Raw genomic sequence first — 56,540 nt, 5'->3', positions numbered from 1 at the left:
CGTCCCTCGCTGACCGAAGAGGTCGTCGACGAATTCCGCTCGCGGTTCGTGATCGAGCCGCTGGAGCCGGGCTTCGGCTACACCCTCGGCAACTCGCTCCGCCGCACGCTCCTCTCCTCGATCCCCGGCGCTGCTGTCACCAGCATCCGGATCGACGGTGTCCTGCACGAGTTCACCACCGTGCCGGGTGTCAAGGAGGACGTCACCGACCTCATCCTCAACATCAAGCAGCTGGTCGTCTCCTCGGAGCACGACGAGCCGGTCGTGATGTACCTGCGCAAGCAGGGCCCCGGTGTGGTCACCGCCGCCGACATCGCGCCCCCGGCCGGTGTCGAGGTGCACAACCCCGAGCTGGTCCTCGCCACCCTGAACGGCAAGGGCAAGCTGGAGATGGAGCTGACCGTCGAGCGCGGTCGCGGCTACGTCTCCGCCGTGCAGAACAAGGCTTCCGGCCAGGAGATCGGCCGTATCCCGGTCGACTCGATCTACAGCCCCGTGCTGAAGGTCACCTACAAGGTCGAGGCCACCCGTGTCGAGCAGCGGACCGACTTCGACAAGCTGATCGTCGACGTCGAGACCAAGCCCGCCATGCGCCCGCGTGACGCCATGGCCTCGGCCGGCAAGACCCTGGTGGAGCTGTTCGGTCTCGCCCGCGAGCTGAACATCGACGCCGAGGGCATCGACATGGGCCCGTCCCCGACGGACGCCGCCCTGGCCGCCGACCTGGCGCTGCCGATCGAGGAGCTGGAGCTCACCGTTCGGTCGTACAACTGCCTCAAGCGCGAGGGCATCCACACCGTGGGTGAGCTCGTCGCCCGCTCCGAGGCCGACCTGCTCGACATCCGCAACTTCGGTGCGAAGTCGATCGACGAGGTCAAGGCGAAGCTGGCCGGCATGGGCCTGGCCCTCAAGGACAGCCCGCCCGGGTTCGACCCGACCGCTGCCGCCGACGCCTTCGGCGCCGACGACCTGGACGACCAGGGCTACGCGGAGACCGAGCAGTACTAAGAGTTTGAGTCGGGGGCGACTCGTCACGGGTCGCCCCCGATCCATGCAAGTCGTACGGGCACAGTGCCCGTACGCCCGCTGCGGTACCTGATACGGCCGCCGTCGGAGATCCAAGGAGAAATCCCATGCCGCGTCCCACCAAGGGTGCCCGCCTCGGCGGCGGCCCGCACCACGAGCCGCTGCTGCTCGCCGGTCTGTGCCGGGAGCTGTTCCAGTACGGCCGCATCACCACGACCGAGGCCAAGGCCCGTCGGATGCGCCCGCTGGCGGAGAAGCTGATCACCAAGGCGAAGAAGGGCGACATCCACAACCGTCGCCTGGTTCGCAAGACCATCACCGACGTCTCGGTGCTGCACACCCTCTTCACCGAGATCGCGCCGCGCTACGAGAACCGTCCCGGTGGTTACACCCGTATCACCAAGATCGGTCCCCGTCGTGGCGACAACGCCCCGATGGCCGTGATCGAGCTGGTCGAGGCGCTGACCGTCGCGCAGACCGCCGTCGGCGAGGCCGAGGGCGCCACCAAGCGCGCCGTCAAGGAGGCCGACGAGGCTGCGGCCCAGGCCACCGAGACCGCCGAGGTCGAGAACGCCTGACACCTTTAGGTGTGTGACGGGCCCGCTCTCCCAGCGATGGGGGAGCGGGCCCGTTCCTTTCTATCTGGAGTGAGCAGCAGTGCTGAAGGATTGCGAGCAGACGCCGCCGCGGCAGGACGGCCCCGCCGAGGGGTACGTCCGGGTCCGGCTCGATCTGGCCTACCAGGGTGCCGAGTTCTCCGGCTGGGCGCGGCAGCGCGGCCGCCGCACCGTGCAGGAGGAGATCGAGAGCGCGCTGCAGATCGTCACCCGGAGCCCGGAGCCGTACCCGCTGACGGTGGCCGGGCGGACCGACGCCGGGGTGCATGCGCGCGGCCAGGTCGCGCACGTCGACCTGCCGGCCGAGCTGTGGGCCGAGCACGGCGAGAAGCTGCTCCGCAGGCTGGCCGGCCGGCTGCCCGGCGACATCCGGATCTACCGGGTGGGTGAGGCCCCGCACGGCTTCGACGCCCGGTTCGCCGCGATCTGGCGCCGGTACGCCTACCGGGTCGCCGACCATCCGGGCGGGGTCGACCCGCTGCTGCGTGGGCACGTGCTCTGGCACGACCGGCCGCTCGACGTGGAGAAGATGAACGAGGCGGCCCGGCTGCTGCTCGGCGAGCACGACTTCGCCGCGTACTGCAAGAAGCGCGAGGGCGCGACCACCATCCGCACGCTGCTGGAACTGCACTGGGACCGGGTGCCGGTGGACAGCTACGCGAGCCAGGAGGGGACGCTGGCGGTGGCCACGGTCCGGGCGGACGCCTTCTGCCACAACATGGTGCGCTCGCTGGTCGGTGCGATGCTGCTGGTCGGCGACGGGCACCGGTCGGTGGAGTTCCCCGGTGAGGTGCTGGCGGGCCGGGTGCGCAACAGCGCCGTCAACGTGGTCCGGCCGTACGGGCTCACGCTGGAGGAGGTCGGGTACCCGGCCGACGACCAGCTCGCCGAACGCAACCGGGCCTCCCGCCGGATGCGCACCCTGCCGGGGCAGTGACCGCCCGGTGCCGCACGGTGGTCGAAGCGCCCGGGGTGCGGTCGCGGACTTGCCGTCCGGCCGCCGGGGCACTCCGGGTGCGCGGTTCCCGGCGCACCCGGAGTGCTTCGGTCAGTTGCTGGGGGAGGCGGACGGGGAGGCCGGGGGCGGGGAGCCCGCGGGGGTGACGCCGGCGGCGTCCATGGCGGCCTTGCCCCGGGCGGCCAGGATGGTGTTCGCATAGCGGACCAGGTCGCGGGCGGCCACCGGGACGGCCTTGTCCGCCGCGGTCGCGGACTTGCCGTCCGCCCGGCCGGCCAGCGAGCTCATGTAGTAGCGGCCGTAGGAGTCGCGGCTGCTGCGGCAGGCGGCGTCGCCCTGGCAGAACTTCGGGGCGCTCCCGCCCTCGACCAGCGCCTTGACCGTCATCGAGGCGGCGGCCTTGGCCGCCTTCGCGGCGCTCGTGCTGCTCGGGAAGTCCGCGATGGCCAGCGTCACGGCGGTCGCGCCGTTGACGTACGTGGCGCGGAACACGTGCAGGCAGCCGGTGCTCTTCGCGACCTTGGCCAGGTCGGGGTCGACCGCCGCGGAGCAATCCTTGGTCGTGGTGACGTCGGTCGAGGCCAGGGCGTACTGGTGGCCGTTGACCGTGATCTTGTCGTCGGCGAACAGGCTCTTGGGCGTCAGCGGAGCGGTGTCGGTGTTCACCCGGCTCAGGAAGCCCTCGGCCGAGGTCGGCGCGGGAGCCGGCGTGCCGTCGTCGCCGCCGTCGTCGGTGGCGGACGGGCTCGCGCTGGAGGTCGGGGCGGCCACGGGGCCGTCCTTCTTGCCGGAGAGCACCAGGGTGGTGGCGACGATCCCGACCACCGCGGCGACCGCCAGCGCACCGCCGCTGATCATCAGCAGCCGCTTGCGGCGGCGGTTGGCCGCCTCGTTCTGCTCGGCCAGCTCCATCCAGTCCGGCTCGCCCGGGCCGGCGAGCGGCGGGTAGCCGTACCCGCTCTGCGGCGGGTAGCCGTAGCCGCCGCCCTGGGGCGGGTAGCCGTAGGTGGGCTGGGCCGGGGGGTAGCCGTAGCCGGGGACCTGTGACACGGCCTGCGGCGGGAAGCCGCCGGGCTGCTGCGGAGCCTGCTGCTGCGGCTGGGCGTGGGCGGGGAACGGCGATGCCGGAGGTGTCGCCTGCTCAGGCACCGCAGAAGGGTTCTGCGGGTGCTGCTCGCCCGTCTGCTCGCCCGGTCCTGGTGTGCTTGCCGCCCCATCGCTCATAAGCGCGAATTTTAGGGCATGGCACCACCCCGGCCCGGTCCGCATACCGAATCGGTACCGAAATCCGTTTGGGCCGGGGAGGTGCGACGTAGCAAAATCCGACCTATGGGACACGTCGAGATTTCGCACCTTGAGTACTACCTGCCGGACGGACGGGTGCTGTTCGACGACGCGTCCTTCCGGGTGGGCGAGGGCGCCAACGTCGCCCTGGTCGGCGCCAACGGCGCCGGCAAGACCACCCTGCTGCGCATGATCGCCGGGGACGTGCAGCCGCACGGCGGCTCGGTCACGGTCAGCGGCGGTCTCGGGGTGATGCGCCAGTTCGTGGGCACCACCGGCCGCGAGGACCAGCGGGAGACTCCCGGTGCGCTCGCCCCGGACGCCTCCGTGCGCGACCTGCTGGTCTCCGTCGCCCCGCCGAGGATCGCCACCGCCGCCCGTGCGGTGGACGCCGCCGAGCTGGCGATGATGGCGCAGGACGACGAGAAGACGCAGATGGCGTACGCCCAGGCGCTCTCCGACTGGGCCGACGCCGGCGGCTACGACTACGAGACCGACTGGGACGTCTGCACCATGGCGGCCCTCGGCATGCCCTTCGACAAGGCGCAGTGGCGCGGGCTGAACACCCTCTCCGGCGGTGAGCAGAAGCGGCTCGTCCTGGAGGCGCTGCTGCGCGGCCCCGAGGAGGTGCTGCTGCTGGACGAGCCGGACAACTACCTGGACGTCCCGGGCAAGCGCTGGCTGGAGGAGGCGCTCAAGGCCACCCCCAAGACCGTCCTGTTCATCTCGCACGACCGTGAACTGCTCTCGCGCAGCGCCGACAAGATCGTCAGCGTCGAGACGGGTGCGGCGGGCAGCAGCGTCTGGGTGCACGGTTCCGGCTTCGAGTCCTTCCACGAGGCCCGCAAGGAGCGCTTCGAGCGGATCGAGGAGCTCGGCCGCCGCTGGGACGAGGAGCACGCCAAGCTGAAGAAGCTGGTGGTCACCCTGCGCCAGGCGGCCTCGATCAGCCACGACATGGCCTCCCGGTACGCCGCCGCGCAGACCAGGCTCAAGAAGTTCGAGGAGGCGGGCCGCCCCGAGGCGCCGCCGCGCGAGCAGAAGATCAGCATGCGGCTCAAGGGCGGCCGGACGGGCGTGCGCGCCGTCACCCTGGAGAAGCTGGAACTCAGCGGCCTGATGCAGCCCTTCGACCTGGAGGTCTACTACGGCGAGCGGGTGGCCGTGCTGGGTTCCAACGGCTCCGGCAAGTCGCACTTCCTGCGCCTGCTGGCGGGGGACGAGTCGGTGCGGCACTCCGGCCAGTGGAAGCTCGGCGCCCGCGTGGTCGCCGGGCACTTCCGGCAGACCCACGCCCATCCGGAGCTGTTCGGCCGGACGGTCCGCTCGATCATCGAGGAGGAGCACGCGCTCGACCGCAAGGCGGCGATGAGCGCGCTGCGCCGCTACGAGCTGGACCGCCAGGAGGAGCAGCGGTTCGAGTCGCTCTCCGGCGGTCAGCAGGCCAGGCTGATGATCCTCAAGCTGGAGCTGTCCGGGGTGACGGCGCTGCTGCTGGACGAGCCCACCGACAACCTCGACCTGGAGAGCGCCGAGGCCCTCCAGGAGGGCCTGGAGGCGTTCGACGGCACGGTGCTCTGCGTCACCCACGACCGCTGGTTCGCCAGGACCTTCGACCGCTTCCTGGTCTTCGGCTCGGACGGCCGGGTGTACGAGGCGCCCGAGCCGGTCTGGGACGAGACCCGGGTCGTGCGGGACCGATAGCAGGCGCCGTACGGGGCGCGCCTTCGAAAGGACGGCGGCAGTCGACGGGCGGGCCGTTTTTGACCCGTACGGGCCCGGCCGGTAGGCTGGGTGCTTGTTGTGCGTATTGGCTCGCTCCATCTCACGTGAGAGGTCGGTACGCCGGAGATACCAGGCCGACGACCAGCGGCTCCCCTTGAATTGCGTCCAAGCGGGACCAGGCTGATCTCCTCGTCCAGGTGCTCCTGTCAGGACTCACTCACTGAAAAGCGAAGGCTACGACCGTGCGTACGTACAGCCCCAAGCCCGGCGACGTCCAGCGTCAGTGGCACGTCATCGACGCGACCGACGTCGTGCTCGGCCGCCTGGCTTCCCAGGCCGCCAACCTCCTCCGGGGCAAGCACAAGGCGATCTACGCGCCGCACGTTGACACTGGTGACTTCGTCATCATCATCAACGCGGACAAGGTGCACCTGTCGGGTAACAAGAAGACCCAGAAGCTGGCCTACCGCCACAGCGGTTTCCCGGGCGGTCTCCGCTCGGTCCGCTACGACGACCTCCTGGACAAGAACCCGGAGAAGGCCGTCGAGAAGGCCATCAAGGGCATGATCCCCAAGAACAGCCTGGGCCGCCAGATGCTCTCGAAGCTCAAGGTCTACTCGGGCGACCAGCACCCGCACGCTGCCCAGCAGCCGGTGCCGTTCGAGATCACCCAGGTCGCGCAGTAATTCCGGCCACCCCACCCCATCACTGATTTTTAGCAGGAGCTGAGGAACACCGTGGCCGAGACTGCCATCGAGAACACCCTCGAGGTCGAGTTCGACGACACCGTCGTCGAGGACTACACCTCCGAGACCGAGTACACCTCCGAGTCGCTGGCCGGCCGCTTCGGCGAGGCCGTCCCCGGCGCCGGCCTCGGCCGCCGCAAGGAGGCGATCGCCCGCGTGCGCATCGTCCCGGGCACCGGCCAGTGGAAGATCAACGGTCGCACCCTGGAGAACTACTTCCCCAACAAGGTGCACCAGCAGACCGTCAACGAGCCCTTCAAGCTGCTCGAGCTGGACGGCCGTTACGACGTTGTCGCCCGCATCTCGGGTGGCGGCGTCTCCGGTCAGGCCTACGCGCTGCGCCTCGGTGTCGCCCGTGCCCTGAACGAGGCCGACGTGGACAACAACCGCGGCGCCCTCAAGAAGGCCGGCTTCCTGACCCGTGACGCCCGCGCCGTCGAGCGCAAGAAGGCCGGTCTCAAGAAGGCCCGTAAGGCCCCGCAGTACAGCAAGCGCTAAGCACCTCCGCCGGGGGGCGTACCATCTGCGATGGTTCGCACCCTTGGGTGCAGTCGTACGCCCCGGAGCACCCCGTGTGCTCCGGGGCGTCGTGCTTTTCTCCCCTTCACGCCTGTGCGGAGGCCGGGGAGCCGCGAGAAATTGGCCAGTAACTTTGGCGACGGAGGACCAGGAACGTGGGACGACTCTTCGGTACGGATGGTGTGCGCGGTGTGGCCAATGAGGGCCTGACCGCCGAACTGGCGCTCGGCCTGTCGGTGGCGGCCGCGCACGTACTCGGCGATGCGGGGGCTTTCGAGGGGCACCGCCCGGTCGCGGTGGTGGGCCGCGATCCGCGTGCGTCCGGTGAGTTCCTGGAGGCCGCGGTGATCGCCGGCCTGGCGAGCGCGGGCGTGGACGTGCTGCGGGTCGGCGTGCTGCCGACGCCCGCCGTGGCGTACCTGACCGGCGCGCTCGGCGCCGACTTCGGCGTGATGCTCTCGGCCAGCCACAACGCGATGCCGGACAACGGCATCAAGTTCCTCGCCCGCGGCGGCCACAAGCTGGACGACGCCATCGAGGACGCCATCGAGGCGCACTACGCCCGCTACGGCGTCGGTGACGAGAACTGGAGCCGCCCGACCGGCGAGGCCGTCGGCCGGGTCCGCCAGTACACCGAGGGCTTCGACCGGTACGTCGCCCACCTGATCGGCGTACTGCCGAACCGCCTGGACGGCATCAAGGTCGTCATCGACGGCGCCCACGGCGCGGCCGCCCGGGTCGCCCCCGAGGCCTTCGCCCGCGCGGGCGCCGAGGTCGTGCACACCCTGGGCACCGAGCCGACCGGCCTCAACATCAACGACGGCGTCGGCTCGACCCACCTGGACAAGCTGCGCGCCGCGATGCAGGAGCACCGGGCCGACCTCGGCATCGCCCTGGACGGCGACGCCGACCGCTGCCTGGCGGCCGACGCGGACGGCAACGAGGTGGACGGCGACCAGATCATCGCCATCCTCGCGGTCGCCATGAAGGAGGCCGGCACGCTGCGCCGCAACACCGCCGTCGCCACCGTGATGTCCAACCTGGGCTTCAAGCAGGCGATGCAGCGCGAGGGCATCGACCTGGTCGAGACCGCGGTCGGCGACCGGTACGTGCTGGAGGCGATGAAGGCGGAGGGCTACGCGCTGGGCGGCGAGCAGTCCGGGCACGTCATCCTGCTGGACCACGCCACCACCGGCGACGGCACGCTGACCGGTCTGATGCTCGGCGCCCGCCTGGCGGCCACCAAGCAGCCGCTGGCCGACCTGGCCGCGGTGATGACCCGGCTGCCGCAGGTCCTGATCAACGTCAAGGGCGTGGACCGGACCCGGGTGACCACCTCGGTGGAGCTCTCGCAGGCGGTCAAGGAGGCCGAGACCGAGCTGGGTGACACCGGCCGGGTGCTGCTGCGCCCCTCGGGCACCGAGCCGCTGGTCCGGGTGATGGTCGAGGCGGCCGACGCGGTGCAGGCCAAGGCGGTTGCCGAGGAGCTCGCCGAAGCCGTCCGCACCCACCTCGGCTGAGCGGGCGTCAACCCGGGCTGAATGCCGGTCAGCAGCCCCCCGTCCACCGGGCGGGGGGCTGCTGAGCGTTCGTCAGAGCTTGCGCAGCAGTGCCCGGCGGACCTTGTGGTCCGGGCCCTTCTGCAGGACCAGGGTGGCCCGGCCGCGGGTGGGCAGGACGTTCTCCACCAGGTTCGGCTTGTTGATGGTGCGCCAGACCTGGCGGCCGTACTCCATCGCCTCCTCCTCGGGCACTTCGGTGAAGCGCCGGAAGTAGGAGTTGGGGTCCTGGAAGGCGGTGTCGCGCAGCTTCCTGAACCGGTCCAGGTACCAGGTCTCGATGTCGTCGGTACGGGCGTCCACGTAGATCGAGAAGTCGAAGTAGTCGGCCACCGCGAGCCGGGTGCGGCCGTCGGTGCCCGGCAGGGCGGGCTGGAGCACGTTCAGGCCCTCGACGATCAGGATGTCCGGGCGCTCCACGGTGAGCCGCATCTCCGGCACGATGTCGTAGACCAGGTGCGAGTACACCGGCGCGGAGACCCGCTCCTTGCCGGCCTTCACGTCCGCCACGAAGCGCATCAGCGCCCGGCGGTCGTACGACTCCGGGAAGCCCTTGCGGGCCATCAGGCCGCGGCGGCGCAGCTCGGCGTTGGGGAGCAGGAAGCCGTCGGTGGTGACCAGCTCGACCCGGGGGTGCTCCGGCCAGCGGGCGAGCAGTGCCTGCAGCAGCCGGGCGGTGGTGGACTTGCCGACCGCGACCGAGCCCGCCACCCCGATCACGAACGGGGTGCGGATGCGCTCGGTGTCCGAGGTGTCCAGGAACGTGCCCAGCGCGCCGCGCAGTTCGTGCGTGGCGTGGATGTAGAGGTTGAGCAGCCGGGAGAGCGGCAGGTAGACGTCCCTGACCTCGTCCAGGTCGAGTGCCGTGCCCAGGCCGCGGAGTCGCTCGACCTCCGCGGCGGTCAGCGGCAGCGGCGTGCGCTCGCGCAGGGCGCTCCACTCGGCCCGGTCCAGATCCACGTACGGGGAAGGGGTCGGCGTGGGGGCGCCCCGCGTACAGAGTTCGGTCAGCACATGCTCCATTGTGAGCGGTCGTGGACCACCTGGGTGGTGTGGTGTCGGTCACGGGTGGTCGCCGACCGGCGTTTATAGGCCGAACGCCGCCACGCTTATGCTGGCTCACATGTGCGGAATTGTTGGATATGTGGGGTCTCAGACGGCCCTCGACGTAGTGATCGCCGGACTGCAGCGGCTGGAGTACCGAGGGTACGACTCCGCCGGTGTGGCCCTGCAGACCCGAGGCGCCGACGGGCAGTGGAGCCTCGCCACCGACAAGCGGGCCGGGAAGCTCGCCAACCTTCAGAAGTCTCTCGCCGAGACGCCGCTGCCCGGCGGCACCACCGGCATCGGTCACACCCGTTGGGCCACCCACGGCGGCCCGACCGACGCCAATGCCCACCCTCACCTGGACGACCTCCAGAAGGTCGCCGTCGTCCACAACGGCATCATCGAGAACTTCGCCCAGCTGCGTGCGGCGATCGCCGAGCGCGGCCACACCCTGCGCTCGGAGACCGACACCGAGGTGGTCGCCCACCTGCTGGCCGAGGCCTACGACGGTGACCTGGCCGAGGCCATGCGGGCCGTCTGCCGCCAGCTGGACGGCGCGTTCACCCTGGTCGCGGTGCACGCGGACGCCCCGGACGTGGTGGTCGGCGCCCGCCGCAACTCCCCGCTGGTGGTCGGCCGCGGCGAGGGCGAGAACTTCCTGGCCTCCGACGTCGCCGCCTTCATCGCGCACACCCGCGAGGCGATCGAGCTGGGCCAGGACCAGGTCGTCGAGCTGCGCCGCGAGGGCGTGACCGTCACCAACTTCGACGGCACCCCGGCCGAGGTGCGCGAGTACCACGTCGACTGGGACGCCTCCGCCGCCGAGAAGGGCGGCTACGACTACTTCATGCTCAAGGAGATCGCCGAGCAGCCGAAGGCCGTCGCCGACACCCTGCTCGGCCGGATCGGCACCGACGGCCGGCTGACCCTGGACGAGCTGCGGATCTCCGACTCCGTGCTGCGCGAGATCGACAAGGTCGTCATCGTCGCGTGCGGTACCGCTTACCACGCGGGCATGATCGCCAAGTACGCGATCGAGCACTGGACCCGCATCCCGTGCGAGGTCGAGGTCGCCTCGGAGTTCCGCTACCGCGACCCGATCATGGACGACCGCACCCTGGTCGTCGCGATCTCGCAGTCCGGCGAGACCATGGACACCCTGATGGCGCTGCGCCACGCGCGTGAGCAGGGCGCCAAGGTGCTGGCGATCTGCAACACCAACGGCTCGACCATCCCGCGCGAGTCGGACGCGGTGCTGTACACGCACGCCGGTCCCGAGGTCGCGGTCGCGTCGACCAAGGCGTTCCTGACCCAGCTGGTGGCCTGCTACCTGGTCGCGCTCTACCTCGGCCAGGTGCGCGGCACCAAGTGGGGCGACGAGATCTTCGACATCATCCGCGAGCTCGGCGACGCGCCGAAGCAGGTGGAGCAGGTGCTGGAGACCATGGAGCCGGTGCGCGAGCTGGCCCGCTCGCTGGCCGACGCCAAGTCGGTGCTGTTCCTCGGCCGCCACGTCGGTTTCCCGGTGGCCCTGGAGGGTGCGCTCAAGCTCAAGGAGCTGGCGTACATGCACGCCGAGGGCTTCGCGGCGGGCGAGCTCAAGCACGGCCCGATCGCGCTGATCGAGGAGGGTCTGCCGGTCGTCGTGGTCGTGCCGTCCCCGCGTGGGCGCTCGATCCTGCACGACAAGATCGTCTCCAACATCCAGGAGATCCGGGCCCGTGGCGCCCGCACGATCGTGATCGCCGAGGAGGGTGACGAGGCGGTCGTGCCGTACGCCGACCACCTGATCCGCATCCCGGCCACCCCGACCCTGCTGCAGCCGCTGGTGTCGACCGTTCCGCTCCAGGTCTTCGCCTGCGAGCTGGCCACCGCCAAGGGCCACGAGGTGGACCAGCCGCGCAACCTGGCCAAGTCGGTCACGGTGGAGTAGCAGGCACGGCCGTGGGCCCGCCCTCCCCGGTTCCCCGGGGAGGGCGGGCCTTCGCGTGTGCGGGTCAGACCGCCGTCACGTTGGCGGCCGACGGGCCCTTCTGGCCCTCCTGGATCTCGAACTCCACGTCCTGGCCCTCCGCAAGGGTCTTGAAGCCGTTGCCCTGAATGGCGCTGAAGTGGACGAACACGTCCTTGCTGCCGTCAGCGGGGCTGATGAAGCCGAACCCCTTGGACTCGTTGAACCACTTGACCTGACCCTTGATCTTCGCCATGGGTGCTTCCCTCTGCCTGGTGCGGATGTGACTGCAATCCTTTCCAGTGACCCGCCGTTCCATGTGGGAGATCGCGTAAGGAGTTGCCGGGGTGATCATCGGGGTCGGGATCGACGTCGCGGCGATCGAGCGCTTCGGGGCCGCACTGGCGCGGACGCCGGGCACGGCCGGACGGCTGTTCACCGAGGCCGAGCTGCTGCTGCCGTCCGGAGAGCGCCGCGGCGCGGCCTCGCTGGCAGCGCGTTTCGCCGCCAAGGAGGCGCTGGCCAAGGCGCTCGGTGCACCCGCCGGGCTGCGCTGGACGGACGCCGAGGTGCACACCGAGGAGTCCGGGCGCCCCGTACTGCGGGTGACCGGTACGGTCGCGGCCCGGGCGGCGGAGCTGGGCGTGACGTCGTGGCACGTATCGCTCAGCCACGACGCGGGCGTAGCGTCGGCGGTAGTGATCGCCGAAGGCTGACCCCGGGGAGGGCACCGTGCGCCACGCACACACGGTCGAGCAGGTACGCGCGGCGGAGGCCGAGCTGATGGCCCGGCTGCCCGACGGCACCCTGATGCAGCGGGCCGCCGCCGGACTGGCCGCGACCTGCGCCCGGTTGCTCGGACGGGTGTACGGCAGCCGGGTGGTGGTGCTCGCGGGCAGCGGGGACAACGGCGGCGACGCGCTGTACGCGGGCGCCCGGCTGGCCGGGCGCGGCGCGGCGGTCAGCGCGATCCTGCTCTCACCCGAACGGGTCCACGCGGGCGGCCTGGCCGCGCTGCGGGCGGCGGGCGGCCGGGTGACGTCCGATCAGCGGGCCTTCGAACGGGCCGACCTGGTGCTCGACGGGATCGTCGGCATCGGCGGCCGGGGCGGGCTGCGGCCCGAGGCGCAGCCGTACGCGACCGCCGGGCGGCGGGGTGCGGTGGTCGCCGTCGATGTCCCGAGCGGAGTCGACCCCGACAGCGGCGAGGTGCCCGGCGTCGCGCTGCGGGCGGACGTGACGGTGTGCTTCGGCACCTACAAACCGGGGCTGCTGATCGACCCCGCCGCCTCGTACGTGGGCGCGCTCCAGCTGGTGGACATCGGTCTGGAACTGCCCCGGCCCGCCGTGACGGTCCTCCAGCACGCGGATCTGGCCGCACTGCTTCCGGTGCCGTCGGCGGAGAGCGACAAGTACCGGCGGGGCGTCGTCGGGGTCGCGGCGGGATCGGCGCGCTACCCGGGGGCGGCGCTGCTGGCGGTGGCCGGGGCGCTGCGGGGCGGTGCGGGCGCGGTGCGGTACGTGGGCACGGCGGCCGAGGAGGTGGTGCGGCGCTTTCCCGAGACGCTGGTCACCGAGGGATCGCCGGCCGGGGCCGGGCGGGTGCAGGCCTGGGTGGTCGGGCCCGGCTCCGGCGACGGAGCCGCCCGGGCGCTGGAGGAGGCGCTGGCCGGGCAGGTCCCGGTCCTGGTCGACGCGGACGGCCTGACCGAACTGGCCCGCCTCGGCCCGGCCGCCCTGGCCGGACGTACCGCGCCCACCGTGCTCACCCCGCACACGGGCGAGGCCGCCCGGCTGCTGGCGGGGGCGGGTCCGGGGGGCGCCGGCGGAGCCGGTGGTCCGACGGCGCGCGCTTCCGCGGAGCGGGCCGCGCCGCCCGCAGCGCAGGAGCTGGCCGCGGCCCGGCTGGCCACCGCGCGCCGGCTGGCCGAGGCGTACGGGGCGACGGTGCTGCTCAAGGGCTCCACGACGGTGATCGCCACGCCCGAGGGCGACGTACGGGTGAACCCGACCGGGACACCGTGGCTGGCCACGGCGGGCAGCGGCGACGTGCTCTCCGGCCTGGCGGGCTCGCTGCTCGCCGCCGGCCTCGGCCCGCTCGACGCCGCCTCGGCCGCCGCCTACCTGCACGGGCTGGCCGGCCGCGAGGCCGCCGAGGGCGGCGCCCCGGCCACCGCTCTGGACGTCGCCGCCGCCCTTCCCGCCGCCTGGCGGACCGTCCGGGCAGCCGCGCGGGGACGCGACTAGCCCTCCGCCCAGCAGCGCCCTCGGCTCTCCCGACCGAGGGGGCGGCCCGGTACCGGCGTGGCGGGTCACCTGGGCCCCGGCGGCCCCGGCGGTGTGCTGGCCGGTCGGCCGGGTGGCTCGGGACCCGGTGGCCGGGTGGCAGGGAGCCAGCGGTCGGGGCGAGGACGGGCGGGCATCCGGTCGGTCCTCCCGTCGGTGACGGCGGTGTTTCCCGCGGTTCCCCGCGCTGCCGGGACCGTGCGTCCTCCGGGAACCTCGAAGGGTTCCGGAGGCGTCTTCAGGGGTTCTGCCGCCGCGTCGACCAGGGGTTCGGCGGAGGCGCCGCGCGGGTCTGGGAGACTGATACGCGATGACAACTGCGAACACGACCGGTCCGGCCCTCCTCACGCACGGGGCCCGGGTCGAGGCGACCATCGATCTGGCCGCCCTGCGCGGGAATCTGGCCGCGCTGCGGGACCGTACCGGCGGCCCTGCGCTGATGGCGGTGGTCAAGGCGGACGCCTACGGCCACGGCGCGGTTCAGTGTGCCCGGGAGGCCGTCGCGGCGGGCGTGACCTGGCTGGGCACGGCCACGCCGGAGGAGGCGCTGGCGCTGCGCGCGGCCGGGATCGGTCCGGACCGGGCGCGCGTGCTGTGCTGGCTCTGGACTCCCGGCGGCCCCTGGCAGCAGGCGCTCCGCGCCCAGCTGGACGTCTCGGTCAGCGGCCAGTGGGCCCTGGACGAGCTGCTGGCGGCGGTCCGCGCGACCGGGATCAGCGCCCGGGTGCACCTGAAGGCCGACACCGGCCTGGGCCGCAACGGCTGCCAGCCGCGCGACTGGCCGGAACTGGTCGGACGGCTGCTGCAGGCCGAGGCCGAGGGCCTGCTCGAAGTGGTCGGCATCTGGTCGCACTTCGCCGCGGCGGACGAACCGGGCCACCCGTCGATCCAGGCCCAGCTGGACGCCTTCTCCGCCGCGCTGGCCCATGCCGAGGACGCCGGGCTCCGACCGGAGGTGCGGCACATCGCCAACTCCCCGGCGACCCTGCTGCTCCCGCAGTCGCACTACGACATGGTCCGTACCGGCCTGGCGATGTACGGGGTGTCCCCGGTCCCCGAGGTCGGCTCGCCGGCCGACTTCGGGCTGCGCCCGGTGATGGCGCTGACGACCAGGCTCGCGCTGGTGAAGTCGGTCCCCGGCGGCCACGGCGTCAGCTACGGGCACCACTACACGACCCCCGGCGAGACCACCCTGGGCCTGGTCCCGGTCGGGTACGCCGACGGCATCCCGCGCCACGCCAGCGGGGCCGGCCCGGTGCAGATCGGCGGCAAGTGGCGGACGGCCGCGGGCCGGGTCGCGATGGACCAGTTCGTGGTGGACCTGGGCGGCGACACGCCCGAGGCCGGCGAGGAGGTCCTGGTCTTCGGCACCGGCGAGCGCGGCGAGCCGACGGCCGAGGACTGGGCCCTGGCCAGCGGCACCATCGCGTACGAGATCGTCACCCGGATCGGTGCCCGGGTGCCCCGCCGGTACGTGGGCGGCTCACAGGGACCGGGTCCGCGGCCGTGAGCGAGCCGACCGGCAGCAGCCCGGTGGCCGCCGTGGCGAAGGTCGCGAAGGCCGCCGAGTCGGCCTCGGCCGGGGTGAGCCGGGCCGGTCTGATCGGCATCTCGGTCGGCGTGGTCGCGGCCGGTGCCGCCGCCGGCGTGGCGATAGAGCGCCTGACGGTCGGCCGCACCATGCGCCGCCGGGCGCGCCAGGAGCTGGACGCCGCCGCACCGTACGGTTCGCTGCGCGGCCGCCCGCACACCGTGACCGCCCCGGACGGCACCCAGCTGTACGTGGAACTGGACGGCACCGGCTGGCCGGACCCGGTCCAGGTGCACCCGGAGGAGAACCGGACCGGGCGCGGCTGGTTCACCCGCAAGCGCGGTGAGGGCCAGGTCGACCGGACCGGCCTGCCCGGGCTGCTGGCGGGCTCGGGCGCGCTGGTGGGGGCGGCCAACCGCCGCAGCTTCGGAGCCGTCCACCAGTCGCGGCCCCCACTGACCGTGATCTTCTGCCACGGCTACTGCCTCGCCCAGGACAGCTGGCACTTCCAGCGCGCCGCGCTGCGCGAGGGCATGCGGCTGGTCTTCTGGGACCAGCGCAGCCACGGCCGCTCCGAGCGCTCCCGGTCCTACCTGAACGGGGAGCTCGCCTCGATCGACCAGCTGGGCGGCGACCTCAAGGCCGTCATCGACGCGGTCGCCCCCGAGGGCCCGATCGTGCTGGTCGGCCACTCGATGGGCGGCATGACCGTGATGGCCCTGGCCGACCAGCACCCCGAGCTGTTCGGCGCGGGGGCGGCCGAGGGCGCGGGCAGGGTGGCCGCGGTCGCCCTGATCGGCACCCTGGCCGGCGACTGGGACTCCGTCACCCTCGGGCTGCCCGCGGCCGGTGCCAAACTGCTGCGCCGTCTCGCCCCCGGGGTGGTGCGGCTGCTCGGCCGCCAGGTCGAACTGGTGGAGGCCACCCGCCGGCTCGGCGCGGACCTGACGAGTGTGCTGTACCGCAGGTTCTCGTTCGGGACCAAGGACGTGGACCCGGCCGTGGTCCGGTTCGCCGAGCAACTGCTGGACGCCACCCCGATCGACGTGGTCGCCGAGTTCTACCCGGCCTTCAGCGCCCACGAGAAGACTGCCGCGCTCGCCACCCTGCGCGCCGTCCCGACCCTCGTCCTGGCCGGCACCAAGGATCTGCTCACCCCGCCCGAGCACAGCGAGACGATCGCCCGCGAGCTGCCCGACGCGGAGCTGGTGCTCGTCCAGGACGCGGGTCACCTGGTGATGCTGGAACGCCCCGAGCTGGTGGACCAGCGGCTCGCCGCCCTGCTCCGGCAGGCCGTCGAGCACGTCGGTGCGGCACCGCTGCCGCCGGCCGTACGCGACCTGGCAGGGGCGGACGGCAGCCCCGAAGCATGAACCGCGGCCCGGACCGGACCGGATCCGACCGGACCCGTCCCGGCCCGACGCACGACCACTCCCCGGAAGGACACCGTGACCCCGATGGGTTCGCAGACCGCCATCACCGTTGCCTCGCCCGAGCGGATGAACCGGCTCGGCCGGGAACTCGCCGCCCTGCTCAGGGCAGGTGACCTGGTGCTGCTCTCCGGCGAGCTGGGCGCCGGGAAGACCACGCTGACCCGGGGCCTCGGCGAGGGGCTCGGAGTGCGGGGGGCGGTCACCTCGCCGACCTTCGTGATCGCCCGGGTGCACCCCTCGCTGACCGGCGGCCCCGCACTGGTGCACGTGGACGCCTACCGGCTGGGCGGCGGCCTGGACGAGATGGAGGATCTCGACCTGGACGTCTCGCTGCCCGAGTCGGTGGTCGTGGTCGAGTGGGGCGAGGGCAAGGTCGAGCAGCTGACCGAGGACCGGCTCGAAGTCCGGATCGAGCGGGCGATCGGCGACGCCGCCTCGGCCGAGGACGACTCGGACCCGCGCCAGGTGACGCTGACCGGCATCGGCGGGCGCTGGGCCGAGGTCGACCTCGCGGTGCTGGCGGTCGAGCCCGCGTAGCCCGATCGGCCCAGCCGGGCCGGATCCACCACCGGATCGGATGAAGCCCGTCGCACGAACGAGGGAGCTTTCCGACAGGACGTCGGCAAAGTGTTGCGGTCGGGTGGTCCGACGTGGTGGGATGGTGTCGCGGTTAGGTCTGCCTAACTAGGGAGGCGCCATGCAGAGCACCACCCCCGCCGCCAAGCCCGCCCCGCGTCCGCGGGCCGAGGCGCCCCGTCCGGCCGAGGAGGCCCGAGCGGTCCCGATGCGCGCACTGCTGGCCGCCTGCGCGGCCGCCGCGGCCGTGTCGACCCCGCCGGCCCCGGAGGCGGACACCGAGCCGCCCGCCGCACCGCCGAGAGCCGCCTGAGTTCCGCTGCGGGCACGGGGGCTGCCGACCTGTTCCCACCCGGGGCGCGAGCGGTCGGACCGGACGGCGGGTGACGTCTGCGACCGGGCCGGGTGCGCCGGGCCTGCGGGGTGGCGTGCGGGTGACCGGGTGCCTGCCGGAGCGACCCCCGTTCGACCGGCCCGTGGGGCGATCAGCCGGTGAGTGCGCTCAGGGGACGACGACGACCTTGGTGCCGGACGGGGCGAAGTCCCAGAGGGTCTGGCCGTCGGTGCGGGCGGAGCGGATGCCGCCGGTCCTGGGCTTGGACGGGTCCGTGGGCGGGGCCGTGGGGGCCGGGGAGGCGCTCGGGGTGTCCACGGCGGCGCTGAAGCCGAAGACGGTGCCGTTCTGCTGGGCGAACCGCACCACGTGCTCGATCCGGAGCCCGTCGGTGCCGGTGGTCGTGGCGGTACGGCTGTAGACGGTGTAGTCCCCGGCGGTCGGGTCCGCGGTGCCCGGGGTGACCCTGAAGGCGGCCTGCACCGGCGGGGTCTTCTTCGGGTCCACCAGCCAGACCGCGTGGCTGCCGAGCGAGTACACCACCCGGCGGCCGGTGCCGGAGGCGGCGGGCAGCTGGGGCGGGGCCTGGTCGGCGCCGGTGGTCGGGGCGGTCGAGGGGCCGCCGCCGGTGCTGCTGCCGCTCGCCGAGGGCTTCGCCGCGAGGGCCCGGCTCTGCGCACCGTCGGCCTGGAACGCCAGCAGGCCGATCACCGCCAGGGCGCCGACGGTCAGACCGGTGACCACCAATCCAGGACGCGTGCCCGCCACGTGTGCTCCGATCGCCGCCTCGTGCTGTCCCGGCCCATCGTGCCAGGTCCGCCGGGCCGGGCAGGACCGATCCGGACGTGTGTTCCGGACCAGTACGAAATACCGACTCCGGCGACCCTCTAACCTTGACCCCGTGCTGCTGCTCGCGTTCGACACCGCAACCCCCGCCGTCACCGCCGCCGTCCACGACGGCACGGCCGTCCTCGCCGAGACCTTCCAGGTCGACGCCAGAAGGCACGGTGAGCTGCTGCTCCCTGCCGTGGACCAGGTGCTGCGCACCGCAGGCGTCGACAAGCACCGGCTGACCGGCATCGCGGTCGGCGTCGGCCCGGGGCCGTACACCGGCCTGCGGGTCGGCCTGGTCACCGCCGCCGCGCTCGGCCACGCCCTCGGCCTGCCCGTGTACGGCGTCTGCACCCTGGACGCCATCGCCCACCAGGCCCGCACCGAGGGCCTCACCGGGCCGTTCACCGTGGCCACGGACGCGCGTCGCAAGGAGGTCTACTGGGCCTCGTACGACGCCTCGGGCGCGCGGGTCGAGGGGCCCGCCGTGGACCGTCCCGCCGAGCTGAGTCCCGAGCAGCGCTCGGTCGGCGCCGGTGCGCTGCTCTACCCCGAGACCTTCCCCGGCGCGCACGGTCCCGAGCACGTCTCGGCCGGTGCGCTCGCCGACTTCGCGGTCACCGAGCTGGCCGCCGGGCGCGACCTGCTGCCCTGCGTCCCGCTCTACCTGCGCCGCCCGGACGCCCAGGTGCCCGCGGGGTACAAGGCGGTGCTCCCGGCGTGAGCTCGCTCACCGACCGACCCGGCAGCACGCTCGCCGACCGTCCCGGCGCCGGGCGCAGCGCGGTGGCCCTGCGGCCGATGCGCTGGTGGGACATCGAGCCCGTGATGGGACTGGAGCTCCGGCTCTTCCCCGAGGACGCCTGGTCGCACGGCATGTACTGGTCCGAGCTGGCCGAGGCCCGCCCCGGTGGTACCCGCCACTACACCGTCGCCACCGCCCCGGACGGCACCGTCGTCGGCTACGCCGGTCTGATGGCCGTGGCCGGCGAGGGCGATGTCCAGACCATCGCGGTCGCGCCGGGGCACCAGGGTGCCGGTCTCGGTGCCGCCCTGCTGACCGACCTGGTGGCCGAGGCCGCCCGGCGCGGCTGCGCCGAGCTGCTGCTGGAGGTGCGGGTGGACAACCTGCGCGCCCAGCAGCTCTACGAGCGCTTCGGTTTCGAGCCGGTCGGCATCCGGCGCGGCTACTACCAGCCCGCCAACGTGGACGCACTGGTCATGCGCCTCGACAACCCGCAGGAGGACGCCCCGCAGCAGGACGTCCCGCAGCACGACGTGAAGGAACCCGATCATGGCTGACGAACCGCTCGTCCTCGGCATCGAGACCTCCTGTGACGAGACCGGCGTCGGCATCGTGCGGGGCACCACCCTGCTGGCCGACGCGGTCGCCTCCAGCGTCAACGACCACGCCCGCTACGGCGGCGTCGTCCCCGAGATCGCCAGCCGGGCGCACCTGGAGGCGATGGTCCCGACCATCCAGCGCGCCCTGGACACCGCCGGGATCAAGGCCGCCGACCTGGACGGCATCGCCGTCACCGCGGGTCCTGGCCTGGCCGGTGCGCTGCTGGTCGGGGTGAGCGCCGCGAAGGCGTACGCCTGGGCGCTGGACAAGCCGCTGTACGGGGTCAACCACCTGGCCTCGCACATCTGCGTGGACCAGCTGGAGCACGGCCGTCTGCCGCAGCCCACGATGGCCCTGCTGGTCTCCGGCGGGCACTCCTCGCTGCTGCTCAGCGAGGACATCACCACCGACGTCCGCCCGCTCGGCGCGACCATCGACGACGCGGCGGGCGAGGCCTTCGACAAGGTGGCCCGGGTGCTCGGTCTCGGCTTCCCCGGCGGACCGGTGGTGGACCGCAGGGCCCGCGAGGGCGACCCGAAGGCGATCGCCTTCCCGCGCGGCCTCAGCGGTGCCAAGGACCCCGAGTACGACTTCTCCTTCTCCGGCCTGAAGACCGCCGTGGCCCGCTGGGTCGAGGCCAGGCGCCGGGCGGGGGAGGAGGTGCCGATCGCCGATGTCGCCGCCTCCTTCCAGGAGGCCGTCACCGACGTGCTCACCCGCAAGGCCGTCAAGGCGTGCAAGGCCAACGGTGTCGACCACCTGATGATCGGCGGCGGCGTGGCGGCGAACTCGCGGCTGCGCGAGATGGCCCAGCAGCGCTGCGACAAGGCCGGCATCGTGCTGCGGGTGCCGCGGCCCGGCCTGTGCACCGACAACGGCGCGATGGTCGCCGCGCTCGGTGCCGAGATGGTCTGGCGGGACCGGGCACCGTCCTCCTTCGACCTTTCGGCGGACTCCTCGCTGCCGGTCACCGAGGTCTCGGTGCCGCACACCGATCTGCACTCCGCCGCGCACGAGGCCCTGCGGTCATGACCCTCGCCGCGATGTGGGAGGCCCGCGCGGTCGAGGGCCGGGGCGGCGAGCTGCACCGCTGGGCGCTCGAGACCGCCCTGCCCGCCCTGCGCGGCTCGGCCGGCCTGGAACGGACCGAGGTGTTCACCGCGGACGGGGACCGGGTGCTGCTGATCACCTGGTGGACGGCCGGGCCGGTCCCGGTCCCCGACCCGCCCGCCGAGCTGCTGTCCCGTCCGGTGCACCGGTGGAGCTTCACCAGCAGTCACCTGGAATGACCGCGGCAACCGCGTGGAATAGCCTGACGTCCCGATAAGTGTTCGATACACGAATACGGGAGCGCGGTTCGGTGAGGAACTTCAGGACGTACGCGGCCGGGGCTGCGGTGCTGCTGGTGGCGCTGACCGGTTGCGGCAGCGGCGGCGGGGGCGGCAAGAGCGCGGCGGCGCCCCAGGGCCCGGCGGGCGGGGCACCGCAGAACTCCGCCTCCCCGCAGGCCCCGGCCTCCTCGGCGGCCCCCCAGGCCGACGCCGCGGCCTGGGAGAAGTGGAAGCTCAAGCCGCTGCCCGAGGCGCCCGCCGCGCCGGCCGACAAGCCGATCAAGCTCACCGCCAAGGGGCCGGTCCCGGTCTTCAGCGAGGTCCCGACCAAGGACAAGGTCGTCTTCGTCACCATCGACGACGGTGCGGAGAAGGACCCCAGGTTCGTCGAGATGCTCACCGACCTCAAGGTGCCGATCTCGATGTTCCTGACCAAGGACATAATCAAGAACGACTACGGCTACTTCAAGCCGCTGCAGGCCCTCGGCAACCACATCCAGAACCACACCGTGGACCACCCGCAGATGAGCAAGATATCGGCGGCCAGGCAGAAGTCCGAGGTCTGCGACGACCAGGCGGCGCTCACCCAGCAGTACGGCAAGGCGCCGCTGCTCTTCCGTCCGCCGTTCGGGGACGGCGCGAAGACCGAGAGCCTCAACACCGCCGTGCAGGAGTGCGGCCCGCGCGGCGTGGTGCTGTGGCGCGAGTCGATGCAGATACACGACATGCAGTACCAGTCCAGCGACAAGAAGCTGAAGCCCGGCGACATCATCCTCGCCCACTTCCGCGGCCCGTCGGAGCTCAAGGGCGAGACCATGACCCAGATGTTCGGCGAGCTGCTCAGCCGGATCCAGGAGCAGGGCTTCGCGGTCGCCCGGCTCGAGGACTACATCCAGGCGCCCGCCGGCTGATCCGCCGTCACGGGCCGGCCGAGCATCATCAGCGGGCCGTGGTCGGTGCGGCTGAGGATCACCGTCAGCTCGTTCGGGCCGCTGGGCTTGAGCTGGCGGCGCAGCTCCTCGGGGGTGATGCCGATGCCGCGCTTCTTGATCACCACGGTGCCGACCCCGCGCTCGCGCAGCAGGGCCTTCAGCTTCTTCACGTTGAACGGCAGCACGTCGCTGATCTCGTAGGCGTGCGCGTACGGGGTGGGCACCAGCCGGTCCGAGGTCAGGTAGGCGATCATCGGGTCGATCAGCCGCCCGCCGATCTGCTCGGCCACCTCGGCGACCAGGTGGGCCCGGATCACCGCGCCGTCCGGCTCGTACAGGTAGCGGCCGACCGGACCGGCCGGCGGGTCCGGCAGCAGACCACCGGTGAGCGTGCGGTCGCCCGGCAGCAGCGTGGCCCGGTGCGGCCGGTCGGCGCGCGTGCCGAACCAGAGCGCGGCCTCCTTCACCTCGCCGTGGTCCGAGACCCACTCGGCCTCGGCGCCGTCCGGCACCAGCTCGTGCGGGATGCCGGGGGCGACCTTGAGCGCCCCGAACGGCGTGCGGCGGGCGGCCTCGATTGCCCAGGAGAGCGGCGGCGAGTACGCCTCGGGATCGAACACCCGGCCACGCGCGGTGCGGCGCGCCGGGTCGGTGAAGACCGCGTCGTACCCGGTCACGTCCACCTCGGTGACGTCCGCGCAGCGCACCTCGATCAGCTCGGCCAGTCCCAGCGCGGCGGCGTTCGCCTCGGCGACGGCGCAGGTCAGCGGATCGCGGTCGACCGCGAGCACGGCGATCCCGACCCGGGCCAGGGCGATCGCGTCGCCGCCGATCCCGCAGCACAGGTCGGCCAGGCGGCGCACGCCCAGCGCGGCGAAGCGCTGCGCGCGCCACTCGGCCACACTGCGGCGGGTCGCCTGTTCGACACCGTTGGGGGTGAAGTACAGCTCGTCCGCCTGGTCGCCGAACTTCGCCCTGGCCCGCTGCCGCAGCTGCGCCTGGGCCAGCGCGGCGGACACCAGCGGGGCGGGGTGCTCGCGGCGCAGCCGGGTGGCCAGCGCCAGTTCCTCGCCGGCCTTGAAGTCGCGCAGCTCGGCCAGCAGCGCCTGGCCCTCGTCGGTCAGCAGGGCCCGGAACGATTCGATCTCCACGGGATCATTCTCCCCGTTCGGCGGGGTTCGCAGGTCGGCCGCGGAGGGTCGCCGGCCGCGGCGACGGCGGCGGCCGGGCCCGCGGGTCGGCTCGGTCGCACGTGTTGCTGCTGCGGTGACACCGCCGCCCGCGGACCGGTACGGCCGCGAGGACGAAATGCACGGTGGCGGCGGAGCACGGCCCCGAGGGCCAGCAGTACCGGGGCTACGAGTGCGGCGGGGATCCACCGGAGCGGAGCCCCGCTCGGCTCGGGCCGCGGGGCCGAGTCCGGCATCCGGTCGGTGTGGCCGGGCAGCCGGAGGAGACCCGCGCCGGCCGTCACCGCGGCGGCGATCACGCTCACGGCGAACAGGGCCGGGGTGATCGCCACGTCGGGCCCCCCGGCGGGTCCGGTCCTGGTAGAAGTCGACACGGCAGGTCGGTGTTCCGGCCGCCGGGGTTCGCGCACGAGTGCGTCCACTCGGGCGCCGTGACCGGGTTTCGCGGAACACGGAGCCACGCCGTTGGCACTCTGGTTGACTGAGTGCTAACGGCCGCCTATGGTCGTTCCTGGCACTCCCCACCGGGTGAGTGCTAACGCGATGAAGCGTGTCTGACCCCCGCGACGGCAGGCCCGCAGGAATCGCCACCGACCTGTAGAACAACCCCGTAATCTCCGAAGGGGAGCTCGGACGTGACCGCCAGCAGCAAGGTTGCCATCAAGCCGCTCGAGGACCGCATCGTGGTCCAGCCGCTCGACGCCGAGACCACCACGGCCTCCGGCCTGGTTATCCCGGACACCGCCAAGGAGAAGCCCCAGGAGGGCGTCGTCCTGGCCGTCGGCCCGGGTCGCTTCGAGGACGGCCAGCGTCTTCCGCTCGACGTGACCGTCGGCGATGTCGTCCTGTACTCGAAGTACGGCGGCACCGAGGTCAAGTACAACGGCCAGGAGTACCTGGTCCTCTCGGCCCGCGACGTCCTCGCGATCGTCGAGAAGTAAGACGAAACCAGCCCGCCCCGGATCCGTGTCAGCACTGACAGGGGCCCGGGGCGCGGTTGTTGGCTCACGTACGCAGAAACCCTAGGAAACGGAACCATGGCGAAGATCCTGCAGTTCGACGAGGACGCCCGCCGCTCGCTGGAGCGCGGTGTCAACAAGCTGGCCGACACCGTCAAGGTGACCATCGGCCCCAAGGGCCGCAACGTCGTCATCGACAAGAAGTTCGGCGCCCCCACCATCACCAACGACGGTGTGACCATCGCCCGCGAGGTCGAGCTCGACGACCCGTACGAGAACCTCGGCGCGCAGCTGGTCAAGGAGGTCGCCACCAAGACCAACGACGTCGCGGGTGACGGCACCACCACCGCCACCGTGCTCGCCCAGGCCCTGGTCAACGAGGGTCTGCGCAACGTCGCCGCCGGTGCCGGCCCGGCCGCCCTGAAGAAGGGCATCGACAAGGCCGTCGCCGCCGTCTCCGAGTACCTGCTCGCCAGCGCCCGCGAGATCGAGGGCAAGGACGACGTCGCCGCCGTCGCCTCGCTCTCCGCGCAGGACACCCAGGTCGGCGAGCTGATCGCCGAGGCGATCGACAAGGTCGGCAAGGACGGTGTCATCACCGTCGAGGAGTCGAACACCTTCGGCGTGGAGCTGGACTTCACCGAGGGCATGCAGTTCGACAAGGGCTACCTCTCGCCGTACTTCGTCACCGACGCGGAGCGTCAGGAGGCGGTCCTGGAGGACCCGTACATCCTGATCAACCAGGGCAAGATCTCCTCCATCCAGGAGCTGCTCCCGCTGCTGGAGAAGATCCTGCAGGGCGGCGCCTCCAAGCCGCTGCTGATCATCGCCGAGGACGTGGACGGCGAGGCGCTCTCCACCCTCGTGGTGAACAAGATCCGTGGCACCTTCAACGCCGTGGCCGTCAAGGCCCCGGGCTTCGGCGACCGCCGCAAGGCCATCCTCGGCGACCTGGCCACCCTGACCGGTGCCACCGTCATCTCCGAGGAGGTCGGCCTCAAGCTCGACCAGTCCGGCCTGGACGTGCTGGGCACCGCCCGCCGCGTGACCATCACCAAGGACGAGACCACCGTCGTCGACGGTGCCGGCGACCACGAGGCCGTGGCCGGCCGCGTCGCCCAGATCAAGGCCGAGATCGCCGCCACCGACTCGGACTGGGACCGCGAGAAGCTGCAGGAGCGCCTGGCCAAGCTGGCCGGCGGCGTCTGCGTCATCAAGGTCGGCGCCGCCACCGAGGTGGAGCTCAAGGAGCGCAAGCACCGCCTGGAGGACGCCATCTCGGCGACCCGCGCCGCGGTCGAGGAGGGCATCGTCGCCGGTGGTGGCGCCTCCCTGGTCCACGCCGCCAAGGTGCTGGAGGACGGCCTGGGCCTGACCGGTGACGAGGCGACCGGTGTCGCCGTCGTCCGCCGCGCGCTGGTCGAGCCGCTGCGCTGGATCGCCCAGAACGCCGGCCTGGAGGGTTACGTCATCACCTCCAAGGTCGCCGAGCTGGAGGCCGGCCAGGGCTACAACGCCGCCACCGGTGAGTACGGCGACCTGGTGAAGGCCGGCGTCATCGACCCGGTCAAGGTCACCCGCTCCGCGCTGGAGAACGCCGCGTCGATCGCCTCCCTGCTGCTCACCACCGAGACCCTCGTGGTGGAGAAGAAGGTCGAGGAGGACGCCGCCGCGGGTCACTCGCACGGCGGCCACGGCCACTCGCACTGACGCTCGCTTCAGCGACCGGAGGCCCGGCCCGTACCCTGTGGGGTGCGAGCCGGGCCTCCGGCTGTTCTCCGAGGGGTGCCGGTTGCGTCCCGGCGGCCCCGGCGGGAACCTGCGGCAGCGGAGCCCCGCCCCCGGTGCGGTACGGTCTCCGGACTCCTGGCCGGTGTCTGAACCCGTCTGGCATCAGGGAAATTTTGCGATGTCCAAAGTCTGCCTTATAACTGAGGCATGATCGAGGCCCGCCACCTGCGCGTCCTGCGCGCTGTCGCCCGGACCGGTTCCTTCTCCGCGGCGGCCCGAGAGCTCGGCTGTACCCAGCCCGCCGTCAGCCAGCAGATGAAGGCCCTGGAGAAGTCCGTCGCCACTCCGCTGGTGGTCCGTTCGGGGCGGGGCATGCAGCTGAGCGAGGCGGGCCAGGTGCTGCTCAAGCACGCCACCGGCATCCTCGCCGGGCTCTGCGCCGCCGAGGAGGAGGTGGCCGCGATCGCCGGGCTGCGGGCCGGCCGGGTGCGGCTGGTCTCCTTCCCGACGGCCAGTTCCACGCTGGTCCCGCCGGCGGTCGCCCGGCTGCGGGGCGCCCATCCGGGGGTGCGGGTGTCCCTGGTCGAGGCCGAGCCGCCGGAGTCGCTGGCGATGCTGCGCGGGGGTGAGTGCGAGATCGCGCTGGCCTTCCGCTACCCGGACTCCCAGGGCGGGCTCTTCCCGGCCAGTGCGCACAGCACGCCGCGCGAGGCCCGTGCCGAGGCGACCCTGGAGGCCGCCGCCACGCTGGCCGCCAACGACTGGTCCGACCTGGTGGTCCGGCCGCTGCTGGACGATCCGCTGGTCGGGCTGCTCCCGGCCGGGCACCCGCTGGCCGGGCGGGACGAGGACAGCCCGGTGGACCTGGCCGAGCTGGCGGCCGAGCAGTGGATCGCGGGCTGTCCGCAGTGCCGGGGGCACCTGGTGGAGCTCTGCGCCGGCGCCGGGTTCGAGCCCCGGATCGACTTCGCGACCGACGACTACCCCGCGGTGGTCGGCCTGGTCGCGGCCGGTCTCGGGGTGGCGGTGCTGCCGGGGCTCGCCTTGCGTTCGGTGCGCCAGTCGGGCGTCGCGGCGGTGCCGGTGCGGGCGGCGAGCGGCGACCCGGCGGCCCGTCAGGTGGTGGCGCTGACCCTGCCGGACCTGGCCGACGTACCGGCCGTCTCGCTGATGCTGGACCAGCTCTGTGGTTCCGCGGTCACCGGCTGACCCGTGGCCGGTGTGAGCGGCCGATCGCTCCCGCGACGCGCGAAAACCTCGTGAAGGAACGTTTCTTCACGAGGTGTGGGAATGTCAGTGGCCTGCTGCCGTGGGCAGCCCGAGCGGGACCTCGACCAGCCGGTTGCGGGAACGGCCCATCAGTTCCTCGCGCTCGTCCTCGGTCAGCCCGCCCCAGACGCCGTACGGCTCGCGTACGGCCAGCGCGTGCGCCGCGCACTCGGCCCTCACCGGACACCGCATGCAGACCTCCTTGGCACTGGCCTCGCGCGAGCTTCGCGCGGCCCCGCGCTCGCCCTCCGGGTGGAAGAAGAGCGAACTGTCCACGCCGCGGCAGGCGGCGGAGAGCTGCCAGTCCCAGAGGTCTGCGTTGGGGCCGGGGAGGCGGGAGAAATCTGCCATGGCTTGTTCCCTTCGAGGGTCCGACGCCTGGAGGCTCGTCGGCTCGGCGAGGTCGCGATGGGGCCGGTATGGACACATGGAAATATGACTTACGGCACTCACTGGGACAAGTCACCCACAGAGTTACACAACAGTCAATGACCGTACGGAAGCTATAAAAACGGACAAACAGGGGCATGGTGTTTGGCGGGTGTCACTGTGGCAACCGGGTGGCTCCGGGGGGCGCGGGCGGTCCTGATGGCGCGCGCGTGGTGCGCGGACCGCGCAAAAGTGCGGCGTGTGCACCGCGAGGTGGCTGATCCGTAATGGGTCGGCCACGTACAGTGGTGGAGATGGCCCTGAGGGCCGTAACTCATTCGAGTGACGGTCGTTGGTTGTGCGGAGGCGGTTAGCGGGCGCTGGGCGTCGGGAACGGTCGCGGAAGATCCACGATCCAAACGAAGTCCGCCGCCAATCGGCCGTGTCGGAGAGAGTTCGAACCAGCCAGGAGGCTCAACGTGACGCGGATCAGCTGCGGAGGACGGTCATGACATCCGTACTCGTCTGCGACGATTCCCCGCTCGCCCGGGAGGCGCTTCGCCGCGCGGTGGCGACGGTGCCCGGTGTCGACCGGGTGACCACTGCGACGAACGGTGAGGAGGTACTGCGCCGCTGGGTGGCCGACCGCTCCGATCTCGTCCTGATGGACGTCCGGATGCCCGGCCTCGGCGGCGTGGAGACCGTCCGGCGGCTGCTGTCGGCGGATCCGGGCGCGCGCATCATCATGCTCACGGTCGCCGAGGACCTGGACGGGGTGGCCCTCGCGGTCGCCGCCGGCGCCCGCGGCTACCTGCACAAGGACGCCTCGCGCGCCGAGCTGCGGGCCACCGTCACCCAGGCGCTGGCCGACCCGACCTGGCGGCTCGCCCCGCGCCGGCTGCGCAGCCCCGACATGGGTGCGGCTCCCACGCTGACGGCACGTGAGATCCAGGTGCTCGAAGGCATGAGCCACGGGCGCAGCAACGCGGAGATCGGCCGGGAGCTTTTCCTCTCCGAGGACACCGTCAAAACCCATGCCAGGCGCCTGTTCAAGAAGCTGGGCGCCTCGGACCGCGCACACGCGGTGGCCCTCGGTTTCCGCTGGGGTCTGGTCCGCTGAGAGACGGCTGCCCGGCCGTTTCGATCGCTCAGACGTATGACGTTGAGGTCCCGAGGCTGCACCATGGAGTAGTGGAGCACCTCGGGGACCGGCGGACAGGGACTGCGGCGAAGAGTGCGGCCGCAGGAGGCTCGGCGAGCGGGACGGATCAAGGCACCTTCGGGCCGGTGGCGGCTTCGGAGGGCGGGGCGGGAGGCGGCGCGATGCGGACGGTGGCGACGCACGGTGGTGCGGTGCATAACGTTCCGATGCACAACTCCGGACGCGGTGCCGCGTTTTCCGGTCCGACCAGGCACCATGGACCGATGTACGACGACGAGGCCCGGTCCGACGAGCCCCCGCCCGGTGCTCCCGCAACCGATCAGGCCGATCAGTCGTACGCGGAGGACGACGAGATGCGCAGGCCGGTGCTCGGCACCGGCGGCTCGGCGCAGCTGGGCGGGCTGGTCGCCGCCGCGGTCCGCGGCGAGGGTCCCGCGATCGACGCACTGCTCGCCTACGTCCACCCGCTCGCTCTGCGCTACTGCCGGGGCCGGCTGGTCCGGCTGCCCGGGGGCGCCCGGCACCATGTGGACGACGTGGCCCAGGAGGTCTGCGTCGCGGTGCTCTGCGCACTGCCGCGCTACAAGGACGAGGGCCGCCCGTTCGAGGCCTTCGTGTACGGGATCGCCGCGCACAAGATCGCGGACCTGCAGCGGGCCGCGATGCGCGGTCCCGGCTCCACCGTGATCCCGCCCGACGACCTGCCCGAGCTCCCCGACGAGGCGCTCGGTCCCGAGGAGCGGGCACTGCTCAGCAGTGACGCCGCCTGGGCCAAGGAACTGCTCTCCAACCTGCCCGCGCGCCAGCGTGAGCTCGTGCTGCTGCGGGTGGCCGCCGGGCTGTCGGCGGAGGAGACCGGCGAGGTGCTCGGCATGTCGCCCGGTGCCGTGCGGGTGGCCCAGCACCGGGCGCTGAGCCGGCTCCGGGCACTGGCGGAAGAGTCCTCGTAGCGCCCGCGTTGTCAAGGGGGCGCGATCCAATACCCCGGACACCAGTACCATGGGGTATCGGCGCCTGGTCGGGTCGCCCAAAGTTTCGTAGGCGTTCGCGAGGTTCCCTCGGAGGTTCCTCCAAACGTTGAGCGTTCTGGTGGCCTGAGCCTGAGCCGGTGTGCGCGGGCGGACCAAGGCCGTACGACGGCCGATGTCTCCGCCCTGCTGAGAGCTACGTGCCCGGAAACCCCGGCCGGGTGCGATTCAGATCGACGGCCCTCCCTCCTTGCCCGGCCTTGGCCAGGAGGGGCCCATAGGAAGGTCACCCCGCACATGTCTTATAACGCTGCAGGCGTACCCGAGAAGTTCGCCATGCTCGGGCTCACGTATGACGACGTCCTGCTGCTGCCCGGGGCCTCCGAGGTGCTGCCGAACGAGGTCGACACGTCCTCCCGGGTCTCCCGCAACGTCCGGGTGAACATTCCGATGCTCTCGGCGGCCATGGACAAGGTCACCGAGTCCCGGATGGCCATCGCGATGGCCCGCCAGGGCGGCGTTGGCGTGCTGCACCGCAACCTGTCGGTCGAGGACCAGGTGAACCAGGTCGACCTGGTGAAGCGCTCCGAGTCCGGCATGGTCACCGACCCGATCACGGTCGGCCCGGAGGCCACCCTGGCCGAGGCGGACGCGCTCTGCGCCCGCTTCCGGATCAGCGGCGTCCCGGTCGCCGATCCGGAGGGCAGGCTGCTGGGCATCGTCACCAACCGTGACATGGCCTTCGAGTCGGACCGCAGCCGCCAGGTCCGCGAGATCATGACCCCGATGCCGCTGATCACCGGCAAGGTCGGCATCTCCGGTGAGGAGGCCATCGGCCTGCTCCGCCGCCACAAGATCGAGAAGCTGCCGCTGGTCGACGACGAGGGCCGGATCAAGGGCCTGATCACCGTCAAGGACTTCGTCAAGGCCGAGCAGTACCCGAACGCCGCCAAGGACGCCGAGGGCCGGCTGCTGGTCGGCGCCGCCGTCGGTGCCTCCGCCGAGGCTTTCGACCGCGCCCAGGCGCTGGTCGGCGCCGGGGTCGACTTCCTGGTCGTGGACACCTCGCACGGCCACAGCCACAACGCGCTGGCCTGGATCTCCAAGATCAAGTCGGCCGTGGGCGTGGACGTCGTCGGCGGCAACGTCGCCACCCGGGACGGCGCCCAGGCGCTGATCGACGCGGGCGTGGACGGTGTCAAGGTCGGTGTCGGCCCCGGCTCGATCTGCACCACCCGCGTGGTCGCCGGTATCGGCGTCCCCCAGGTCACCGCCATCTACGAGGCCGCGCTGGCCTGCCAGGCGGCCGGCGTGCCGGTCATCGGCGACGGCGGTCTGCAGTACTCCGGCGACATCGGCAAGGCGCTGTGCGCCGGTGCCGACACCGTGATGCTCGGCTCGCTGCTGGCCGGCTGCGAGGAGTCGCCGGGCGAGCTGATGTTCATCAACGGCAAGCAGTTCAAGTCGTACCGCGGCATGGGCTCGCTGGGCGCCATGCAGTCCCGCGGGCAGGGCCGCTCGTACTCCAAGGACCGCTACTTCCAGGCCGAGGTGGCCTCGGACGACAAGCTGGTGCCCGAGGGCATCGAGGGCCAGGTCCCGTACCGGGGTCCGCTGGGCGCGGTGCTGCACCAGCTGGTCGGCGGGCTGCGGCAGACCATGGGCTACGTGGGCGCGGGCACCATCGAGGAGATGCAGACCAAGGGACGCTTCGTCCGGATCACCTCGGCGGGCCTCAAGGAGAGCCACCCGCACGACATCCAGATGACCGTCGAGGCACCGAACTACACCAGCCGGTGACGGTGACGGTTCGCTGACGCCGACGGGACGTCCGCCGGGGCGCGGGGAGCACGCGAGGCCGGACGGCACCCGGCCCGCACCGGAGCAGTCCGGCGCGGGCCCGGGCCGTCCGGCGCACGCGCTTCCCCGTGCCCCGGTGGTGTGCCCCGGGGCACCGGCGCGCCCAGGTGCGGGATACTGGGGGCGGTCGGGGTGACCCGGCGCGAGTGAAGCAAGCAGCAGAAGGGCTCGAAGTGACTGAGATCGAGATCGGGCGAGGCAAGCGCGGCCGCCGGGCGTACTCCTTCGACGACATCGCCGTCGTCCCCAGCCGTCGCACCCGGGACCCGAAGGAGGTCTCGATCGCCTGGCAGATCGACGCCTACCGCTTCGAGCTGCCGTTCCTGGCGGCCCCGATGGACAGCGTGGTCTCGCCCGCGCAGGCCATCGCCATCGGCCAGCTCGGCGGCCTCGGCGTGCTGAACCTCGAAGGTCTGTGGACCCGGTACGAGGACCCGCAGCCGCTGCTGGACGAGATCGCCGCGATCACGGACGAGGCCGCCGCGACCCGCCGTCTGCAGGAGATCTACGCCGCGCCGATCCAGGCCGACCTGATCGGCAAGCGGATCAAGGAGGTGCGCGAGTCCGGTGTGGTGACCGCCGCCGCGCTCTCGCCGCAGCGCACTGCCGAGTTCTCCAAGGCCGTCGTGGACGCCGGCGTGGACGTCTTCGTGATCCGTGGCACCACGGTCTCCGCCGAGCACGTCTCGGGCGCCGCCGAGCCGCTGAACCTGAAGCAGTTCATCTACGAGCTGGACGTTCCGGTGATCGTCGGCGGCTGCGCCACGTACACCGCCGCGCTGCACCTGATGCGGACCGGCGCGGCCGGTGTGCTGGTCGGCTTCGGCGGCGGTGCCGCGCACACCACCCGCAACGTGCTGGGCATCCAGGTCCCGATGGCGACCGCGGTGGCCGACGTGGCCGCCGCCCGCCGCGACTACATGGACGAGTCCGGCGGCCGTTACGTGCACGTCATCGCGGACGGCGGCGTGGGCTACAGCGGCGACATCGCCAAGGCCGTCGCCTGCGGCGCGGACGCGGTGATGATCGGCGCCGCGCTGGCCCGTGGCACCGACGCGCCGGGCCGCGGCTTCCACTGGGGCATGGAGGCCGTCCACGACGAGCTGCCGCGCGGAAAGCGCGTGGACCTCGGTACGGTCGGCACCACCCAGGAGATCCTCACCGGCCCGTCGCACACCCCCGACGGCACCATGAACCTCTTCGGCGCGCTGCGCCGCGCGATGGCCACCACCGGCTACTCGGAGCTCAAGGAGTTCCAGCGGGTCGAGGTCACCGTCAACCCGGCGCTCAACCACCGTTAGGCGCTGCCGTCGCTGACGGACCGTACGCACACCCGGCAGGGCCCCCGCTTCGGCGGGGGCCCTGCCGCGTTGTGGCCCGGGCCCGCCCGCCCGTCCGTCCTGGTCGGCCCGGCCCTGCCTGCCCGGCCTGCGTGGTCCGTCCGGTCGGCCCGGTCAGGCTGCGAAGCGCCTGGTGAAGGCGTAGCCCTCGAAGACGGCGAGACCGTAGAACACCAGGTCCGGCACGTCGCGGGTGTCCTGCCAGATCCGGAAGGTGGTGTCGAGCTCCGGGCCGAACAGGTCGGGGAAGGAGGCGCCGAGCTGCTCGTGGGCTTAGAGCGCGATGCCGAAGAGCTGGCCCAGGAACAGCCCGAGCACCGACAGCACCGCGCCCGCGACCGGCAGCGAGGGGTTGCGCCCGCCCAGCTTCCCGAGGGTGAGGGAGACCGCGGCCGCGACGCCGGCGACCACCCAGCCGACCTCGTGGTCGAGCGCCTTCATCAGGAACCCGTAGGCCAGTGCGCCGGCCACGGCGGCGCCGGTCGCCGCCGCGACGGCGAGGGCCGGACTCCGGGGTGCGGCGGTGGGTGCGGGGAGCGGAAGCGGGAGTTCGGTGCCGGGCGCCGGTGTGCTCATGCTGGTATTCCCCCAGGGAGATTCTGTGAACGACGGCGCACGCTAGCAGCGCCAACGCGGTTGGAGACAGTCATTTCTGATGGCCGATCGGGCACTGACCATCGTCTTCCCGGCCGGAACCCGACGGTCGGACCCGGGGCGGGTGGTGAGGCGCCCCCGGGACAGGGGATGATGGAGGCTTGGCGTTCGGAGCCCCGCCGCCGGGTGCAGTCCACGGCCCCGGTCGGTCTGCCCGGCGGCTCCTGCCGACGCGCCGTCATCCCGAACGCCGCCGCACATGGGGGAAGAGGCACCAATGACCCAGCCGCAGGGTTCCACCGGACGTCTCCTCGCCGGTCGTTACCGGCTGAACGAGGTGCTCGGCCGGGGCGGGATGGGGACCGTGTGGCGGGCCGAGGACGAACTGCTCGGCCGGATCGTCGCGGTCAAGGAGCTGCGGATGCAGGGCGGCGTGGACGAGGACGAGAAGCACCGTCTGATCGTCCGTACGCTGCGCGAGGCCAAGGCGACCGCGCGGATCCGGCACACCGCCGCCGTCACCGTCTTCGACGTGGTCGAGGAGGACGAGCGGCCGTGGATCGTGATGGAACTGGTCGAGTCGCGTTCGCTGGCCGAGGTCATCAAGGAAGAGGGCACGCTGAGCCCCGGCCGGGCCGCCGAGATCGCACTCGACGTGCTGGGCGTGCTCGGCGCCGCGCACAGCCAGGGCATCCTGCACCGGGACGTCAAGCCGTCGAACGTCCTGATCGGCGAGGACGGCCGGGTCGTGCTCACCGACTTCGGCATCGCCAGCGTCGAGGGCGACGTCTCGATCACCTCCACCGGCATGCTGGTCGGCGCCCCCTCGTACATCTCGCCGGAGCGGGCGCGCGGGCAGAAGCCCGGACCGCCCGCCGACCTCTGGTCGCTCGGCGGCACGCTGTACGCGATGGTCGAGGGCAAGCCCCCGTACGACCGCGGGTCGGCGCTGGCCACCCTCACCGCCGTGATGACCGAGACCCTGCCCGGGTCCGAGAACGCCGGGCCGCTCCAGCCCGTCATCGACGGCCTGCTGGAGAAGGACCCCGCCCGGCGGCTGGACGCCTCCACCACCCGGTCGATGCTCAAGCGGATCGTCGCCGACGCGACCAGCAAGGCGGAGGCCACCACCCAGCAGGCGGTGCCGGCGCCCGCGGTCGACGTGCCCGCGGCGGGGCCGGAGAAGGCGGCCGCGGCCCCCGCGAAGGCTGAGCAGGCCGTGCGGACCGAGCAGGCCGCGAAGAGTGCGAAGGCCGAGAAGGCCGTGAAGGCGGCGAAGCCGGGGAAGACCGAGCAGGTGGACCGGGCCGCCGAGGCCGGCCGCCCGGCTGCGGCCGAGGGCCCCAGGCGCGGCGTGAGCGGGCTGCTGGGGACGGTCCGGGTCGGCAGCCGGGCGGCGGAGCAGCCCGCTGCGGCTCCGATACCCAGGGCCGCTCCGGCGGCCCCCGCCCCGAGTGCCGAGCCCGGGACCGTGGCGGTGCCGCTGTCCGCTGCCCGGCCCGGGATGCCCGGCCTCGTCCGGCGCCCGGCGGTGCTCGCGGGGGCCGCACTGGTGGTCGTCCTGCTGGTGGTGGCCGTGCTGTTCGCACTGCTCCGGAACGGCGGCGGCAGCACCGCGGGCGCGAGCCCCAGGGACGCCGTGAGCCCGTCCGCGTCCGCTTCGCGGACGGTCACCAAGGCCGCCGCCCCGATTCCCGTCACCACCCCCGCCACCACCCCCGGTACCGCCCCCGGTACCGCCGCCCCGGCAAGCAGCCGGCCGCCGACGGGCAGCGCGCCCGCGACGGCCGTCAGCAGTCCCGCCGCCGACCCGGCGGTGCCGGCCGGGTTCCACCAGTACAACGACGCCTCGGGCTTCTCGATCGTCCTCCCGGACTGGCTGAAGTACGGCGGGGAGGACTACGACCCCACCAGCCGCAAGTTCGAGGGCAACGGCGTGAAGCTGGTGGTGGACTGGACCACCTCGCCGGGGAAGAGCGCGCTCGCGGACTGGCAGGAAGCCGACGAGTCGAACAGCATGCGCAACTACCAGCGCGTCCAGCTCAAGCAGATCACCTACCGGCAGTGGACCAACGCCGCCGACTGGGAGTGGACCTACAGCGGCAACCCCGAGCTGCACTCGCTGAACCGGGGCTTCGTCACCGGCGACTACGGCTACGCGCTCTACTGGACCATCCCGGACGCCGACTGGAACTCGTCCGCCAACGTGCAGGCCCGGCAGGTCGGCTTCGACACCTTCAAGCCCGCGTCCTGACACCTCGTGTCCTGACGTCCAGCCGCCTGGCGAACCGGTGCCCGACGAGCCGACTGCCGGCCGGTGGCGTCAGGGTGAGGCGGACTCAGCCGATCAGCCGCTGCTTGGCCCGGCTGAACTCCTCGTCGGTGAGGGCGCCACAGGCGTGCAGGGCGGCCAGCCGCTCCAGCTGGTCGAGCAGGTCGGCCGTGGGGGGAGTGGCGGCCGGGGCCGGCCGGGCGGCCGTCCTGCGGCGGGCCGCGGCGGCAGCGGTCAGGACCTGCTCGGCGAAGATCCCGGCCTTGGCGACCTCCTCGAAGCGGTGCGCGCCGGACAGCGCGACGACCTTGAGCACCTCGCCGTTCAGCCGGGTCCTCGTCACCGAGGCATCAGTGACGGCCTCCAGCGCAACCGGCAGCGGCGGCTTGCCGTCCTTGAGGAAGAGCAGGCGGTGGGTGGTCAGGACCAGGGCGCCCTTGCGGAAGTGGTCCGGGTGCCGGCCCGCCGTGGCCGCGACCGGCTGCTCGCCCTCCACCACGGTGGCCTGCACGGTGCGCAGCGCCGACTGCCTGCTGTCGGCGTTGTTGCTGCCGAGCACGTCGAAGGCCACGTCGATCAGATCGGTCCAGTCCATGGGCCGAGCCTACCCAGCGGGCCGCGTACCCTGGCGGGAAACGAGCGGCCCGACCAGATCCGAGACCCGACCAGATCCGAGACCCGACCGAGTCCCCGAGGAAGGCGCATGCGAGCGGCACCTGGCCAAGTGGTGGCCGGACGGTACCGGTTGACGGACCGTCCGCAGGGTCGCGGCATGCTCGCCGAGGACCGGCGGACCGGCGACCAGGTCCTGGTGCACGCGCTCGACCTGCCGGAGGTGCTGATACCCGGGCAGCCGATGGCCGAGCCGGACCCCGCGTACGGCGAGCGGATCGCCCGCCTGGTGGCGGCGGCGGTCGAGGGTGCGCCGGACCATCCGAGACTGCTGCGGCCCGTCGAGGCCGTCGCGGCGGAGGAACTCCTCTGGGTGGCCGAGGAGCGTCCGCCGGGCCGGTCGCTCGCCGAGCTGCTGGAGTCCGGGCCGGTCCCGCCGTACCGGGCCGCGGAGCTGGCCGCCGACCTCGCGGGCGCGCTGCAGGCGCTGCACCGGGCCGGGCTGGCGCACGGGAACATAGCGCCGGACACCGTGGTCGTCTGCGAGGACGGCGCCGCGCTGCTCGGCGGGCTGCTGCTCGGAGTGGCCGAGGAGGAGCTGTGTGCGGCCCTGGGCGGCGCCGGTGACGCTCCGCCGAGCCCGCTCCAGGCCCGGCGCATCCTGGACGCCAGATCGCTGCTGCTGGGCCCCGGGGCCGAACGCTGGGCGCTGGAGACCGGCCCCGCCGGGGACTGCTGGGCGCTCGGCGTCCTGCTGCACCGGCTGCTCACCGGCCGGTCCCCGTACCCCGAGGACGATCTGCCCACCCTGCTGGCGGCGATCCGGGCCGGACGCCCCGGGCCGACCGACGGCTGCGGGCCGCTGGGGCCGCTGGTCGAGCGGTTGCTGCGGCCCGACCCCGCAGGCCGGCCGGGGATCGCGGAGGTCCGGCGGGAGCTGGCCGCGCTGATCGGCGCGGCGCCGGAGCCGTACGGGCCGCAGGCACGCGCCCCGCAGGACCTGGCGGTCCGTCGGCCGCCGGGGCCGCTGGTGCGTCACCCGAACGGTCCGGCGCTGCGGCGGAGAAGACCTGACGCGGCGGATCCGCACGGGCGGCACGCCGGGCGGCGGCCGGCCGTACCGCCCGCGCTGCTCGGTCCGCTGCTGGTGGTCGGGGTGCTGGTGCTGCTGGTGGCGGCACTGGCGCTGGTGGTGTCGCTGGCGGGCTGAGCGGCTCGTACGCGTGCGCACCGCCCAGTGGTCGGGACAACTCGACGTGAGGTCAAGGTCACAGCCAGGTCACCTGGCAGGGGCGAGATTCCGGGCGCGCCACAGGGCGCCTAACCTGTGCATGGAAGTTGTCCTATCGGTGAGTCAACGGTGCACCGGAACCACCTCCGTCAGGGTGACGGTGGGCTGATGAGGGGGAACGGTCGCCATGGGCGTGCAGGACCAGTCGGCGCAGGCCAGAGACGCGCAGCGAGTGCTGGTCGGTCGGTACACGCTGGGCGACCGGCTCGGCCGGGGCGGCATGGGCACGGTCTGGCGGGCCCGGGACGAGATGCTGGACCGCGAGGTCGCGGTCAAGGAGCTGACGGTCAACCACCTCCCCGAGGAGGAGCTGGAGATTCTCCAGTCCCGGATGAAGCGCGAGGCCAGGGCCGCTGCGCGGATCAAGCACCCGGGCGTGATCACCATCCATGACGTGGTGGAGCAGGACGGCCGCCCGTGGATCGTGATGGAGCTGATCGACGGCCGTTCGCTGGCCGATGTGATCAGCCAGGACGGCACCCTGATGCCCCGGGAGGCCGCCGAGGTCGGCGTCCAGGTGCTCGCCGCCCTGCACCGGGGTCACCAACTGGGCGTGCTGCACCGGGACGTGAAGCCCGCCAACGTGCTGCTGGAACACAACACCGGCCGGGTGGTGCTGCTGGACTTCGGCATCGCCACCTTCGAGGGCTCCGCCGAGCTGACCCGGCCCGGCGACCTGGTCGGCTCGCCCGACTACCTCGCCCCCGAGCGGGCCCAGGGCGAGCGCCCGGGGCCGGCCTCCGACCTGTGGGGTCTCGGCGCGACGCTGTACGCGGCCGTGGAGGGCCAGTCGCCGTTCCGCCGCACCTCGCCGATCACCACGCTGGCGGCGGTGGTCGGCGAACCGCTGCCGGAGCCGCGCCGGGCCGGGGCGCTCGGCCCGGTGCTGGCCGCGCTGATGGCCAAGGACCCGGAGGAGCGTCCCGGCGCCGACGAGGCCATGCGGATGCTGACCGAGGTGACCGCGGGGCACACCATCGACATCAAGCCGGCGCCGAAGGTCGAGCAGCGGATGCCGACCCAGAGCGTCCCGGTGGTGGACCGGCCGGAGGCGGAGGCGCCGGCCGTCGAGGAGGCGCCGCCCGCCGCGCCGCCCGCCGCCGCCGACCCGACGCCCGGGCCCACGGCGGCCACTCCGGCCACGGCCGCAACCCCGGCCGAGCCGCCCGCCGCGGCCAAGCCCGCGCGCCGCAAGGGCCTGCGGATCGTGGTGGGCCTGGTGATCGCCGCGGTGCTGGCCGGCGGTGTCGCGTACGAGGCACCCAAGCTGCTGCACCACAACCCGACCGCGTCCGACCCGGGCCCCGTCGTGACCATCTCCGAGGCGCCCGTACCCGGCCCGGCGCCGAGCGGCTACAGCTGGGTGGACGACCCGGCGGGCTTCCGCTTCCCGGCGCCCGACGAGCGCCCTGCGTGGGTGCGCACGACGGACAACCTCGGCCAGATCCTCTACAGCCCGGACGGCCGGATCCACTTCCTGCAGTTCGCGGTCACCGTCGGACAGCCGCTGACGCCGCGTGAGCACTTCCTCCAGATGGAGCAGGGCATCACCAAGACGCTGGGCAACTACCACCGCGAGAGTCTGGCCGACACCAAGGTGAACGGTCACGAGGCCGCCTCCTGGGAGTTCACCTTCACCGCGACGGACGGTACGCGGCGGCACGCCAAGGAGGTCGAGTTCCGGGACGACAACGGCACGTCGTACGGCATCTACGTGTCCGCCCCGGACAAGGACTGGATCACCGCGCAGCGGCGGTTCACCACGGTGCTCAACAACTTCACCCCGCTGCGCTGACCGGCCGGCCGGCGCTCGGACCGCCGGGCGACGCACCGGCCGGGACGGGGAAATCGCGTGTTACCGACGGGTACCGCGCCGGCGGCCGAGCGCCTAGGCTGCGCCCATGACGGACAACACGGCAGACGGTCAGGCCCCCGCCCGGGGCGAGCTGCGCAACCCGGCGGCCGGTGGCGGCACCCGTACGGTCGCCTCGGCCATCCCGGCGTCGCTGGTCGCCCGGCTGGTCCGGGGCGTCACCGCGACCGGTGAACCGGAGCTGGTGCACACCACCGCACCGCTCACCGGAGAGCGGCTCGCCACCCTGCCCCAGTCCACCCCGGCCGACGTCGAGGTGGCCTACCAGCTGGCCCGGCGCGCGCAGCGCAGCTGGGCCGCGCTGCCCGTCCGCCGCCGCGCCGCCGTGCTGCTGCGCTTCCACGACCTGCTGCTCGCACGGCAGGACGAGGTGCTCGACCTGATCCAGGCCGAGACCGGCAAGGCCCGGCTGCACGCCTTCGAGGAGGTGCTGGCCGCCGCGATGGCCGCCCGGCACTACGGCCGGCAGGCGCCCGGCTACCTGCGCGACCGCCGTCGCTCCGGTGCCGTCCCGGTGCTCACCCATGCGGTGGAGTCCCGCCGCGCCAAGGGCGTGATCGGGCAGATCTCGCCCTGGAACTACCCGCTGGAGCTCTCCGTCGGCGACGCCCTGCCCGCCTTCGCGGCGGGCAACGCGGTGGTCAACAAGCCCGACACCCAGACCGCGCTGACCGCCCTGTGGGCCCGCGAGCTGCTGGTCGAGGCGGGCCTGCCCGCCGACCTCTGGCAGATCGTGATCGGCGACGGGCCGGTGATCGGCCCCGCCGTGGTCGAGCACGCCGACTACGTCTCCTTCACCGGCTCCACCCGTACCGGCCGGCAGGTCGCCCAGCAGGCGGCCGGCCGGCTGGTCGGTGCCTCGCTGGAGCTCGGCGGCAAGAACGCCATGCTGGTGCTGGCCGACGCCGACCTCGACCGGGCCGCCGAGGGGGCCGTCCGCGCCTGCTTCTCCTCCGCGGGCCAGCTCTGCATCTCCATCGAACGCCTCTTCGTGCACCGCTCGGTGGCCGACGCCTTCCTGGACCGCTTCGTCGCCCGCACCGCCGCGCTGCGCCTCGGCGGCGGCCTGGCCTACGGGGCGGACATGGGCTCGCTGGTCTCGCAGCGGCAGCTGGAGACCGTCACCCGGCACGTCGAGGAGGCCGCCAAGGCCGGGGCCTCTGTGCTCACCGGCGGACGGCCCCGCCCCGACCTCGGCCCGCTCTTCTACGAGCCGACGATCCTGGACGGCGTCACCCCCGAGATGGCGGTCTGTGCCGAGGAGACCTTCGGGCCGGTCGTCTCGGTCTACCGCTTCGACACCGAGGAGGAGGCGGTCACCGCCGCCAACGCCACCCCGTACGGCCTCAACTCCAGCGTCTGGACCGCCGACCCGCGCCGCGGCCGGGCCGTCGCCGCCCGGCTGCGCACCGGCACGGTCAACGTCAACGAGGCGTACGCGGCGGCGTACGGCTCGGTCGCCTCGCCGATGGGCGGGATGGGCGACTCCGGGCTCGGCCGGCGGCACGGCGCCGAGGGCATCCTGCGCTACACCGAGGCGCAGACCGTCGCCACCCAGCGGCTGATGCCGCTCGCGCCGGCCTTCGGCCTGGACGACGAGCGCTTCGCGGCACTCTTCACCACCGGGCTCAAGGCGATGAAGGCGTTCCGGCTCAAGTAGCCGCCCGGAGCCGGGCCGTTCGGCTCCGGTGCAGTCGACTCCCTTTTGGTGCAAGGTGCTTCGAAGGAGTGGTGGCATGGCGGTCGAGGGTGTGCACGACTACGACGTGGTGGTGGTCGGCTCCGGTTTCGGCGGTTCGGTCGCGGCCCTGCGGCTGACCGAGAAGGGCTACCGGGTCGCCGTCCTGGAGGCCGGACGGCGGTTCGGCCCGGACGAGCTGCCCAGGACCTCCTGGGACGCCAGGAACTACCTCTGGGCGCCGGCGCTCGGCCTGTACGGCATCCAGCGGATCCACCTGCTGGCCAACGTCCTGGTGCTCGGCGGGGCCGGCGTCGGCGGCGGCTCGCTCAACTACGCCAACACCCTGTACGTCCCGCCGAAGCCGTTCTTCGAGGACCGGCAGTGGCGGGACATCACCGACTGGCAGGACGAGCTCGCCCCCTTCTACGACCAGGCGCAGCGGATGCTCGGGGTGCGCACCAACCCGACCGTGACCCCGTCCGACGTCCACCTCAAGGCCGCCGCCGAGACGATGGGCGTCGGGCACACCTTCCACCTCGCGCCGGTCGGCGTCTTCTTCGGCGACGGCAAGGACGCGGACGGGGCCGCGAAGGCCGCCCCCGGCGAGGAGGCCGAGGATCCGTACTTCGGCGGGGCGGGTCCGCGCCGCAAGGCGTGCACCGAGTGCGGCGAGTGCATGACCGGCTGCCGCCACGGCGCCAAGAACACGCTCACCGAGAACTACCTGTTCCTCGCCGAACGCAACGGCGCCGAGATCCACCCGCTCACCACGGTGGAGCGGATCAGGCCGCTGGACGCGGGCGGCTTCGCCGTGGACGTCCGGCGGACCAACTCGCCCGCGCGGGACCGGGTCACCGCCGGGGCGAGGACGGTCACCGCCGCCGAGGTGGTGGTCGCCGCCGGGACGTACGGCACCCAGACGCTGCTGCACCGGATGCGCGACCGGGGCCACCTGCCGGCGATCTCCGCCCGGCTCGGTGAGCTCACCCGGACCAACTCCGAGGCGCTGGTGGGTGCTTCGACCACGGACCGGCGCTATCGCAAGGTGGCGTCCGCCCCCGGCCGGGGCCCCGGGGCCGGGGACCGGGTCGACTTCACCAGGGGGGTGGCCATCACCTCCTCGATCCACCCGGACGAGAACACCCACATCGAGCCCGTGCGGTACGGCAAGGGGTCCAACGCGATGGGGGCGCTGAGCATCCAGCAGGTACCCGGCGCCGGGCGGGGTCCGCGCTGGCTGCGCTTCGCCCTCACGGCGGCCAGGCACCCGCTGGTCTTCGCGCAGTCGGTGAACCAGTACCGCTGGTCGGAGAAGACCATCATCGGGCTGGTGATGCAGTCGCTGGACAACTCGCTGACCGTGTCGTTGAAGAAGACCGGCCCCGGGAAGGGCCGGCTCACCTCCCGGCAGGGCCACGGGACGCCGAACCCGACCTGGATCCCCGCCGCGGAGGAGGGCGCCAAGGCGCTGGCCGAGTCCATCAACGGCTTCGCCGGCGGCACCGTCGGCGAGATCTTCGACATCCCGATGACCGCCCACTTCATCGGCGGCTGCCCGATCTCGGACCGTCCCGAGCACGGCGTCATCGACCCCTACCAGCGGCTCCACGGCTACCCGGGCATCAGCGTGGTGGACGGCTCGGCGATCTCCGCCAACCTCGGCGTCAACCCATCGCTGACCATCACGGCCCAGGCCGAGCGGGCCATGTCGATGTGGCCGAACCGGGGCGAGGCCGACCCCAGGCCCGGGCAGGACGAGGGGTACCGGCGGGTGGCGCCGGTGGCTCCGGTGCGCCCGGCGGTGCCCGCGGGCGCCTTCGGCGAACTGCGGCTTCCGCTGTTGGCGGTGCCGAAGGTCCCGGCGCGTGCGACCAAGCAGGACGGGGCCTGAGCCGGCCGGCGGCGGACCGGGTCACCGGGGCAGCCCGAGCGGCTGCCGAAGGCTGCCCACAGGGCACAGGGCACAGGGCACAGGGCGGAGGACGAAGGACAGGGCAAAGGGCCCCGCGGGGGAACGGGGCCCTTTGTCGCTCAGCACGCGGCGTCAGGGCAGCACCGGTGCTGGGGTGACGGCGCCGGGGGAGGAGCGCCGTCCGGACGGTTGGTCTGCGGGTCGCGCCGGACGCCCGGCGGGGTGGGCCGAGACACGGCGGGCGGGGACGGGACGGTTCATCCCTCACGGAGCGTGAGGTGACAACCGTTTTCTTCTGGCACTCCGAGCGGCTGCCCGGCGCGGCGGGGGTGCGCCGTACGAGGGCCCGGCCAACCCCCGCAACCAGCATCGTGGTGGACGGAGCCCTTACTGTGCAACCGATTCGACGCAGTTCGGCACAGTCCAATTTTCGGCGGCCGGGCTGCCGTACCCTGTCCGCCGCACGGCGGGACGCCCCTCGCGCGCTCCCGGGCGGAGGGGTGGGGGCGACTACGGTCCGTAGTAGTGCGGGGCCGGGGGCGCACAGGTGTACGTCGGGGGCGGTCGGCGCGGGCGGTGCCGACCCGGGCGGTGCGGCGGCCCGGACCTGGCGTCCCAGGACCCGGCCGCCGCACCCCCATTGGTCAGTCGTGACCGGAGGCTGTCCCCTGCCGACCGGTCACTGCACCCGCGCACGGTCCCACGGCGGGCCGCGCCCGGTCTGGCCGGGGGCGGCGGCGCCACGCGCGCGAGTGGACTGAGGTGAGATCCACGCGTGGTTCGGTGCCCGTGCCGGGCGGCCCGAACCTGGGGGGTGCGAGACGCTCGTACGGTCGTCCGGTGCAACGATCCGCCGCACCGCGGGGTCACGGGACGGCGGGACGGCAACTGGGTGAAGCCACAGTCTTCCGGCCGCCCGGTAGACTCAAGTGCAGACACCCACACCAGTCGCCACCACCCTGACCAGGGGCGTGCTGCGCGCTGTACCTCTCGATACCGCTGCCGGAAGGCCGTCCGTGTCCTCTGCTATCCCCGACAAGAACGCACACGAGCTCGACACCGTCCTGGTCGTCGACTTCGGTGCCCAGTACGCCCAGCTCATCGCCCGTCGGGTGCGTGAGGCGCGGGTCTACAGCGAGATCGTGCCGAGCACCATGCCGGTCGCAGAGATGCTCGCCAAGAACCCGAAGGCGATCATCCTCTCCGGTGGCCCGTCCTCGGTCTACGAGGAGGGCGCACCGCAGCTCGACCGCGCCATCTTCGAGGCCGGTGTGCCGGTCTTCGGGATGTGCTACGGCTTCCAGCTGATGGCCGTCACCCTCGGCGGCACGGTGGACAACACCGGTGCCCGCGAGTACGGCCGCACCCCGCTGGCGGTCTCCAAGACCGGCTCCACCCTGTTCGAGGGCACCCCGGCGCAGCAGTCGGTCTGGATGTCGCACGGCGACGCCTGCTCGGCCGCCCCCGAGGGCTTCACCGTCACCGCGTCCACCGACGTGGTCCCGGTCGCCGCCTTCGAGAACGACGAGAAGAAGCTCTACGGCGTCCAGTACCACCCCGAGGTGCTGCACTCCGACCACGGCCAGCAGGTGCTGGAGCACTTCCTGTACCGCGGCGCCGGGATCGCCCCGACCTGGACCACCACCAACGTGGTCGACGAGCAGGTCGCGCTGATCCGCGAGCAGGTCGGCACCAAGCGCGCCATCTGCGGCCTCTCCGGCGGCGTGGACTCCGCGGTCGCGGCCGCGCTCGTCCAGAAGGCCATCGGCTCGCAGCTCACCTGCGTCTACGTCGACCACGGTCTGATGCGCAAGGGCGAGACCGAGCAGGTCGAGAAGGACTTCGTCGCCGCGACCGGCGTCCAGCTGAAGGTCGTGGACGCGCAGGAACGCTTCTTGACCGCGCTCGCCGGGGTCAGCGACCCCGAGGAGAAGCGCAAGATCATCGGCCGCGAGTTCATCCGGGTCTTCGAGCAGGCCCAGGCGGAGATCATCGCCGAGGCCGGCGCCTCGGGCGAGCCGGTCGAGTTCCTGGTGCAGGGCACCCTCTACCCGGACGTGGTCGAGTCCGGCGGCGGCACCGGCACCGCGAACATCAAGTCGCACCACAACGTCGGCGGCCTGCCCGAGGACCTCGAGTTCCAGCTGGTCGAGCCGCTGCGCCAGCTGTTCAAGGACGAGGTCCGGATGGTCGGCCAGGAGCTCGGCCTGCCGGAGGAGATCGTCCAGCGCCAGCCCTTCCCGGGCCCGGGTCTGGGTATCCGGATCGTCGGCGAGGTCACCAAGGAGCGCCTGGACCTGCTCCGCGAGGCCGACGCCATCGCCCGCGAGGAGCTGACCGCGGCCGGTCTGGACCGCGAGATCTGGCAGTGCCCGGTGGTCCTGCTCGCGGACGTCCGCAGCGTCGGCGTCCAGGGCGACGGCCGCACCTACGGCCACCCGATCGTGCTGCGCCCGGTCTCCTCCGAGGACGCCATGACGGCCGACTGGTCGCGTCTGCCCTACGACGTGCTGGCCCGGATCTCCACCCGGATCACCAACGAGGTCCGCGACGTGAACCGCGTCGTGCTGGATTGCACCAGCAAGCCGCCGGGCACCATCGAGTGGGAGTAGTCTCCCCCGGCTCCGAACGGCCGCGCCGCCGCATCCGTATCCACGGGAGCGGCGGCGCGGCCGTCTGTTGTGCGGGCGGTAGCCGGGAAAGCCGTGCGAAACAGGGCAGAATCGGACCGGACCTGTCAGCAGTTGGCGGGCAGTGAACAAAGGGGTCGGCATGGCGGCGACGCACGACGGACCGGAACAGTCGGGCAGAGCCGAGCGGTTGGCAGAGCTGCGGGCGGCGGCCGCCCGGTACGCCCTGCTGCCGCTGCGGATCTTCCTCGGACTCACCTTCGTCTACGCGGCCGTCGACAAGCTCGCCGACTCGCACTACCTGGCGGGGGCCGGTGACGCGGCCTCCTTCTACGCCCAGACCAGGGCGGTCAGGTCCTCCAGCCCGGTCGGCTTCCTGCTCGGCCCCGCCCTGCACGCGCCCACCTTCTTCGCCCTGCTCATCGCCTTCGGCGAACTGGCCGTCGGGCTCGGCACGCTCTTCGGGCTCTGGGGCCGGCTGGCGGCGCTCGGCGGCTCGCTGATCAGTCTCGTCCTCGCCCTGACCGTCAGCTGGAACGTCACGCCGTACTACCTCGGCAACGACGTCGCCTACCTGATGGCCTGGACCCCGTTGCTGCTGGCCGGGACGCCGTACCTGTCGATCGACGGCTACCTCATCCGGCGGGCCGAGCGCGACCGGGAGCGCGGCCTGGTCGAAGGGCAGGTCCACCGGCGCTCCCTGATGGACGGCGGGATCGCGGCCGTCGCGCTCGGCGGGGGCGGGCTGCTCGCCGGGTCCCTGACGGCCACCTTCGGGCGCCCCGGGAAGACCGCCACGGCCACCCCCGGCACCCCGGGCACCACCGCCCCGGCAGCGCCGGCACCCTCGCCGGCCGCGAGCGGGAAGGTGTCGGTCGCCGTCTCGGCCGTCCCGGTCGGGGGATCGGCCCAGGTCGCCGACCCGTCGAGCGGTGACGCCGTCTACATCGTGCAGCCCAAGGCGGGCCAGTACTGCGGCCTCTCCGCGGTCTGCACCCACTCCGGCTGCACCGTCAACGCCCCCAAGGGCGGACAGCTGTACTGCCCCTGCCACGGCTCGCGCTTCGACGCGGCGACCGGCGCGGTGATCAACGGACCGGCGACCAAGCCGCTGCCCAGGTACACCGTCACCAGGACCGGCGACCGGCTGGACCTCGGGCCCGCCCAGGGCTGAACCGCCCCGAGGGCGCGGGCCCGGGGCGTCACCTGTCCGGCGAGTTCGAACGGCCGCGGCGGGACATCGCGGTGACCGCGCCGGCCAGGCCCGCCGCACCGAGGACGATCAGGGCCACCGGGATGACGATCCGTCCGTTGACCGAGCGGTCGTTGAGCGAGGCCACCAGATAGAGGCCCGCGATCGCGGTGAACAGCGCTCCCGCGATCAGCGAGAAGGGGTCGAGTCGGTGCTTCCTCATGCCTGCTCCACCTGAACGTCTCCGAATCCGACCTCAACCGTCAGGTCCAGCGTCCCCTTGGACGCCTGGCCGTTGGACGGATGGATCGCGAACTCCCGGTTGTTGCCGACGCCGGAGTCGGCCTCGCCGTTCGGGGTCTGGATGTTGCCCGCGGCGTTGCGCACGGTGAGACGCACCTCCACGTCGGACGGGACGGACACGCGCAGGTCGCCCGCACCCAGCCGGACGGTGGTGTCGAGCGTGCCGCCCGCCGGGTCGAGCCCGCTCAGGTCGAGCTGGGCGTCACCGGCTCCCAGCGAGTACTCGCTCCGCAGCTCGGACACCGAGGTCGGGGCCCAGGTGCGGTTGCCGAAGGCCGAGTCGACGGTGGCGTTCGAGCCGGAGAGCCCGGCCAGCAGGACGGTGAGCGCCAGCGCGGGGACGACCAGCCCGCGCGCCCGGCCGAACTTCGCCGCGACCAGCATCGCCACGCCCAGGCCCAGCAGCGCCGCTGCCAGCACGGTGGAGATCCGTACCGTCGTGCCGTCGGCATAGGGGACCGCCCAGGCCAGTGTGCCCGCGCCGATCGCGAGCAGCAGCCCCAGCGGGCCGACGAAGGAGCGGTGCCGCTTCGGCCGGGCCACCGCGGCCGTGCCCGCCGAAGCGCCGGCCGCCGTGCCGGACTTGCGCAGCGGATCGCCCTCCGGCAGGTCGGCGCGCTGCCACCACGCCTGTGCGGGCGCGCCGGGCGCCAGGGGTGCCCCGGGCGACGACGGGTGCGCCGCGTACGGGTTGCGCTCCGGGTGACGCGGGTCCCACAGGTAGCCCGACGGGCCGGGGGGCGGGGTGTCCGCCGGTACGGTGCCCGCGGCGCGGGCCCGGGCGTGCTGCTCGTGCGCCGTCCGGAGGCTCTCGTCGGCCGGGGCGCGGTCCTCGGGGCCGTCGGCCGGCCGGCTCTCCTTGGAGAGGTTGACCCGCAGCCTGCTGTCCCAGTCGGCCTTGCGCTGGTCCCACTCGGCCTTGCGGCCGTCCCAGCTCGCCTTCTGCTCGTCCCAGTTGGCCTTGTAGGCGTCCCAGCTGGCCCGGTAGCCGTCCCAGTCGCCCTTGTGCTGCTCCCAGCCGGTCCTCAGGTCCCGGGCGACCTGCTGTCCCCAGTCCGACCAGTCGCGGTGTCCGTCCGGCGGGTCGATCAGGCGGTCGTACGGACCGTGGGGGTGGTCGCGCCCGCCCCCCTTGGCGCGCCGGCGCCGCTCGGGGTCGTAGCGGACCGCCATGAAGATCATTCCGCCCAGCAGCAGGAACGGGAACATCTGCCCGCCGTCGCCCATCGAGGAGAAGAACACCCCGGTGCCGATCACGGTCAGCAGCGCCGCGCCGATCGACTGCCCGTCCACCCGGCCGGTCAGCACCCGCTGCAGTTCGGTCCGGCCGGGCTGCCCCTCGACCGGCTCCCTCGGAACGATCAGCCAGGCCAGCCCGTACAGGAAGAGCCCGAGCCCGCCGGAGAGGCAGAGCACCGCGGTGACCACCCGGAAGACCACCGGGTCGATGTCCAGATGCCGGCCGAGCCCTCCGCACACGCCGGCCACCACGCGGTGGCTGTCGCTGCGGGTCAGCGGGGGCCGCTGCTCCGGTCGGGGGGCGGCGGTGTCCTGCGCCGCTGTGCTCTGCTCGTCCGTCATGTCCTCCATCCTCCTGGTCGCGGCAGCCGAGCCCAACCGGGAACGGCCCGGTGCGGACCCTGATCTCTCCCTGAGACGCAGCTCGGGGACGTACCCTGATGCGCGTGGACGCGCAAACGTGTGACCATCGGTGGCGTGGCAGCACCCGGTACCGACCCCAAGCCCCTCGTCCCTGACAGCCCGTCACCGGCGGGGCCCGATCCGACCGCACACGACCCGCAGCGCCCGCCGTTCCGCAAGCTGTACCGCAGCCCGAACGGGCGGATGCTCGGCGGCGTCGCCCACGGGCTCGCGGTGCACCTGGGACTGCCGGTCGCCTGGGTCAGGGCGGCGTTCATCCTGCTGTTCTTCGCCCAGGGCATAGGCGGGCTGCTCTACGCGGCGTTCTGGTTCGTGGTGCCGATCGGGATCGGCGAGCCCGCGCGGGGAGGCACCCAGTGGGTCTACCGCAACGGCACCTTCGTCCCCGCCGAGGGCGGTGTCGGCGAACTCCGCAAGAGCGGCCCGCACCGGCTCGGCCGGCTGCGCGAGCTCCTCCAGCGCACCTTCCACGGCGAACCCGCCGAGGCCGACGGGGCGCCGGCCGGGGCGCCGGCCCTCGCGGCGGGGGGCGGCCGGGGCGGCCTGGGGCAGCTGTTCGCCCTGCTGCTGCTGGTGGTCGGCATCATGGCGCTGCTCAGCGCCCTGCACATCCAGACCGCCAAGCCGTACGTCTGGCCGCTGCTCACCGTCGGCGTCGGCGTCGCCCTGGTCTGGCGGCAGGCCGACGACTCGCGCTGGCAGCGCTGGTTCGGCCTGGAGGGCACCAAGCGGCGGGCCGCGTACACCCGGGTCGGTGCCGGTGTGCTGCTGGTGGTGGTCGGCATCGTCGGCTTCCTGCTCCTGCAGGACAGCGACTCCACCCTGTCCGCCGTGATCGAGGCCTCGGTCGCCGTGCTGGCCGGTGTGCTGGTGCTGGTCGGCCCGTACGTGCTGCGGATGTGGCAGGACCTCGGCGCCGAGCGGACCGCGCGCATCCGGGCCCAGGAGCGGGCCGAGATCGCCGCCCACATCCACGACTCCGTCCTGCACGCCCTGACGCTCATTCAGCGCCGCGCCGAGGACCCCAAGGAGGTGCTGCGCCTCGCCCGCGCCCAGGAGCGCGAACTGCGCCTGTGGCTCTACCGTCCGGAGGCCGCCGCGGAGGCCGCGCCCGACACCCTGGCCGAGCGGATCCGCGAGGTCGTCGCCGAGGTCGAGGACCGGCACGGCGTGGCCGTGGAGCTGGTCTGCGTCGGCGACTGCCCGATGGACGACCGGATCGCGGCGCAGATGCAGGCCGCGAGGGAGGCGATGGTCAACGCGGCCAAGTACGGTGGCGGGGGACCGGTCCAGGTGTACGCAGAGGTGGAGGGGAGGACGGTGTCGGTGTTCGTCCGCGACCACGGCCCCGGCTTCGACCCGGACACCGTGCCCGAGGACCGGATGGGCGTACGGGAGTCGATCATCGGCCGGATGAAGCGCAACGGCGGCACCGCACGGGTGCGGCCCGCGCCGGACGGCGGTACCGAGGTCGAGCTGGAGATGGAGAGAGCTGATGACTGACGCTGCACCGGAGCGGGTGGCGAGGGTCGTCCTGGTGGACGACCACCGGATGTTCCGCACGGGGGTCCGGGCCGAGATCGGCCGGACGGAGATCACCGGCATCGACGTGGTCGGCGAGGCGGACGACGTCGAGTCGGCCGTGCAGGTCGTCGCCGAGCAGCGGCCGGACGTGGTGCTGCTCGACGTCCACCTGCCCGGTGGCGGCGGTGTGGAGGTGCTGCGGCGCTCGGCCCCGCTGATGGGCGACCCGAGCGGGGTGCGCTTCCTCGCGCTGTCGGTCTCGGACGCCGCCGAGGACGTGATCGGCGTGATCCGCGGCGGCGCGCGCGGGTACGTCACCAAGACCATCACCGGCACCGACCTGGTCAACGCGGTCTTCCGGATCGCCGACGGCGACGCGGTCTTCTCGCCGCGGCTGGCCGGTTTCGTCCTGGACGCCTTCGCCGCCACCGACACCCCGCCGGTGGACGAGGACCTGGACCGCCTCACCCAGCGCGAGCGCGAGGTGCTGCGGCTGATCGCGCGCGGCTACGCGTACAAGGAGATCGCCAAGCAGCTGTTCATCTCGGTCAAGACCGTGGAGAGCCACGTCTCGGCGGTGCTGCGCAAGCTCCAGCTGAGCAACCGTCACGAGCTGACCCGCTGGGCCACGGCACGCCGGCTGGTCTGACGCACGGCCGGGAGCGGGCGGTCCCCAAAAGCGCACGGCTGCGCCTCTGGGGACCGCCCGCTCCCGGTGGCCGACCGTCATCCCCCGGACCGGGGCCGCGGGGTCGGGCCGGGGGCGGACCTGGTGTCGAGGGTCTTCAGGAGGCGGCGGCCCAGGCGCTGTCCCAGCAGTTCGACCAGGCGGTGCGTCAGGTCGCTGAGCAGCAGGACGGCCGCCAGGAAGATCAGCGCGGGGACGAACCTGCCCGGACCGTGGTGCGGGAAGGCGTCCTGGGGGATCAGCCGGTCGACCGCGTGCAGGACCGGGATGTGGACCACGTACACGGAGTAGCTGATCGCGCCGAGCCAGGTCGGCACGCGCGGGAAGCGGCGGTCGCGCAGCAGCATGCCGAGGCCGAAGGTGGCCCAGGCGGCGGCGTAGGGGAGCGAGAAACCCTCCCAGCCGGAGGTCCAGGTGCGGCAGAAGGCGTCGCCGTGGTCGTACAGGACACCGGCCAGGACGCCTGACACCAGGACGAAGCCGCAGCACAGCAGGCCCTGCAAGCGGTCGAGTTGGCCGCGCTCGATGCGGTGGACCGCGGTGCCGGCGAACATCGTCGCCAGGATCGTCATCGACTCGAAGAAGGTCGACCTGGCGTTGAGGAACAGCAGCACCGCCCCGAGCCCGCCCAGCACCAGCGAGCCGAGCCGGGGCGGCCCGGCGCAGAGCGTCCACATCGCGCCCAGCGCGCTCGGCCCGTTCAGCATCTCGTGCAGCAGCAGGACGTTGGCGAGCGAGGAGCGCAGCGGGTGGTCCAGTACGACGTCGGGCACGGCGGAGTGCGCGCGCGGCAGGACCAGCAGTGCGACCGTGATGACCACGATGAGCAGCGGATAGATCCGGCCGATCCAGAAACCCCGGACATCGCCGCGCCGTTCCAGTGAGGCGGGAACAATGTAACCGCTGACCAGGAAGAACAGCATGACGGCGGATATACCGAGATCGAACTTGCGGTTAATTGTTCCCCCGTAAGGGAGCAGGTGGATCAACCCGAAATGGTGTACGGCGACCAGCAGGGCTGCCACGCCCCTGAGTGCGTCCAACCAGCCCATGGGCAGGACCGGTTGGCCTGTCGGCGGCTTGACGGCGCCGCCGACGGGTTTGGCAGGATGCTGTTCGATTACGGTCACGGTCCGGAGGCCGGCCCAAGCCTTCGCATCAGTACACCGATTGCCTGTTCGCTTGACGCCGGGCACAATCCTTCACCGTCGGGGGAGTGAACGGGACCGATTTCTTCCGGGGCCATAATGGGTGCGCCCTCGCGTATGCGGACGGATTCGGAGTGCGCCGCGCGAAGACCCGATCCCAGCCCGCCCGTTACCGGCCCGAACGACGGAGCACGATGCCAGACACCTCGGTCGAAGACGGTGCGCGCACACCGGTGGCGGTGGCCGCTCCGGGCGCGCCGCGCCAGGCTCCGCCGGGCCCCGGCCACCGCCCGCTCGGCCGGTCGCTCGACCGACTGGGCGCCGCGGCCCGTTACGCGGCGCCCGCCCTGCTCGGCTACGCGGCGGTCAGGGCGGTCGGGCTGGCGCTGCTGGCGCTGTGGGACGTCAGGCACGGCACCGGCAGCCTGCACCGGCTGAGCACGATGTGGGACGCGTACTGGTACCAGGACATCGCCGTGCACGGCTACGCCGGCTCCAAGCCCGTCCCCGGACCGTACGGCCCCTACCAGGCGTACGCGTTCTTCCCGGTCTACCCGATGCTGGTCAAGCTGGCCTGGTGGCTGCTGCCGCTGCCGGTCAACTACGCCGCGCTGCTGGTGGCCTGGGCCGGTGCGGTGCTCGCGGCCTGGGGGATCTTCGCGGTGGCCGCCAGGCTGTACGGCCGGCGGACGGGGGTGATCGCGGCCGTGCTGTGGGGGGTGACCCCGTACGCCGTGGTGGAGAACATGGCGTACTCCGAGCTGGTGTTCACCGCCTTCGCGGCCTGGTCGATGTACGCGGCGGTGACGCACCGCTGGCTCTGGGCCGGGACGTTCAGCACGCTGGCCGGGCTGACCAGGCCGACCGGAGTGGCCGTCGCGGCGGCGGTCGGCCTCGGGGCGCTCGGCACGCTCGTGGCGCACCGGTGGCACCACCGCCGGTCCCGCGCGGGGCAGTCGGCCGGTGCCGGGTCGGCGGCGGCCGGGTCGATGGGTGCCGGGTCTGTATGGTGGCGGCCGGTGCTCGGGGCGGCGATCGCGCCGCTCGGCTTCGTCGGGTTCGTCGGCTGGGTGGGGGTGCAGAAGGGCCGCTGGGACGGGTACTTCAAGGTCCAGGAGGCCTGGCAGTCCCAGTTCGACTTCGGCCGCTCCACCTACTGGGTGCTCCGGTCCATGCTGGTGAACGCCGGGCCGGTCTGGCTGACCGACGTGGTGGTGGCCGGGACGCTCGCGGCGTCGGTGCTGCTCTTCGCGGTCTGCGTGCTGCAGCGGCAGCCGCCGACCCTGCTGGTGTTCAGCGCGATGATGTTGCTGCTGGCGCTCGGTGACGCGGCGTACTTCAACTCCCGCGCCCGCTTCCTGCTTCCGGCCTTCGCGCTGCTGCTGCCACTGGCCGCCGGACTGGCCAGGCTGCGGACCAGGGGGGCGGCGGCGGCCGTCCTGGGCTTCGCCGCGCTCTGCTCCGCCGCCTACGGCGGCTATGTCGTCTTCGTCTACACCAACTCGCCGTGACGGACCAGCGGTTGATGCGCATGCTGATGAGAACCACAGTGAGGGGAAGCCTGCGATGACGGTGAGTGCGACGGGGACCGTACCGATAGCCGGGCGGGCGCCCGGCCACGCGCCGGGCGCCCGCCGTCCGGCTGTCGGTCGCCTCCACTGGCTCTTCTGCGCCCTGCTCACCCTGGCGATCGGGGTCTACGGCAGCTGGCGTCCGGTCCTGTGGCGCGACGAACTGGTCAGCCTGAGCGCTGCCCACCGGAGTACCGGCCAGCTGTTCGGCATGCTCGGCCACGTCGACGCGGTCACCGGCGCCTACTACCTGCTGATGCACTACTGGATCGCGCTGTTCGGCGACTCGCTGACCGTCGTGCGACTGCCCTCGGCACTGGCGATGGCCGGTGCGGCGGCGTTCGTCGCGCTGACCGGCGAGCGGCTGTTCGGGCGGCGTGCCGGGATGGTGGCCGGATCGCTGTTCGCGCTGGTGCCGTCCGTCTCCCGGTACGCCCAGGAGATGCGCGGGTACGCCGTCGTGGTGCTCGCGGTGTCGGCGGCGACCTGGCTGCTGCTGCGCGCGCTGGAGCGGCCCCGGCCGCTGCGCTGGGCCGCGTACGGCTGCGCGGTGACCGTCGCCGGGATGTTCCACATGATCTCGCTGGTGTTCCTGGCCGCGCACGGGCTGGTCGTGCTCGGCCGCTGGTGGCGGCAGCGCCGGCACCCCGCACTGGTGGGCTTCGTGCTCGCGGCGGCGGCCGGACTGCTGCCGGTGGTGCCGCTCGCGCTGCTCGGCCGCCGGCAGGTCGGGCGTCAGCTGGGGTGGCTGTCCTCGCCCGATGTGCAGTACGTGGCCGACTTCTTCTGGCGCTCGCTGTTCGGGTCCGCCGCGGTGAGCCTGCTGATGCTGGCCCTCGCCGTGCTGCCGCTGGCCTGGCCGGCCGGGCGGCGGTACGCGGTCGAGATCGGGCTGATGGCGGTGCTACCGATCGTGCTGATCTGGCTGATATCGCAGGGCTCGACCGCGTACTTCCTGGACCGCTACCTGCTGTTCACCCTGCCGGCCTGGGCCGTCCTGGCCGGAGCCGGACTGACCGCGCTGCGGCCGAGCCTGCTGGCGCCGCTCGGGCTGGTCGTGGTCCTGCTGGCCGGGGCGCACGACCAGTTCGACAGCCGCCGGCAGTTCGCGCGGGAGAACTGGGACGCCGGGTCGGCCGCCAAGGTGATCGCCGACGGCTACCGGCCGGGCGACGGCATCGTGGCGCTGCGGGGCAGCACGCTCGCGTACCTCCAGGTGGACACCGCGCTGCACTACTACCTGCCGGACCGGGTCAAGCTGAAGGACGTCCTGGTGGCGCGCAGTGCGGAGGCCGCCGGTGACATCTACCCGCAGCTGTGCACGGACCCCGTCCCCTGCATCGGCGACACCTCCCGGGTGTGGGTGGTCGCCACCGGCTCCTCGGTGGACAAGCCGCTGGAGGAGTACGACCCGCCGCAGGCCGAGGCGCTGACCAGACTCTTCCCCAAGCGCACGGTGACGGCTGTGCCGGGGATGGTCGTGACGCTGCTGGAGCGGTGAACCGGAGCGGTGAACCACGGGCCGGGACAGGCCGGAGGGGGCCGGAGGGGCCGGGAGGGTTGGCCCGGTTGGCCCGATCTGGCAGGTCAGGCAGGCCGGACGGCTCCGGCGAAGGGCATGGCGTCCACGGACTCGTAGCGGACCGGCGCGCCCGGGCGCGGGGCGTGGATCATGCGGCCGTTTCCGGCGTAGAGGCCGACATGACTGATGCCCGAGTAGAAGAACACCAGGTCGCCGGGGTGTAGTTGACCGCGTCCGACCCGGGGGGCGGCGACGATCTGGGCATAGGTGGTGCGCGGCAGCGAGACCCCTGCGGACTGCCAGGCGGCCTGGACCAGGCCGGAACAGTCGTAGGCGTCCGGGCCGGTGGCTCCCCAGACGTAGGGCTTGCCGAGCTGGGACCGGGCGAAGGCGATCGCGGCGGCGGCCCGGGCCGACGCCGTTCCGTCGGCCGGGAGCGGCGCATCGTCGGCCCCCGGGGTCGCGGCGGCGGCACCGGTGTCCGGCGTGGTGCCGGTGAGCTCGGCGAGCAGGGCCTGCGCCTGGGCCAGCTTCTGCTGGACGGTGGCCCGCTCGGCGGCCAGCTGCTGCTGGTGGCGGGTCAGCTCGGCCAGCCGGGACCGGGCCTCGGCGGTCTGCGCGTCCAGCGCGACCCGCTGCTGGCCGTACTGCTGGAGGGCCTGCTGCTCGATCGCGCCGGCCTGGTCGAGCATCCCGGCGCGCTGCAGGAACTGCTGCGGATCGTCGGCGAGGGCGAGCTGGAGGGCGGTGGACAGACCGCTGCTGCGGTACTGCTCGGCGGCGAGGGCACCGAGCCGGGCACGGGTGGCCTCGATCGCGGCGGCCTTGCGGGCCAGCTCGTCCTGGAGCCGCCCGACCTGCTGCTGGAGGGCGTCGGCCTGCTCCCTGGCACCGTCGTAGCGCTGGGTGGCCTGCTCGGCCTCACGGTAGAGCCCGTCCACCTGCGACCTGATCTGCGCGGCGGAGGGCGGCGGCGCGGCGTGGGCGGGAGCGGCGAGGGCGGTGACCGAGGCGGTCACCGAGACGGCGGCTCCGGTGGCCACCCCCGCCACCGTACGGGGGCGGAAGCGGCCGGGGCGGGGCTTTCTGTGCAACGCCATGGCGGCGTTCTCCTTTCGAGCCGGGCCACGGGCGGTGCAGGCGGTACCTGGTGCGGGTGGGACCTGGTGCGGGTGGGAACCCGCTG

The 56,540-nt window shown here is 72.8% G+C and carries 49 protein-coding genes and 1 pseudogene (1 of these 50 cut by a window edge); 38 read left to right on the top strand and 12 right to left on the bottom strand.

Going from position 1 to position 56,540, the window contains the following annotated elements:
• The 3 genes from ACFC1R_RS00935 to truA all read left to right on the top strand — a co-directional run.
• Positions 1-1,008: the 3' portion of a DNA-directed RNA polymerase subunit alpha gene (locus tag ACFC1R_RS00935; RefSeq protein WP_030263446.1), read on the top strand. 15 nt of this gene lie to the left of the window's left edge; the window shows 1,008 of its 1,023 coding nt (coding positions 16-1,023); the start codon falls outside the window, past its left edge; the stop codon is at positions 1,006-1,008.
• A gap of 125 nt (positions 1,009-1,133) precedes the next feature.
• Positions 1,134-1,604, top strand: a complete 471-nt coding sequence (gene rplQ / locus ACFC1R_RS00930; protein ID WP_045305878.1) for a 50S ribosomal protein L17 — start codon at positions 1,134-1,136, stop codon at positions 1,602-1,604.
• A gap of 82 nt (positions 1,605-1,686) precedes the next feature.
• Positions 1,687-2,580: a tRNA pseudouridine(38-40) synthase TruA gene (gene truA, locus ACFC1R_RS00925; protein ID WP_375930906.1), complete on the top strand. Its 894-nt coding sequence runs from the start codon at positions 1,687-1,689 to the stop codon at positions 2,578-2,580.
• A gap of 111 nt (positions 2,581-2,691) precedes the next feature.
• On the opposite strand, the gene ACFC1R_RS00920 is transcribed toward truA, so the two are convergent.
• Complete coding sequence (locus ACFC1R_RS00920) at positions 2,692-3,750, bottom strand: hypothetical protein (RefSeq protein ID WP_375930626.1); 1,059 nt, start codon at positions 3,748-3,750, stop codon at positions 2,692-2,694.
• A 180-nt stretch (positions 3,751-3,930) separates the two neighbouring features.
• On the opposite strand from ACFC1R_RS00920, the gene ACFC1R_RS00915 reads away from it, so the two are divergent.
• The 4 genes from ACFC1R_RS00915 to glmM all read left to right on the top strand — a co-directional run bounded on the left by ACFC1R_RS00915 (position 3,931) and on the right by glmM (position 8,395).
• On the top strand, positions 3,931-5,589 hold the full coding sequence (locus tag ACFC1R_RS00915; protein ID WP_375930623.1) for an ABC-F family ATP-binding cassette domain-containing protein: 1,659 nt from the start codon (positions 3,931-3,933) through the stop codon (positions 5,587-5,589).
• A 263-nt stretch (positions 5,590-5,852) separates the two neighbouring features.
• Positions 5,853-6,296, top strand: coding sequence for a 50S ribosomal protein L13 (gene rplM / locus ACFC1R_RS00910; protein WP_035848207.1), 444 nt, complete (start codon positions 5,853-5,855; stop codon positions 6,294-6,296).
• A gap of 51 nt (positions 6,297-6,347) precedes the next feature.
• A complete protein-coding gene (gene rpsI / locus ACFC1R_RS00905; RefSeq protein ID WP_045305875.1) occupies positions 6,348-6,854 on the top strand; it encodes a 30S ribosomal protein S9 in 507 nt (168 codons plus the stop codon).
• Between the two features lie 176 nt (positions 6,855-7,030).
• Positions 7,031-8,395: a phosphoglucosamine mutase gene (glmM, locus tag ACFC1R_RS00900; RefSeq protein ID WP_375930619.1), complete on the top strand. Its 1,365-nt coding sequence runs from the start codon at positions 7,031-7,033 to the stop codon at positions 8,393-8,395.
• Between the two features lie 72 nt (positions 8,396-8,467).
• On the opposite strand, the gene coaA is transcribed toward glmM, so the two are convergent.
• Positions 8,468-9,457 (bottom strand): type I pantothenate kinase, encoded by a 990-nt coding sequence (gene coaA, locus ACFC1R_RS00895; RefSeq protein WP_375930616.1) that lies wholly within the window; start codon positions 9,455-9,457, stop codon positions 8,468-8,470.
• 100 nt (positions 9,458-9,557) lie between these two features.
• Between coaA and glmS the strand changes: the two genes are divergently transcribed.
• Positions 9,558-11,414 carry a glutamine--fructose-6-phosphate transaminase (isomerizing) gene (glmS, locus tag ACFC1R_RS00890; protein ID WP_375930613.1) on the top strand — a complete coding sequence of 619 codons (1,857 nt, stop codon included), beginning with the start codon at positions 9,558-9,560 and terminating at the stop codon, positions 11,412-11,414.
• Between the two features lie 64 nt (positions 11,415-11,478).
• Here glmS and cspE read toward each other — a convergent pair whose 3' ends face one another.
• Positions 11,479-11,688 carry a transcription antiterminator/RNA stability regulator CspE gene (gene cspE, locus ACFC1R_RS00885; protein ID WP_375930610.1) on the bottom strand — a complete coding sequence of 70 codons (210 nt, stop codon included), beginning with the start codon at positions 11,686-11,688 and terminating at the stop codon, positions 11,479-11,481.
• 91 nt (positions 11,689-11,779) lie between these two features.
• Here cspE and ACFC1R_RS00880 point away from each other — a divergent pair, with 91 nt between their 5' ends.
• From ACFC1R_RS00880 to ACFC1R_RS00855, 6 genes are all read left to right on the top strand, one after another.
• Positions 11,780-12,148 carry a holo-ACP synthase gene (locus ACFC1R_RS00880; protein WP_375930607.1) on the top strand — a complete coding sequence of 123 codons (369 nt, stop codon included), beginning with the start codon at positions 11,780-11,782 and terminating at the stop codon, positions 12,146-12,148.
• Between the two features lie 16 nt (positions 12,149-12,164).
• The gene (locus tag ACFC1R_RS00875) at positions 12,165-13,679 is read left to right on the top strand and encodes an NAD(P)H-hydrate dehydratase (protein ID WP_375930604.1); all 1,515 of its coding nucleotides are present in this window, start codon (positions 12,165-12,167) and stop codon (positions 13,677-13,679) included.
• Positions 13,680-14,028: 349 nt separating this feature from the next.
• Positions 14,029-15,228, top strand: coding sequence for an alanine racemase (alr, locus tag ACFC1R_RS00870; protein WP_375930601.1), 1,200 nt, complete (start codon positions 14,029-14,031; stop codon positions 15,226-15,228).
• The gene (locus ACFC1R_RS00865) at positions 15,225-16,622 is read left to right on the top strand and encodes an alpha/beta fold hydrolase (protein WP_375930598.1); all 1,398 of its coding nucleotides are present in this window, start codon (positions 15,225-15,227) and stop codon (positions 16,620-16,622) included. Before alr ends, ACFC1R_RS00865 begins: the two co-directional genes overlap by 4 nt.
• An 84-nt stretch (positions 16,623-16,706) precedes the next feature.
• The gene (gene tsaE / locus ACFC1R_RS00860; RefSeq protein WP_375930595.1) at positions 16,707-17,219 is read left to right on the top strand and encodes a tRNA (adenosine(37)-N6)-threonylcarbamoyltransferase complex ATPase subunit type 1 TsaE; all 513 of its coding nucleotides are present in this window, start codon (positions 16,707-16,709) and stop codon (positions 17,217-17,219) included.
• A gap of 160 nt (positions 17,220-17,379) precedes the next feature.
• Positions 17,380-17,571: a hypothetical protein gene (locus tag ACFC1R_RS00855; RefSeq protein WP_375930592.1), complete on the top strand. Its 192-nt coding sequence runs from the start codon at positions 17,380-17,382 to the stop codon at positions 17,569-17,571.
• A 189-nt stretch (positions 17,572-17,760) separates the two neighbouring features.
• Here ACFC1R_RS00855 and ACFC1R_RS00850 read toward each other — a convergent pair whose 3' ends face one another.
• The gene (locus tag ACFC1R_RS00850; RefSeq protein WP_375930589.1) at positions 17,761-18,336 is read right to left on the bottom strand and encodes a hypothetical protein; all 576 of its coding nucleotides are present in this window, start codon (positions 18,334-18,336) and stop codon (positions 17,761-17,763) included.
• A gap of 157 nt (positions 18,337-18,493) precedes the next feature.
• On the opposite strand from ACFC1R_RS00850, the gene tsaB reads away from it, so the two are divergent.
• From tsaB to ACFC1R_RS00825, 5 genes are all read left to right on the top strand, one after another.
• Entirely contained in the window at positions 18,494-19,147 is a 654-nt protein-coding gene (tsaB, locus tag ACFC1R_RS00845; protein ID WP_375930586.1) for a tRNA (adenosine(37)-N6)-threonylcarbamoyltransferase complex dimerization subunit type 1 TsaB, read from the top strand.
• 77 nt (positions 19,148-19,224) lie between these two features.
• The gene (rimI, locus tag ACFC1R_RS00840) at positions 19,225-19,725 is read left to right on the top strand and encodes a ribosomal protein S18-alanine N-acetyltransferase (RefSeq protein ID WP_375930903.1); all 501 of its coding nucleotides are present in this window, start codon (positions 19,225-19,227) and stop codon (positions 19,723-19,725) included.
• Complete coding sequence (tsaD, locus tag ACFC1R_RS00835) at positions 19,718-20,800, top strand: tRNA (adenosine(37)-N6)-threonylcarbamoyltransferase complex transferase subunit TsaD (protein ID WP_375930583.1); 1,083 nt, start codon at positions 19,718-19,720, stop codon at positions 20,798-20,800. Before rimI ends, tsaD begins: the two co-directional genes overlap by 8 nt.
• Positions 20,797-21,057 (top strand): hypothetical protein, encoded by a 261-nt coding sequence (locus ACFC1R_RS00830; protein WP_375930580.1) that lies wholly within the window; start codon positions 20,797-20,799, stop codon positions 21,055-21,057. The genes tsaD and ACFC1R_RS00830 overlap by 4 nt, the downstream gene beginning before the upstream one ends.
• Before the next feature lie 71 nt (positions 21,058-21,128).
• Positions 21,129-22,010: a polysaccharide deacetylase family protein gene (locus ACFC1R_RS00825; RefSeq protein ID WP_375930577.1), complete on the top strand. Its 882-nt coding sequence runs from the start codon at positions 21,129-21,131 to the stop codon at positions 22,008-22,010.
• On the opposite strand, the gene ACFC1R_RS00820 is transcribed toward ACFC1R_RS00825, so the two are convergent.
• On the bottom strand, positions 21,986-23,182 hold the full coding sequence (locus ACFC1R_RS00820; protein ID WP_375930574.1) for an SAM-dependent methyltransferase: 1,197 nt from the start codon (positions 23,180-23,182) through the stop codon (positions 21,986-21,988). The genes ACFC1R_RS00825 and ACFC1R_RS00820 overlap by 25 nt on opposite strands.
• A 674-nt stretch (positions 23,183-23,856) precedes the next feature.
• Here ACFC1R_RS00820 and groES point away from each other — a divergent pair.
• The 3 genes from groES (at position 23,857) to ACFC1R_RS00805 (ending at position 27,120) form a co-directional block, all read left to right on the top strand.
• The gene (groES, locus tag ACFC1R_RS00815) at positions 23,857-24,162 is read left to right on the top strand and encodes a co-chaperone GroES (protein WP_045301329.1); all 306 of its coding nucleotides are present in this window, start codon (positions 23,857-23,859) and stop codon (positions 24,160-24,162) included.
• 96 nt (positions 24,163-24,258) lie between these two features.
• Positions 24,259-25,890 (top strand): chaperonin GroEL, encoded by a 1,632-nt coding sequence (gene groL, locus ACFC1R_RS00810; protein WP_375930570.1) that lies wholly within the window; start codon positions 24,259-24,261, stop codon positions 25,888-25,890.
• Between the two features lie 228 nt (positions 25,891-26,118).
• Positions 26,119-27,120, top strand: coding sequence for a LysR substrate-binding domain-containing protein (locus ACFC1R_RS00805; protein ID WP_375930567.1), 1,002 nt, complete (start codon positions 26,119-26,121; stop codon positions 27,118-27,120).
• 84 nt (positions 27,121-27,204) lie between these two features.
• Here ACFC1R_RS00805 and ACFC1R_RS00800 read toward each other — a convergent pair whose 3' ends face one another.
• Entirely contained in the window at positions 27,205-27,531 is a 327-nt protein-coding gene (locus ACFC1R_RS00800; protein ID WP_375930564.1) for a WhiB family transcriptional regulator, read from the bottom strand.
• A 526-nt stretch (positions 27,532-28,057) separates the two neighbouring features.
• On the opposite strand from ACFC1R_RS00800, the gene ACFC1R_RS00795 reads away from it, so the two are divergent.
• From ACFC1R_RS00795 to ACFC1R_RS00780, 4 genes are all read left to right on the top strand, one after another.
• Positions 28,058-28,669: a response regulator transcription factor gene (locus tag ACFC1R_RS00795; protein ID WP_014136228.1), complete on the top strand. Its 612-nt coding sequence runs from the start codon at positions 28,058-28,060 to the stop codon at positions 28,667-28,669.
• Positions 28,670-29,064: 395 nt separating this feature from the next.
• Positions 29,065-29,661: an RNA polymerase sigma factor ShbA gene (gene shbA, locus ACFC1R_RS00790; RefSeq protein WP_375930900.1), complete on the top strand. Its 597-nt coding sequence runs from the start codon at positions 29,065-29,067 to the stop codon at positions 29,659-29,661.
• 315 nt (positions 29,662-29,976) lie between these two features.
• A complete protein-coding gene (gene guaB / locus ACFC1R_RS00785; RefSeq protein WP_375930561.1) occupies positions 29,977-31,479 on the top strand; it encodes an IMP dehydrogenase in 1,503 nt (500 codons plus the stop codon).
• 233 nt (positions 31,480-31,712) lie between these two features.
• Positions 31,713-32,840, top strand: a complete 1,128-nt coding sequence (locus ACFC1R_RS00780; protein WP_375930558.1) for a GuaB3 family IMP dehydrogenase-related protein — start codon at positions 31,713-31,715, stop codon at positions 32,838-32,840.
• A gap of 312 nt (positions 32,841-33,152) precedes the next feature.
• On the opposite strand, the gene ACFC1R_RS00775 is transcribed toward ACFC1R_RS00780, so the two are convergent.
• Complete coding sequence (locus ACFC1R_RS00775; protein WP_375930555.1) at positions 33,153-33,455, bottom strand: hypothetical protein; 303 nt, start codon at positions 33,453-33,455, stop codon at positions 33,153-33,155.
• Between the two features lie 295 nt (positions 33,456-33,750).
• On the opposite strand from ACFC1R_RS00775, the gene ACFC1R_RS00770 reads away from it, so the two are divergent.
• Positions 33,751-35,727 (top strand): serine/threonine-protein kinase, encoded by a 1,977-nt coding sequence (locus ACFC1R_RS00770; RefSeq protein ID WP_375930552.1) that lies wholly within the window; start codon positions 33,751-33,753, stop codon positions 35,725-35,727.
• A gap of 85 nt (positions 35,728-35,812) precedes the next feature.
• Here ACFC1R_RS00770 and ACFC1R_RS00765 read toward each other — a convergent pair whose 3' ends face one another.
• On the bottom strand, positions 35,813-36,340 hold the full coding sequence (locus ACFC1R_RS00765) for an SHOCT domain-containing protein (protein WP_375930549.1): 528 nt from the start codon (positions 36,338-36,340) through the stop codon (positions 35,813-35,815).
• Between the two features lie 108 nt (positions 36,341-36,448).
• Between ACFC1R_RS00765 and ACFC1R_RS00760 the strand changes: the two genes are divergently transcribed.
• From ACFC1R_RS00760 to ACFC1R_RS00730, 7 genes and pseudogenes are all read left to right on the top strand, one after another.
• Positions 36,449-37,567, top strand: a complete 1,119-nt coding sequence (locus ACFC1R_RS00760; RefSeq protein ID WP_375930546.1) for a hypothetical protein — start codon at positions 36,449-36,451, stop codon at positions 37,565-37,567.
• Positions 37,568-37,775: 208 nt separating this feature from the next.
• Complete coding sequence (locus ACFC1R_RS00755; RefSeq protein ID WP_375930543.1) at positions 37,776-39,443, top strand: serine/threonine-protein kinase; 1,668 nt, start codon at positions 37,776-37,778, stop codon at positions 39,441-39,443.
• A gap of 106 nt (positions 39,444-39,549) precedes the next feature.
• Positions 39,550-41,181, top strand: a complete 1,632-nt coding sequence (locus ACFC1R_RS00750) for a succinic semialdehyde dehydrogenase (protein WP_375930540.1) — start codon at positions 39,550-39,552, stop codon at positions 41,179-41,181.
• A gap of 76 nt (positions 41,182-41,257) precedes the next feature.
• On the top strand, positions 41,258-43,093 hold the full coding sequence (locus ACFC1R_RS00745; RefSeq protein ID WP_375930537.1) for a GMC family oxidoreductase N-terminal domain-containing protein: 1,836 nt from the start codon (positions 41,258-41,260) through the stop codon (positions 43,091-43,093).
• A 1,037-nt stretch (positions 43,094-44,130) separates the two neighbouring features.
• Positions 44,131-45,726, top strand: coding sequence for a glutamine-hydrolyzing GMP synthase (gene guaA, locus ACFC1R_RS00740; RefSeq protein ID WP_375930534.1), 1,596 nt, complete (start codon positions 44,131-44,133; stop codon positions 45,724-45,726).
• Positions 45,727-45,886: 160 nt separating this feature from the next.
• Positions 45,887-46,399: pseudogene (locus tag ACFC1R_RS00735) on the top strand (DoxX family protein); the annotation flags it as partial.
• Between the two features lie 48 nt (positions 46,400-46,447).
• Positions 46,448-46,918, top strand: a complete 471-nt coding sequence (locus tag ACFC1R_RS00730) for a ubiquinol-cytochrome c reductase iron-sulfur subunit (RefSeq protein WP_375930897.1) — start codon at positions 46,448-46,450, stop codon at positions 46,916-46,918.
• Between the two features lie 28 nt (positions 46,919-46,946).
• Here the strand turns inward: ACFC1R_RS00730 and ACFC1R_RS00725 are convergent, their stop codons facing one another.
• The gene (locus tag ACFC1R_RS00725) at positions 46,947-47,159 is read right to left on the bottom strand and encodes a hypothetical protein (protein WP_375930531.1); all 213 of its coding nucleotides are present in this window, start codon (positions 47,157-47,159) and stop codon (positions 46,947-46,949) included.
• Positions 47,156-48,820 carry a PspC domain-containing protein gene (locus tag ACFC1R_RS00720; protein ID WP_375930528.1) on the bottom strand — a complete coding sequence of 555 codons (1,665 nt, stop codon included), beginning with the start codon at positions 48,818-48,820 and terminating at the stop codon, positions 47,156-47,158. The genes ACFC1R_RS00725 and ACFC1R_RS00720 overlap by 4 nt, the downstream gene beginning before the upstream one ends.
• A gap of 264 nt (positions 48,821-49,084) precedes the next feature.
• Here ACFC1R_RS00720 and ACFC1R_RS00715 point away from each other — a divergent pair, with 264 nt between their 5' ends.
• Positions 49,085-50,404, top strand: coding sequence for a PspC domain-containing protein (locus ACFC1R_RS00715; protein WP_375930894.1), 1,320 nt, complete (start codon positions 49,085-49,087; stop codon positions 50,402-50,404).
• Positions 50,397-51,074, top strand: coding sequence for a LuxR C-terminal-related transcriptional regulator (locus tag ACFC1R_RS00710; RefSeq protein ID WP_375930525.1), 678 nt, complete (start codon positions 50,397-50,399; stop codon positions 51,072-51,074). The genes ACFC1R_RS00715 and ACFC1R_RS00710 overlap by 8 nt, the downstream gene beginning before the upstream one ends.
• A 77-nt stretch (positions 51,075-51,151) precedes the next feature.
• Here the strand turns inward: ACFC1R_RS00710 and ACFC1R_RS00705 are convergent, their stop codons facing one another.
• Positions 51,152-52,243 (bottom strand): acyltransferase family protein, encoded by a 1,092-nt coding sequence (locus ACFC1R_RS00705; RefSeq protein WP_375930522.1) that lies wholly within the window; start codon positions 52,241-52,243, stop codon positions 51,152-51,154.
• A gap of 212 nt (positions 52,244-52,455) precedes the next feature.
• Here ACFC1R_RS00705 and ACFC1R_RS00700 point away from each other — a divergent pair, with 212 nt between their 5' ends.
• Positions 52,456-53,772: a glycosyltransferase family 39 protein gene (locus ACFC1R_RS00700; RefSeq protein ID WP_375930519.1), complete on the top strand. Its 1,317-nt coding sequence runs from the start codon at positions 52,456-52,458 to the stop codon at positions 53,770-53,772.
• 55 nt (positions 53,773-53,827) lie between these two features.
• Entirely contained in the window at positions 53,828-55,333 is a 1,506-nt protein-coding gene (locus ACFC1R_RS00695; RefSeq protein ID WP_375930516.1) for a glycosyltransferase family 39 protein, read from the top strand.
• A gap of 86 nt (positions 55,334-55,419) precedes the next feature.
• Here the strand turns inward: ACFC1R_RS00695 and ACFC1R_RS00690 are convergent, their stop codons facing one another.
• On the bottom strand, positions 55,420-56,454 hold the full coding sequence (locus ACFC1R_RS00690; protein ID WP_375930513.1) for an NlpC/P60 family protein: 1,035 nt from the start codon (positions 56,452-56,454) through the stop codon (positions 55,420-55,422).
• Positions 56,455-56,540 lie beyond the last annotated feature (86 nt).

The sequence above is a fragment of the Kitasatospora sp. NPDC056138 genome (assembly GCF_042264695.1).
In the GTDB taxonomy this organism is placed as follows: Bacteria; Actinomycetota; Actinomycetes; order Streptomycetales; family Streptomycetaceae; genus Kitasatospora.
Note: the sequence above shows the minus strand (reverse complement) of the source record. Positions and strands in the feature narration are given on the sequence as shown.

Bases quoted from the DNA above. Each gene is read 5' to 3' on its own strand.
- rplQ (WP_045305878.1), top strand. From the start codon at position 1,134: ATGCCGCGTCCCACCAAGGGTGCCCGCCTCGGCGGCGGCCCGCACCAC.
- ACFC1R_RS00915 (WP_375930623.1), top strand. From the start codon at position 3,931: ATGGGACACGTCGAGATTTCGCACCTTGAGTACTACCTGCCGGACGGA.
- coaA (WP_375930616.1), bottom strand. From the start codon at position 9,457: ATGGAGCATGTGCTGACCGAACTCTGTACGCGGGGCGCCCCCACGCCG.
- glmS (WP_375930613.1), top strand. From the start codon at position 9,558: ATGTGCGGAATTGTTGGATATGTGGGGTCTCAGACGGCCCTCGACGTA.
- cspE (WP_375930610.1), bottom strand. From the start codon at position 11,688: ATGGCGAAGATCAAGGGTCAGGTCAAGTGGTTCAACGAGTCCAAGGGG.
- alr (WP_375930601.1), top strand. From the start codon at position 14,029: ATGACAACTGCGAACACGACCGGTCCGGCCCTCCTCACGCACGGGGCC.
- tsaE (WP_375930595.1), top strand. From the start codon at position 16,707: ATGGGTTCGCAGACCGCCATCACCGTTGCCTCGCCCGAGCGGATGAAC.
- ACFC1R_RS00855 (WP_375930592.1), top strand. From the start codon at position 17,380: ATGCAGAGCACCACCCCCGCCGCCAAGCCCGCCCCGCGTCCGCGGGCC.
- rimI (WP_375930903.1), top strand. From the start codon at position 19,225: ATGCGCTGGTGGGACATCGAGCCCGTGATGGGACTGGAGCTCCGGCTC.
- tsaD (WP_375930583.1), top strand. From the start codon at position 19,718: ATGGCTGACGAACCGCTCGTCCTCGGCATCGAGACCTCCTGTGACGAG.
- ACFC1R_RS00830 (WP_375930580.1), top strand. From the start codon at position 20,797: ATGACCCTCGCCGCGATGTGGGAGGCCCGCGCGGTCGAGGGCCGGGGC.
- groL (WP_375930570.1), top strand. From the start codon at position 24,259: ATGGCGAAGATCCTGCAGTTCGACGAGGACGCCCGCCGCTCGCTGGAG.
- ACFC1R_RS00805 (WP_375930567.1), top strand. From the start codon at position 26,119: ATGATCGAGGCCCGCCACCTGCGCGTCCTGCGCGCTGTCGCCCGGACC.
- ACFC1R_RS00800 (WP_375930564.1), bottom strand. From the start codon at position 27,531: ATGGCAGATTTCTCCCGCCTCCCCGGCCCCAACGCAGACCTCTGGGAC.
- ACFC1R_RS00795 (WP_014136228.1), top strand. From the start codon at position 28,058: ATGACATCCGTACTCGTCTGCGACGATTCCCCGCTCGCCCGGGAGGCG.
- shbA (WP_375930900.1), top strand. From the start codon at position 29,065: ATGCGCAGGCCGGTGCTCGGCACCGGCGGCTCGGCGCAGCTGGGCGGG.
- guaB (WP_375930561.1), top strand. From the start codon at position 29,977: ATGTCTTATAACGCTGCAGGCGTACCCGAGAAGTTCGCCATGCTCGGG.
- ACFC1R_RS00775 (WP_375930555.1), bottom strand. From the start codon at position 33,455: ATGAGCACACCGGCGCCCGGCACCGAACTCCCGCTTCCGCTCCCCGCA.
- ACFC1R_RS00770 (WP_375930552.1), top strand. From the start codon at position 33,751: ATGACCCAGCCGCAGGGTTCCACCGGACGTCTCCTCGCCGGTCGTTAC.
- ACFC1R_RS00765 (WP_375930549.1), bottom strand. From the start codon at position 36,340: ATGGACTGGACCGATCTGATCGACGTGGCCTTCGACGTGCTCGGCAGC.
- ACFC1R_RS00760 (WP_375930546.1), top strand. From the start codon at position 36,449: ATGCGAGCGGCACCTGGCCAAGTGGTGGCCGGACGGTACCGGTTGACG.
- ACFC1R_RS00755 (WP_375930543.1), top strand. From the start codon at position 37,776: ATGGGCGTGCAGGACCAGTCGGCGCAGGCCAGAGACGCGCAGCGAGTG.
- ACFC1R_RS00750 (WP_375930540.1), top strand. From the start codon at position 39,550: ATGACGGACAACACGGCAGACGGTCAGGCCCCCGCCCGGGGCGAGCTG.
- ACFC1R_RS00745 (WP_375930537.1), top strand. From the start codon at position 41,258: ATGGCGGTCGAGGGTGTGCACGACTACGACGTGGTGGTGGTCGGCTCC.
- ACFC1R_RS00730 (WP_375930897.1), top strand. From the start codon at position 46,448: ATGGACGGCGGGATCGCGGCCGTCGCGCTCGGCGGGGGCGGGCTGCTC.
- ACFC1R_RS00725 (WP_375930531.1), bottom strand. From the start codon at position 47,159: ATGAGGAAGCACCGACTCGACCCCTTCTCGCTGATCGCGGGAGCGCTG.
- ACFC1R_RS00720 (WP_375930528.1), bottom strand. From the start codon at position 48,820: ATGACGGACGAGCAGAGCACAGCGGCGCAGGACACCGCCGCCCCCCGA.
- ACFC1R_RS00715 (WP_375930894.1), top strand. From the start codon at position 49,085: ATGCTCGGCGGCGTCGCCCACGGGCTCGCGGTGCACCTGGGACTGCCG.
- ACFC1R_RS00710 (WP_375930525.1), top strand. From the start codon at position 50,397: ATGACTGACGCTGCACCGGAGCGGGTGGCGAGGGTCGTCCTGGTGGAC.
- ACFC1R_RS00700 (WP_375930519.1), top strand. From the start codon at position 52,456: ATGCCAGACACCTCGGTCGAAGACGGTGCGCGCACACCGGTGGCGGTG.
- ACFC1R_RS00695 (WP_375930516.1), top strand. From the start codon at position 53,828: ATGACGGTGAGTGCGACGGGGACCGTACCGATAGCCGGGCGGGCGCCC.
- ACFC1R_RS00690 (WP_375930513.1), bottom strand. From the start codon at position 56,454: ATGGCGTTGCACAGAAAGCCCCGCCCCGGCCGCTTCCGCCCCCGTACG.